This window comes from Pseudomonas sp. FW300-N2F2, from assembly GCF_017351655.1.
Taxonomy (GTDB): domain Bacteria; phylum Pseudomonadota; class Gammaproteobacteria; order Pseudomonadales; family Pseudomonadaceae; genus Aquipseudomonas; species Aquipseudomonas fluorescens_AA.
The window spans coordinates 1,253,340-1,311,010 of record NZ_JACNDQ010000001.1; the positions used below are offsets into that span (position 1 = coordinate 1,253,340).

The window sequence follows — 57,671 nt, forward strand, 5'->3', positions numbered from 1 at the left end:
CCAGGCCAAGGCCAATGCCGCGCTGGACCAAGCCATCGGCTGGAACAAGCTCAAGCCGGACATGGTCAAGCTCTACACCAGCAACTTCAACGAATCGGAGCTCAAGGACCTGGTCGCTTTCTACCAGTCGCCATTGGGCAAGAAAGTCCTGGAAAAAATGCCACAGTTGACCCAGCAATCGGCCCAGCTGACCCAGGCCAAGCTTGAAAGCGCGGTGCCAGTGGTCAACAAGCTGCTGGCCGACATGACGGCCGAGCTCGAGCCAAAAGCCGCTGCTCCAGCCAAGAAAAAGCCGTAAGCGGAGCCCGGTATGAGCATGCAACAACGCATCGAATCAACGCTTGGGCTGTTGCAGCCCGAGCATTTGCAAGTGCTGGATGAAAGCCACATGCACAGCCGTGGCCTGCAGACCCACTTCAAGGCCGTGGTGGTCAGCCAGCAGTTCGAAGGGCTCAATCGCGTCAAGCGTCACCAGAAAGTCTATGGCACGCTGGGCGAGCTGATGGGCGAATTCCATGCGTTGGCGCTGCACACCTACACACCCGAGGAGTGGGCCCAGATCGACGCCGCCCCGGCTTCGCCGACCTGTGCCGGTGGCAGCAAGCACTGAAAGTGGTTGTTTGTCGCGCGGATGCTTGTTGTGGCGAGGGAGCTTGCTCCCGCTGGACCGCGAAGCGGTCCCCTGGAAACTGATCCAGACGACGGCTTCGCCGCCGAGCGGGAGCAAGCTCCCTCGCCACAATTGGTCCAGCTCCCAGGCGCGTGCAGCTCCTAAAGCCACCGTGTCTTTGCTAGAATCCGCAACGCGCCGCTCACCCGGCGCGTTTTTTTTCGCATCCGGTTCACCCTTTACGAGGGTAGCCACCTGGAGAAACACCCATGACACAACCCATTGTCGTGGCGGCACTGTATAAGTTCGTCACCCTGGAAGATTACGTCGAGCTGCGTGAGCCCTTGCTCAAGGCCATGCTCGACAACGGCATCAAAGGCACGTTGCTGATCGCCGAGGAAGGCATCAACGGCACGGTCTCCGGCACCCGCGAAGGAATCGACGGCCTGCTGGCCTGGCTCAAGAACGATCCGCGCATGATCGACATCGACCATAAAGAGTCGTATTGCGATGAGCAGCCGTTCTACCGCACCAAGGTCAAGCTCAAGAAAGAAATCGTCACCCTTGGCGTCGAAGGCGTGGACCCGAACAAGCAAGTCGGCACTTACGTCGAACCGCAGGACTGGAACGCGCTGATCAGCGATCCGGAAGTGCTGCTGATCGACACTCGCAACGATTATGAAGTGTCCATCGGCACCTTCGAAGGCGCCATCGACCCCAAGACTACCAGCTTTCGCGAGTTCCCCGAGTACATCAAGGCCCACTTCGACCCGGCCAGGCACAAGAAGGTCGCGATGTTCTGCACCGGTGGCATTCGCTGTGAAAAAGCCTCCAGCTACATGCTCGGCCAGGGGTTCGACGAGGTCTATCACCTCAAGGGCGGCATCCTGAAATACCTCGAAGAGGTCCCTCAGGAAGAAACCAAGTGGCGCGGCGACTGCTTCGTGTTCGATAACCGCGTGACCGTTCGCCACGACCTCAGCGAAGGGGACTACGATCAATGTCACGCTTGTCGTACTCCGGTGAGCGTAGAAGACCGCGCTTCGGAGCACTATGTGCCTGGCATCAGTTGCCCGCATTGCTGGGATAAGCTGAGCGAGAAAACCCGTCGCAGCGCCATCGACCGGCAGAAACAGATCGAGTTGGCCAAGGCGCGCAACATGCCGCACCCGATCGGCTACAACTACAAGCAAACATCTTCCGAGGCTTGAGCCATGACGTCACGCCTGCTCTATGTGATGGACCCGATGTGTTCCTGGTGCTGGGGCTTTGCGCCGGTGGCCGAGGCGTTGGTCGAGCAGGCGCACGCCGCGGGTGTGGAGTTGCACCTGGTGGTGGGCGGTTTGCGCACCGGCAGCGGTTCGGCGCTGGAGCCGACCACCCGGCGCTACATTCTCGAGCACTGGCAGGCCGTGACCCAGGCCACTGGACAGCCCTTCAAGCTTGAAGGCGCGTTGCCGGATGGTTTCGTCTACGACACCGAGCCCGCCTGCCGGGCAGTGGTGACGGCCCGCAGCCTGGCTCCGGACCTGGCCTGGACGCTGGTGAAGCTGATCCAACAGGCCTTTTATGTACAAGGCCGTGACGTCACCCACGCCAGCGTCCTGGTGGAACTGGCCGAGCAGGCCGGGCTGCCACGCATCGAATTCGCCGCGGCCTTCGATCGCGCCGACCAGCATGCGGCCACCGCGGCGGATTTCACCTGGGTCCAGGATTTGGGCATTGCCGGGTTCCCCACGCTGCTGGCCGAGCGTGACGGCCAGTTGGCCTTGCTGACCAACGGTTACCAGCCCCTGAGCCAGTTGTCGCCCTTGCTTGGCCGCTGGCTGGAGCGCGCGACCTGTGCCTGAGCGACCGTCAGCCCCATCGACCTCGCAGCGCATCGACCGGTTGAGCTGGGCGGAGATCCGTCGCCTGGCCCTCAAACATAAAAAAGCCCTGTGGATCGCCAACGGCGTGGCCGTGCTGGCGACGCTGTGCAGCGTGCCGATTCCGTTGCTGTTGCCGCTGCTGGTGGACGAGGTCCTGCTGGGCCACGGCGATGCGGCCCTGAAAGTCATGAACCATGCCTTGCCCACGGCGTGGCAGAGCGCCGCCGGCTATATCGGGCTGATGTTGCTGGCGACCCTGACCCTGCGCTGTGGCGCCTTGCTGTTCAACGTGGTGCAGGCGCGCTTGTTCGCCAGGCTGGCCAAGGACATTGTCTATCGCATTCGCATCCGCTTGATCGAACGTCTCAAGCGAATCTCCCTGGGCGAGTACGAAAGCCTGGGCAGCGGCACCGTGGCGGCCCACCTGGTCACCGACCTGGACACCCTCGACAAATTCATCGGCGAGACCCTCAGCCGTTTCCTGGTGGCGATGCTGACCCTGGTGGGCACCGCCGGGATCCTGGTGTGGATGCACTGGGAACTGGCGCTGCTGATCCTGCTGTTCAACCCGCTGGTGATCTACGCCACGGTGCAACTGGGCAAGCGGGTCAAACACCTCAAGAAACTGGAGAACGACAGCACCTCGCGCTTCACCCAGGCCTTGACCGAAACCCTGGATGCCATCCAGGAAGTGCGCGCCGGCAACCGCCAGGGTTATTTCCTTGGCCGATTGGGGATGCGTGCCAAGGAGGTCCGCGATTACGCCGTGAATTCGCAGTGGAAAACCGACGCCTCGAACCGCGCCAGTGGTTTGCTGTTCCAGTTCGGCATCGATATTTTTCGCGCGGCGGCCATGCTCACCGTGGTGTTTTCCGACCTGTCCATCGGCCAGATGCTGGCGGTGTTCAGCTACCTCTGGTTCATGATCGGCCCGGTCGAGCAGCTGTTGAACCTGCAGTACGCCTATTACGCGGCCGGCGGCGCCTTGAACCGGATCAACGAATTGCTGGCCCGGGCCGACGAGCCCCAGTACACGGGGGGCGTCGATCCGTTCAAGGGCCGTGACACCGTGGGCATCGAAATCCAGGGGTTGAGTTTCGGTTACGGCGAGGAGCTGGTGCTCGACCAGTTGAACCTGTCCATTTCGCCGGGCGAGAAAGTCGCCATCGTCGGGGCCAGTGGCGGCGGCAAGAGCACCTTGGTGCAGTTGCTGCTGGGGTTGTACACGCCACAGTCGGGCAGTATTCGTTTCGGCGGCGCCACGCAGCAGGAGATCGGCCTGGAAACCATTCGGGAGAATGTTGCAGTGGTGTTGCAACATCCGGCGCTGTTCAACGACACGGTACGGGCCAACCTGGCCATGGGGCGCGAGCGCAGCGACGACGATTGCTGGCGGGCATTGGAAATCGCCCAGCTCGACGCCACGGTACGGGCGCTGCCCCAGGGCCTGGAAAGCGTTGTAGGGCGTTCTGGGGTTCGGCTGTCGGGCGGACAGCGCCAACGGCTGGCCATCGCCCGCATGGTACTGGCCGACCCGCGGGTAGTGATTCTCGACGAAGCCACCTCGGCATTGGACGCGGCCACCGAGTACAACCTTCACCAGGCACTGGCGCGCTTTTTGAGCGCACGCACCACGTTGATCATTGCCCACCGGCTTTCGGCGGTGAAGCAGGCCGATCGGGTATTGGTGTTCGACGGTGGGCAAATCGCCGAAGACGGCGACCATTTGCAGTTGATTGCCGACGGGGGCCTCTACGCTCGACTCTACGGTCATTTGCAACAGATACAACAGCCTTGAGTTTCCCGCCGTTTTCTGTGCTTAGTATCGGAAAAAACAGGCAAACACGTCGATTCTTCCAAATTCCACGCAAAGATCTCTTCATCCATTCATTCTATGGGTCGAAAACTAGCCTAGGCTGTTGAGTCAGGAGCGGAATTCTGGCGGGTGTTCGTCCGGCAGTACCTGTGCAAGGGACCTCATGAAGCAAAAGCAGACTCTCGGAACACCACGGCTGCTGGGCATCGTCTGGCCCTTTATTGCCGTTGTGCTATTTCAGGCATTGCTTGGCGGCGTCAGCCTTTACGTGCTTTCCGCGGTCCGTGGCTATGTAGCGGGGGAGAGTCTCTGGTCCAAGGGCCAGAAAGACGCCATCTATTACCTCAATCTCTACGCCGACAGCCGCGACGAGGCGATTTTCCGCAAATACCAGCAAGCCATCGCCGTACCCGAGGGCGGCCATGAGCTGCGGGTAGCGCTGGACAGCCAACCGCCGAACCTGGACGCGGCCCGGGCCGGCATCCTCAAGGGCGGCAATCATCCAGACGATGTGGCCAGCGTGATCTGGCTTTATCTGAATTTCCGTCACTTCAGTTACCTGGAAGAAGCCATCGATCTCTGGACGGTGGGTGATGGCTACCTGACCGAACTGGATAACGTCGCCCGGCAGATGCACAGCAGTATTGTCGCGGGCCAGGCGTCAGAGGTGGATATTCGCGGCTGGAAGGCCCAGATCTTTGCGATCAACGATTCCGTCACCCCGGCTGCCAAGGCGTTCAGCGACGCATTGGGCGAGGGCTCGCGTTTCATTCTGCGGCTCTTGCTGGTGACCAATTTCGCCACGGCCCTGGGGTTGATCGTCCTGGCGTTGTTGCGTACCCATAAACTGCTGGCCCAGCGGCAGGTGTTCGCCAATGCGCTGCAGATGGAGAAAGAGCGGGCACAGATCACCCTGCAATCCATCGGCGATGGGGTGATCACCACCGACGTGGAGGGGGCCATCGCCTACATGAACCCCGCCGCCGAAGCGATGACTCATTGGAAGGCCGAACACGCCATGGGCTTGCCCCTGGCGGCGCTGTTCAATTTGCTCGATGACAATGCCCAGACCGAAGGACTGACCCTGATCGAGCACATCCTCAGCGGTCGGCTCAGCGGCGCCAGTGAGCATTCGAAACTGATCCAGCGCCTGGATGGCAGCACCGTGTCGGTCACCCTGGTGGGCGCGCCGATCCGCCATGCGGGCAAGGTCAGTGGCGCCGTGCTGGTACTGCATGACATGACCCAGGAGCGGCAATACATCGCCAACCTGTCATGGCAGGCCACCCATGACGCCCTGACTGGCCTGGCCAACCGCCGGGAGTTCGAGTATCGCCTCGAGCAAGCCCTGCACAACCTCACTCGCCAGATCGGGCGCCATGCCTTGATGTTTCTCGACCTGGATCAGTTCAAGCTGGTCAACGACACCTGCGGTCATGCGGCGGGTGACGAATTGTTGCGGCATATCTGCGCCTTGCTGCAGTCAGGGCTGCGGGAAAATGACACCCTGGCCCGATTGGGTGGCGATGAGTTCGGGATCCTGCTGGAGAACTGTTCGCCGGAGGCGGCGGAAAAAATCGCCGAAGGGCTGCGCCAGACCGTGCAGAACCTGCACTTTGTCTGGAAGGGCCGGCCATTCGTGACCACCGTGAGCATCGGCCTGGTGCATATCGCCCAGACCCCGACGACCCTGGAGGCTTCCCTGCGGGCCGCCGACATGGCCTGTTACATGGCCAAGGAAAAGGGGCGCAACCGGGTCCAGGTCTATCATGCCGACGACTCGGAGTTGTCCCTGCGCTTTGGCGAGATGGCCTGGGTCCAGCGCTTGCACATGGCCCTGGAGGAAAACCGCTTTTGCCTGTATGCCCAGGAAATCGCCGCGCTGGGGCCGGGCGATCATGGTGGCGGGCACATTGAAATCCTGTTGCGCCTGCATGACGAAGCCGGGCGGATGATCCTGCCGGACAGCTTCATTCCCGCGGCGGAACGCTACGGGCTGATGACGTCCCTGGACCGTTGGGTGGTGGAGAATGTCTTCAAGATCATCCGCCAGTGCCTGAATGAATCGCGTCAGGGACCCATGGCGATGTGTGCGATTAATCTGTCAGGCACAACTATCGGAGATCAGGCGTTCCTCGACTTCCTGCGTAAACAGTTCGTGGCCTACTCGATTCCGCCGGAAATGATTTGTTTTGAAATTACAGAGACCAGCGCTATTTCGAATTTGGGCAGTGCGATCCGCTTTATCAATGAACTCAAGAGCTTGGGCTGCTATTTCTCTCTGGATGACTTTTGCGCCGGAATGTCTTCATTCGCTTACCTGAAACATTTACCTGTAGACTTCTTGAAGATCGACGGGAGTTTCGTAAAGGATATGCTGGACGACCCGATTAACCGTGCAATGGTCGAAGTGATCAATCACATCGGTCACGTCATGGGTAAGCGCACGATTGCCGAGTTTGTTGAAACCGCCCAGATCGAGCAGGCATTGCTGGAGATAGGGGTGGACTTCGCTCAGGGGTATGTGATCGAACGCCCGCAATTGTTTACCTGCGACACGTTGCAATGTCGGCCGGCCCGGCCCCAGCCGCTGTTATTCAAGGCCCCCGGCACGTTCCGCTGAAACTCTTGTTGATCCGAGAAAATCACAATCAAAAGGAGCCCGACAGTGATCGACACATTCAACCGAACAGGCCCGCTCATGGACGCCACAAGCTATCCGAAATGGGCACAGCAGCTCATTACCGATTGCAGCGAGAGCAAGCGCCGGGTTGTCGAACACGAACTGTATCAGCGCATGCGCGACAACAAGCTCAGCGCCAAGACCATGCGCCACTACCTCATTGGTGGTTGGCCGGTCGTCGAACAGTTCGCTTTATACATGGCACAGAACCTCACCAAGACCCGCTTTGCCCGCCACCCCGGCGAGGACATGGCGCGTCGCTGGCTGATGCGCAACATTCGTGTCGAACTCAACCATGCCGACTACTGGGTCAACTGGAGTGCCGCCCATGGCGTGACCCTGGAAGACCTGCAAGCCCAGCAGGTACCGCCTGAGCTGCATGCCTTGAGCCACTGGTGCTGGCACACCAGTTCCTCGGACTCGTTGATCGTGGCCATCGCCGCGACCAACTACGCCATCGAGGGCGCCACGGGAGAGTGGTCGGCGCTGGTGTGTTCCAACGGCGTCTATGCGGCCGCCTTCGCCGAGGAAGACCGCAAGCGGGCCATGAAATGGCTGAAGATGCATGCCCAGTACGACGATGCCCATCCTTGGGAAGCCCTGGAAATCATCTGTACGCTGGCGGGGATGAACCCGAGCAAGGCCTTGCAAACGGAGCTGCGCCAGGCCGTGTGCAAGAGCTATGACTACATGTACCTGTTCCTGGAGCGTTGCATGCAGCTGGAACAGGCAGAGCCTGCCAGCAGGGCGTCAGCCACCCGTGAGCGTCTGGCACTGGCCGGGAGCTGATTAGCTACAGATAGCCACAACCTGTGGGAGCGAGCCTGCTCGCGAAGAGGTCTGCAGTCGACGGGGAGGTTGACTGCCAGGCCCCTATCGCGAGCAAGCTCGCTCCCACAGTTGTTTTGGATGAGTGCTGGCTTCAGGTTCACCCCAAATCCCTGTGGGAGCGAGCTTGCTCGCGATAGGGTGGGTCAGATCGCGCAGCAGATGTCGGATGTGCTGCCGCCATCGCGAGCAAGCTCGCTCCCACACAAGCTCGTTCCCACAATGGTTTTCAGCCGGCCATCGCCAGCCGATTGCGGCCTTCGCGCTTGGCTACGTACAGCGCGCTGTCGGCCCTGCGCAGCAGGCTTTCCGAGGATTCCCCCGGTAGCAGGGTGGCGCACCCCAGGCTGGCCGTCAGCTCGATCCTTGTGCCTGTGGCGAAGTAATCCTGGGTCTGGGCGGCATAACGCAGTCGTTCACCGACCATCGCCGCGGCATCCCGGCTGGTATTGGCCAGCAGGATCAGAAATTCTTCACCACCGAACCTGAATACCATGTCCACATTGCGCAGTTGGCCCTTGATCGACTCGGCCACGGCCTTGAGCACTTCGTCGCCAACGCCGTGACCATGGCTGTCGTTGATGCGCTTGAAATGATCGATATCGAGCATCAGCACCGACAAGGGTTGCGAATGACGCTTGGCCATGTCGATTTCCCGCATCAGGGTCTGGTCCATGGCGATGCGGTTGCCGGTACCGGTCAGCGGATCGCGCAGGGCGCTTTGGGTCGCGGCGCGGTAGAGCAGCGCGTTGCGCAGTGGATACAGCAGCGTCGACATGATGGATTCAAGGTCGCTCTGTTCCGCCTCGGAGAAACGTTGGTTACGACGGAATACCAGCTCACCCAGGTGTTCGCCTTCATGGCTGAGGTTATAGCTGAGGGTGTGATGCCCGCGTTGCCCGAACTCCAGGCGCAGGTCACTGGCTTTGTGCTGATAGGCCAACGCATCCAGGGGCACCAGTCGCTGGATTTCCCGGAAAAACAGACCCAGGATGCGCTGCGGCTCCAGGCTGGTCTGTAGCTGCTGGCTCAATTGCTGGCGCAATTGCGACAGACTGACGGAGCGTGCTGGGAGCGGCGATGGCTGAGTCAGGCCCAAACGCTGCAATTTGGCGCTGTCGAAGTCGAACGCGTTGATCTGGTTGGGCGTTTTCATATGGCGTTAGCCCCTAAGCTAAATCTGTCCCGCAGGTTGGGTGCGGCGGCTTTGGGCTGCACGTCGTACTGGTCCTTCAGTCCCGTAGGACAACTGATTTGAGTCTAGTCCGCTTTCCATGGCAGGCATAAGTCTCGTCTCACCGTCCATTACCTGCCGAACATGGCATGTTTGAAGAGGTTAGAGCGAAAGTCGTGCCATTCGGTTCACTTGCGTAAAAACCGATTAGAAATCAATGAATTGATAGCGAGTCGCGAATGCAGGGGCGACGTGGACTTGGCGGTTCGCCTGGTTTGGCGTCGACTGGGGCCGGCATCGCGACGGTAAATCGTCGCGATGCAGGCTTCATTATTGTGCGTTGAACGCCTGACCGTTGACGCCAGTGCTGTCCGGGCCCATGAGGTACAGGTAGACCGGCATGATCGCTTCGGGCGTCGGATTGTTGAGCGGGTTTTCTCCCGGGTAGGCCTGGGCGCGCATGCTGGTGCGGGTGGCGCCGGGGTTGATGCTGTTGGCGCGCACCGCGGCGACGGTATCGACTTCGTCGGCCAGGGTCTGCATCAGCCCCTCGGTGGCGAACTTGGACACGCCATAGGCGCCCCAGTAGGCCCGGCCCTTGCGGCCGACGCTGCTGGAGGTGAACACCACGGACGCATCCTTGGACAGCTTGAGCAGTGGCAGCAAGGTGCTGGTGAGCATGAACATCGCGTTGACGTTGACGTGCATCACCCGCATGAAGTTCTCACCGGACAACTGTTCCAGCGGGGTGCGCGGGCCGATGATCGAGGCGTTGTGCAACAAGCCGTCCAGATGACCGAACTCGGTTTCGATCATCGCCGCCAGTTCATCGTACTGATGAGGCAGTGCGGTTTCGAGGTTGAACGGAATCACCGCTGGCTGCGGATGACCGGCCGCTTCGATTTCATCGTAGACCTGGGTCAGGTTGGCTTCGGTCTTGCCCAGCAGCAGTACGGTGGCGCCATGGGCGGCGTAGGTTTTCGCCGCTGCGGCACCGATCCCGCGACCGGCGCCGGTGACCAGGATCACCCGGCCATTGAGCAGGTCGGGACGGGCGGAATAATCAAACATAAAAAACCTCAACAATTAGAGCGGCACAGTACCGGTGACGAGGAAGCTTTTGTGGCAAAGAGGCTTTTGTGGCGAGGGAGCTTGCTCCCGCTCGGCGGCGCAGCCGTCGTCTAGGGGACCGCTTCGCGCTCCAGCGGGAGCAAGCTCCCTCGCCACAACGGCTCAGTTCAGCAACTGCACAACGCGTTATCCAGCACTTCACGTAGCGCCGAGGGGTGGTCGATCACGACATCCGCGCCCCAATGATTCGGGTTGTCGTCCGGGTGGATGTAGCCGTAGGTCACCGCGCAGGTCTTGGTGCCGGCGCTGCGCCCGGACTCGATGTCCCGCAGGTCATCGCCCACGAACAGCACGCTGGCGGGGTCCAGGTCGAGCATCTTGCAGGCCAGGGTCAGTGGTTCCGGGTCCGGCTTGCTGTTTTTCACGTGGTCAGGGCAGATCAGCACTTTCGAACGCTCGGCCAGGCCCAGTTGCTGCATGATCGGTTCGGCGAAACGCACGGGCTTGTTGGTGACCACGCCCCAGATCAGGTTGGCCGCTTCGATATCGGCCAGCACTTCGGCCATGCCGTCGAACAGGTGGCTGTGGACCGCACAGCCCTTGAGGTAACGGTCGAGGAATTCCTGGCGCAATTCCTCGAACCCTGGTGATTCCGGGTCCATGGAAAAGGTCACGGCGACCATCGCCCGGGCGCCGCCGGAAATCTCGTCGCGAATGTGCTGGGTGTTCATCGGTGGCAAGCCACGGTCGGCGCGCATGGCCTGGCAAATGGCGATGAAATCCGGCGCGGTGTCGAGCAGCGTGCCGTCCATGTCGAAGAGAACCGCTTTGAGACGCATCGCCTTACTCCTCGCGCAGGGTCTGGATCATGTAGTTGACGTCAACGTCGGCGGCCAGCTTGTAGTGCTTGGTCAATGGGTTGTAGGTCAGGCCGATGATGTCCTTGACGGTCAGCCCGGCCGCGCGGCTCCAGGCGCCCAGTTCGGAGGGGCGGATGAATTTCTTGAAGTCGTGAGTGCCCCGTGGCAACAGCTTCATGATGTATTCGGCGCCAATGATGGCGAACAGGTAGGCCTTCGGGTTGCGGTTGATGGTGGAGAAGAACACCTGGCCGCCCGGCTTGACCATGCTAAAGCAAGCGCGGATGACCGAGGACGGGTCCGGCACGTGTTCGAGCATTTCCAGGCAGGTGACCACGTCGAATTGGCCGGGCATTTCTTCGGCCAGGGCTTCGGCGGTGATCTGCCGGTATTCCACGCTGACGCCCGACTCCAATTGATGCAGTTGCGCCACCGCCAGTGGCGCTTCGCCCATGTCGATGCCCATCACCGTCGCCCCGCGCTGGGCCATGGCTTCACTGAGAATGCCGCCACCGCAACCGACGTCGAGGACCTTCTTGCCGGCCAGGTTGACCCGTTCGTCAATCCAGTTGACCCGCAGCGGGTTGATGTCGTGCAGCGGTTTGAACTCGCTTTCACGGTCCCACCAGCGATGGGCCAGGGCTTCGAACTTGGCGATTTCGGCGTGGTCGACGTTGCTCATGTGCAGATCCTCGAAAAGCTTGAAAAATCAGATGCCCCGAGCCGTGGCTCCAGGGGCGTGGTCATTCGTTGTGGCCGCTGATGCGCCGACCCCAGGCCTGGGCCGTGGCGATCAGTGTCGGTTCGTCCATGCGGGTCAGCCGGCCATCCTCCAGTAACGGCTTGCCGCCTACCCACAGGTGTTTGACGCAATCGCGGCCGGTGGCATAAATCAGTTGCGACACCGGGTCGTAGATCGGCTGCTGGGCCAGGCCTGACAGGTCGAAGGCCACCAGGTCGGCGGCCTTGCCGACTTCCAGGGAGCCGACGGTCGCTTCGATGCCCAGCGCCCGGGCACCGTTGAGCGTGGCCATGCGCAGCGCCCGATGGGCATCCAGGGCCGTGGCCGAACCGGCGACGGCCTTGGCCAGCAGGGCGGCGGTGCGGGTTTCGCCGAGCAGGTCCAGGTCGTTGTTGCTCGCCGCACCATCGGTGCCGAGGGCGACATTGACGCCGGCTTGCCACAGGCGTTCCACCGGGCAGAAACCGCTGGCCAGCTTCAGGTTCGACTCCGGGCAATGGATCACGCTGCAATTGCTTTCTACCAGCAGGGCCTGGTCCTCGTCGCTGATCTGAGTCATGTGCACGGCCTGGAAGCGTGGCCCCAGCAGGCCAAGGCGTCCCAGGCGAGCCATTGGCCGCTCAGCGGTGTTATCCACAGCCTGCTGCACTTCGAAGGCGGTTTCGTGAACATGCATATGAATGGCCGCGTCCAGTTCCTCGGCGATCACGCGGATTTTCTCCAGGTTCTCGTCGCCTACCGTATAGGGCGCGTGCGGGCCGAATGCGACTTTGATCCGCGGATGGTGCTTGAGGTCGCCAAACAACTCGATGCCCTGACGAATGGCGTCGTCGGCGCTGGCCGCACCGGGGATCGGAAAGTCGAGGATCGGAATGGCGATTTGCGCGCGAATACCGCTGTCGTGGACGCACTCGCTGGCGATCTTGGGGTAGAAATACATGTCGGAGAAGCAGGTGATGCCACCCTTGATCTGCTCGGCGATTGCCAGGTCGGTGCCATCCCGGACGAAATCTTCATCGACCCATTTGGCTTCAGCCGGCCAGATGTGCTGTTCCAGCCAGGTCATCAAGGGCAGGTCGTCGGCCAGGCCGCGAAAAAGGGTCATGGCCGCGTGGCCGTGGGCGTTGATCAGGCCGGGGCTGAGCAGCATGCCGGGCAGTTCACGGACCTCGGTGGCGTCACACTTCAGGGCTTCTGCCCGTGGACCGATGAACACGATGCAACCGTCGCGAATGCCCAGGCCATGGTCCTTGAGCACTACACCGGCGGGTTCGACAGGCACCAACCAGGTCGGCAGCAATAATAAGTCGAGCGCAACGGCAGGCTTGGGCATCGTGGAACGGTTCCATGGGGTATAAAGGATGGCGAAGTATACCCGAGCGTCTTCGCGGAGGGATCGCTATAATCGGCGGCTTTTGTTCATGAGTACGGGGTGAAGGATGCGCGATCGACTATTGGCTGCGGAGAAGGTGAAGGCCATCGATTGGCGTGATGGCGTCCTGTACCTGCTGGACCAGCGTATCTTGCCGTTCGAGGAAAGCTGGATCGCCTGCACCCGTGTCGCCGATGTGGCCGAGGCCATTGGCTCGATGGCCGTGCGCGGCGCGCCGGTCATCGGCATCAGTGCGGCGTATGGCGTGGTGCTGGCGGCGCGGGCCAGGATGGCCGAAGGCGGCGATTGGCAAGCGGCCCTGGAGGCCGATTTTGCCTTGCTGGCCGAGGCCCGGCCGACGGCGGCGAACCTGTTCTGGGCGCTGGATCGAATGCGCGACCGGCTGGGGCGCTTGAAAGAGCATGCCGAGCCGCTGGCGGTGCTCGAGGCTGAAGCCATCGCGATCCACGTGAGCGATCGCGAAGCCAACCTGACCATGGCCCAGTTGGGGGTCGACCTGATCCGCAAGCACCAGGGCAATGCCCAGGCGATTCTCACCCATTGCAACACCGGCGCCCTGGCCACCGGCGGTTTTGGTACGGCCTTGGGGGTTATCCGGGGTGCGTATATCGAAGGCATGGTGGAGCGCGTCTATGCCGACGAAACCCGGCCGTGGCTGCAAGGCTCGCGCCTGACGGCGTGGGAACTGGCCCGCGAAGGCATTCCGGTGACCCTCAACGCCGATTCCGCCGCTGCCCATATCATGAAGACCAAGGGTGTGACCTGGGTGATCGTCGGTGCCGATTGCATCGCCGCCAATGGTGACGTGGCGAACAAGATCGGCACTTATCAGATGGCGGTCTGTGCCATGCACCATGGCGTGCGTTTCATGGTGGTGGCGCCGAGCTCGATCATCGACATGAGCCTGGCCAGCGGTGAAGACATCCCGGCGGAGGAGTGCGACGGGCGCGAACTGCTGGAAATCGGCGGCAGGGAGCTCGACGCGGAGGTGGGTGCCTTCAACCCGGTCTTCGATATCACCCCGGCGGACCTGATCGATGTCATCGTCACGGAAAAGGGCATCGTCGAGCGCCCGGACACCGCGAAGCTGGCGCAGTTGATGTGCCGCAAGCGGTTGCACTGATGGTTTGTGCTGTCTGACCTGTCGCCATCGCGAGCAAGCTCGCTCCCACATTGGAGCGGGTCGTGGCGGAAATCTCGAGCGTGCACAGATCCCTGTGGGGGCGAGCTTGCTCGCGATGAGGCCCTTGAAGGCAACAAATCCCTTGCATTTGGCCCCTGAATCTCTATCGGCAGTGCTTCTAAGCCCCTCTGGTCCCATATCAGCCTGTCACCGGTCAACTAACTACGCACCATGCGCATCTGGGGGATAGGTGCGTGGCGGCTCTTGTGATAACATCCGGCGGTTTCCAGGGCTGCCTCGCGAGGTGGCCTTTACTGCGCAGATCCATGGCATAACTCGTTGATTTGTCGTAAGTCGCTGCACGGCATTTGTTCTGCAGCGGCGAGCTTCGTTCGTCCCATCTGGATGTGACGAGGTTTCACCAGAAAAAGGAATCAGGCTTCTCATGGGCGAACTGGCCAAAGAAATCCTCCCGGTCAATATCGAAGACGAGCTGAAACAGTCCTACCTCGACTACGCAATGAGCGTAATCGTCGGGCGGGCGCTGCCGGATGCGCGCGATGGCTTGAAGCCCGTGCACCGGCGCGTGCTGTTCGCGATGAGCGAGCTGGGCAACGACTTCAACAAGCCGTACAAGAAATCCGCCCGTGTCGTCGGCGATGTGATCGGTAAGTATCACCCCCACGGCGACACTGCCGTGTACGACACCATCGTTCGTATGGCGCAACCCTTCTCCTTGCGCTACCTGCTGGTAGACGGCCAGGGCAACTTCGGTTCGGTGGACGGCGACAACGCCGCGGCCATGCGATACACCGAAGTGCGCATGACCAAGCTGGCCCACGAGCTGCTGGCCGACCTGCACAAGGAAACCGTGGACTGGGTGCCGAACTACGACGGCACCGAAATGATCCCGGCGGTCATGCCGACCCGTATCCCGAACCTGCTCGTCAACGGTTCCAGCGGTATCGCCGTGGGCATGGCGACCAACATCCCGCCGCACAACCTCGGTGAAGTCATCGACGGTTGCCTGGCCCTCATCGACAATCCCGAGCTGACCGTCGATGAGCTGATGCAATACATCCCCGGTCCGGACTTCCCGACCGCTGCGATCATCAACGGTCGCGCCGGCATCATCGAAGCCTACCGCACCGGCCGTGGTCGCATTTACATGCGCGCCCGCTCGACGGTCGAAGACATCGACAAGGTCGGCGGCCGCCAGCAGATCGTCATCACCGAACTGCCGTACCAGCTGAACAAGGCTCGCCTGATCGAGAAGATCGCCGAGCTGGTGAAAGAGAAGAAACTCGAAGGCATCACCGAACTGCGTGACGAGTCCGACAAGGACGGCATGCGTGTCGTGATCGAGTTGCGCCGTGGCGAAGTGCCTGAGGTGATCCTCAACAACCTCTACGCCCAGACCCAGCTGCAAAGCGTGTTCGGCATCAACATCGTTGCGCTGATCGACGGCCGTCCGCGGATCCTGAACCTCAAGGACCTGTTGGAAGCCTTCGTGCGCCACCGTCGCGAAGTGGTCACCCGCCGCACGGTGTTCGAACTGCGCAAGGCTCGCGAGCGTGGTCACATTCTCGAAGGCCAGGCCGTTGCCCTGTCGAACATCGACCCGGTGATCGCCCTGATCAAGGCCTCGCCAACCCCGTCGGAAGCCAAGGAAGCGCTGATCAGCACCCCTTGGGAGTCCACCGCGGTGGTGGCGATGGTCGAGCGCGCTGGCGCCGATTCGTGCCGCCCCGAGAACCTCGACCCGCAATACGGCCTGCGCGAAGGCAAGTACTTCCTGTCCCCGGAACAGGCGCAAGCCATCCTGGAACTGCGCCTGCACCGCCTGACCGGCCTCGAGCACGAGAAGCTGCTGGCCGAGTACCAGGAAATCCTCAACCAGATCGGCGAGCTGATCCGCATCCTCAACAGCGCTACGCGCCTGATGGAAGTGATCCGCGAAGAACTGGAAGTGATCCGCGCCGAATACGGCGACGTGCGCCGCACCGAGATCCTCGATGCGCGCCTGGACCTGACCCTGGGTGACATGATCCCGGAAGAAGAGCGCGTGGTGACCATTTCCCACGGCGGCTACGCCAAGACCCAGCCGCTGGCCGCCTACCAGGCCCAGCGTCGCGGCGGCAAAGGCAAGTCCGCGACGGGCGTCAAGGACGAGGACTACATCGCTCACCTGCTGGTCGCCAACAGCCACACAACGCTGCTGCTGTTCTCCAGCAAGGGCAAGGTGTACTGGCTCAAGACCTACGAAATCCCGGAAGCGTCCCGTGCCGCTCGTGGCCGTCCGCTGGTCAACCTGTTGCCGCTGGACGATGGTGAATACATCACCACCATGTTGCCGGTGGAAGAGTACACCGAGGGTCACTACATCTTCATGGCCACCGCCAACGGAACCGTGAAGAAGACCCCGCTGGAATCCTTCAGCCGTCAGCGCAGCGTCGGTCTGATCGCCCTGGAGCTGGACGAAGGTGATGTGCTGATCTCCGCTGCCATCACCGACGGCGAGCGTGAGGTCATGCTGTTCTCCGACGGCGGCAAGGTCACTCGCTTCAAGGAGTCCGACGTTCGCGCCATGGGCCGTACCGCCCGCGGTGTGCGCGGCATGCGCCTGCCGGAAGGCCAGAAGCTGATTTCCATGCTGATCCCCGAAGAAGGCAGCCAGATCCTCACCGCTTCGGCCCGTGGTTATGGCAAGCGCACGGCCATCAGCGAGTTCCCTGAGTACAAGCGTGGTGGCCAGGGCGTGATCGCCATGGTCAGCAACGACCGTAACGGTCGTCTGGTCGGTGCGGTCCAGGTGCTCGATGGCGAGGAGATCATGTTGATCTCCGACCAGGGCACCCTGGTGCGCACGCGAGTCGCCGAAGTGTCGAGCCTGGGTCGTAACACCCAGGGCGTGACGCTGATCAAGCTGGCCAGCGACGAAACGCTGGTCGGGCTTGAGCGGGTCCAGGAGCCGTCGGAGGTTGAAGGCGAGGAGTTGGACGGCGAGGAAGGCGTGGCGTTCGACGGCACCCTCGGTGCCGATGTCGACGACGCTGTCGGCGACCAACCGCTCGACGCTGCCGCAGACGAAGAAGAACCGCAGGACTAAGCGGACACGCAAGGGGGCGGATGAAGATTCGCCCCCTTGTTGTTTGTTCCGTTTGAAAATTTGCGACACTGCGCATCCCCCAGTGGGGGTAATGCTGCTCACTTAAGGTTCGTTTGATTCACTGTGGCGAGGGAGCACGCTCCCTCGCCACGGATTCATCCCTACCTGAAGTGAACGATACCCTCTGTGGGAGCGAGCTTGCTCGCGATGACGGCCTGACATTCAGCATCACTGTTGACTGTTACATCGCTATCGCGAGCAAGCTCGCTCCCGCAGTGCAGACTCAAGATTTATGTGACCACCAGATCAGAGCGAGATTGGATGTGAGCAAGAGAGCCTATAACTTCTGTGCCGGCCCGGCGGCGCTTCCTGAAGCGGTCCTGAAGCGTGCCCAGGGTGAACTTCTCGACTGGCACGGCAAGGGCCTGTCGGTCATGGAAATGAGCCATCGCAGCGATGAGTTCGTGTCCATTGCCACCAAGGCCGAGCAGGACCTGCGTGATCTGCTGAACATCCCGTCCAACTACAAGGTGCTGTTCCTGCAAGGCGGCGCGAGCCAGCAGTTCGCCCAGATTCCGTTGAACCTGCTGCCGGAAAACGGCAAGGCCGACTACATCGACACCGGCATCTGGTCGCAGAAAGCCATCGAAGAAGCTTCGCGCTACGGGCACGTCAACGTGGCTGCCACCGCCAAGCCCTACGACTATTTCGCGATTCCCGGCCAGAACGAGTGGAACCTGTCCAAGGACGCGGCCTACGTTCATTACGCACCGAACGAAACCATCGGTGGCCTGGAATTCAACTGGATCCCGGAAACGGGCGACGTGCCATTGGTGGCCGACATGTCCTCGGACATTCTCTCGCGCCCTGTGGATATCTCCCGTTTCGGCATGATCTACGCAGGTGCCCAGAAGAACATCGGCCCAAGCGGTATCCTGGTCAGCATCATCCGTGAAGACCTGCTGGGGCGTGCCCGCTCCCTGTGCCCGACCATGCTCAACTACAAGGTCGCGGCCGACAACGGCTCGATGTACAACACCCCGCCGACCCTGGCCTGGTACCTGTCGGGCCTGGTGTTCGAATGGCTGAAAGAGCAGGGCGGTGTCGAAGCCATCGGCAAGCTCAACGAAGTGAAGCAGCGCACGCTGTATGACTTCATCGACGCCAGCGGCCTCTACAGCAACCCGATCAACAAGACCGATCGCTCGTGGATGAACGTGCCGTTCCGCCTGGCCGACGACCGTCTCGACAAGCCGTTCCTGGCCGGTGCCGACGAGCGTGGTTTGCTGAACCTCAAGGGCCACCGTTCGGTCGGTGGCATGCGCGCCTCCATCTACAACGCCGTCGACATCAACGCCGTCAATGCGTTGATCGCCTACATGGCAGAGTTCGAGAAGGAACATGGCTGATGTCTGAGCAAGAACTCAAGGCGCTGCGCCTGCGTATCGATGCCCTGGATGAAAAAGTCCTGGAGCTGATCAGCGAGCGTGCGCGCTGCGCCCAGGAAGTCGCCCGGGTGAAGATGGCCTCCCTGGCCGAAGGCGAAGTGCCGGTGTTCTATCGCCCCGAGCGTGAAGCGCAGGTGCTCAAGCGTGTGATGGAGCGCAACAAGGGGCCGCTGGGCAACGAAGAGATGGCGCGTCTGTTCCGCGAAATCATGTCTTCGTGCCTGGCCCTCGAGCAGCCGCTGAAAGTCGCCTACCTGGGGCCGGAAGGCACCTTCACCCAGGCGGCGGCCATGAAGCACTTCGGTCACGCCGTGATCAGCAAGCCGATGGCGGCCATTGACGAAGTGTTCCGTGAAGTGGCCGCCGGCGCGGTGAATTTTGGCGTGGTGCCGGTGGAGAACTCCACCGAAGGCGCAGTCAATCACACGCTGGACAGCTTCCTCGAGCACGACATGGTGATCTGCGGCGAAGTCGAGTTGCGCATCCACCACCACCTGCTGGTGGGCGAGAACACCAAGACCGACAGCATCAGCCGGATCTATTCCCACGCCCAGTCGTTGGCCCAGTGCCGCAAGTGGCTGGACGCCCATTACCCGAACGTCGAGCGCGTGGCGGTATCGAGCAACGCCGAGGCGGCCAAGCGGGTCAAGGGCGAGTGGAACTCGGCGGCGATTGCTGGCGATATGGCGGCGGGCCTCTATGGGCTGACGCGCCTGGCGGAAAAAATCGAGGATCGCCCGGACAACTCCACGCGATTCCTGATGATCGGCAGCCAGGAAGTCCCGCCGACCGGCGACGACAAGACCTCGATCATCGTTTCCATGAGCAACAAGCCCGGCGCACTCCATGAACTGCTGGTGCCGTTCCATGACAACGGTATCGACCTGACGCGGATCGAGACCCGTCCGTCGCGCAGCGGTAAATGGACCTACGTGTTCTTCATCGATTTCGTCGGCCACCACCGCGATCCGCTGGTAAAAGGTGTGCTGGAGAAAATCAGTCAGGAAGCAGTGGCACTCAAGGTGCTGGGTTCCTACCCCAAGGCAGTTCTTTAAGGGCGGATAGCAAATGAGTGGCAACTTCCTCGCTCTGGCTCAGCCAGGCGTGCAACAACTCTCGCCTTACGTTCCGGGCAAGCCCGTGGACGAACTGGCCCGTGAGCTGGACCTGGATCCGGCCAGCATCGTCAAGTTGGCGAGCAACGAAAACCCGTTGGGCGCGAGCCCCAAGGCACTGGCGGCGATCCGCGACGAACTGGCCGAGCTGACCCGTTACCCCGATGGCAATGGCTTTGCACTCAAGAGCCTGCTGGCCGAGCGCTGTGGTGTCGAGCTGAACCAAGTGACCCTGGGCAATGGTTCCAACGACATCCTTGAGCTGGTCGCTCGTGCGTACCTGGCGCCAGGTCTCAACGCGGTGTTCAGCGAGCACGCGTTCGCGGTCTACCCGATCGCGACCCAGGCCGTCGGCGCGGATGCCCATGTGGTTCCCGCCAAGGACTGGGGGCACGACCTGCCAGCCATGCTGGCCGCCATCGACGCCAACACCCGCGTGGTTTTCATTGCCAACCCGAACAACCCGACCGGCACCTGGTTCGACGCCCAGGCCCTGGATGACTTCCTGCAGGACGTGCCCGCGCACGTGCTGGTGGTGTTGGACGAGGCTTACATCGAATACGCCGAAGGCAGCGATTTGCCCGATGGCCTGGATTTCCTCGCTGCCTACCCGAACCTGCTGGTTTCGCGCACCTTCTCCAAGGCCTATGGCCTGGCCTCGCTGCGGGTCGGCTATGGCCTGTCCACTGCCGTGGTGGCCGATGTGCTGAATCGCGTGCGTCAGCCGTTCAACGTCAACAGCTTCGCCCTGGCCGCCGCCTGTGCGGCCTTGCAGGATGAAGCCTACCTGGCTGAAAGCCGTCGCCTCAACGCGGCCGGCATGCAGCAGTTGGAGGCGGGGCTGCGTGAGCTGGGCCTGGGCTGGATTCCATCCAAAGGCAATTTCATCTGCGTCGACCTGGGGCGTGTCGCCGCCCCGGTGTACCAGGGGCTGTTGCGCGAAGGTGTGATCGTGCGTCCGGTGGCCAATTACGGCATGCCGAACCATCTGCGCATCACCATCGGCCTGCCGGCGGAAAACAGCCGTTTCCTCGAGGCGTTGAGCAAGGTCCTGGTTCGTGGTTGATGTCACCTCGCTGCAATCTGCTGCCCCTATGATCGGTCGCCTGGTGGTGGTCGGCCTGGGGTTGATCGGCGGTTCGTTCGCCAAGGGCTTGCGTGAAAGCGGCCTGTGCGGCGAGGTGGTCGGTGTCGACCTGGATCCGCAGTCGCGCAAGCTGGCCGTGGAGCTGGGTGTGGTCGATCGCTGCGAGGATGACCTGGCGATCGCTTGCCAGGGCGCGGACGTGATCCAACTGGCGGTGCCGATCCTGGCCATGGAAAAACTGCTGACGCGCTTGGCGAGCATGAATTTGGGGCAGGCGATCCTGACCGATGTCGGCAGCGCCAAGGGCAACGTCGTGCGCGCCGCCACCGAAGCCTTTGGCGGGATGCCGGCGCGCTTCGTGCCCGGTCATCCGATTGCCGGTTCCGAGCAGAGCGGGGTGGAAGCTTCCAACGCCGAACTGTTTCGTCGTCACAAAGTGATCCTCACGCCGCTGGACCAGACGGATCCAGCCGCGCTGGCGGTGGTGGATCGTTTGTGGCGCGAACTGGGCGCCGATGTCGAGCACATGCAGGTCGAGCGTCACGATGAAGTGTTGGCGGCCACCAGCCATTTGCCGCACCTGTTGGCGTTCGGCCTGGTGGATTCATTGGCCAAACGCAATGAAAATCTTGAGATCTTCCGTTACGCTGCCGGCGGTTTCCGCGATTTCACGAGAATCGCTGGAAGCGACCCGGTCATGTGGCACGACATCTTCCTCGCCAACCGCGAAGCTGTCTTGCGCACACTCGATACATTTCGCAGCGACCTCGACGCCTTGCGCGACGCGGTCGATGCAGGGGACGGGCACCAATTGCTGGGCGTTTTCACGCGCGCCAGGGTGGCCCGCGAGCATTTCAGTAAAATCCTGGCCCGTCGGGCCTATGTGGACGCTATGAACTCCAACGATCTGATTTTCCTGGCACAACCTGGTGGCTCCCTGAGTGGGCGTATTCGTGTACCGGGCGATAAATCGATTTCCCACCGTTCGATCATGCTCGGCTCCCTGGCCGAAGGCGTGACCGAGGTGGAAGGTTTCCTCGAGGGCGAAGACGCCCTGGCGACGCTGCAAGCGTTTCGCGACATGGGGGTGGTCATCGAAGGTCCGCACCACGGTCGCGTGACCATCCATGGTGTCGGCCTGCACGGCCTCAAGCCTGCCCCGGGGCCGATCTACCTGGGTAACTCCGGGACTTCGATGCGTCTGTTGTCCGGCTTGTTGGCTGCGCAGGACTTCGACAGCACCCTGACCGGCGACGCCTCGCTGTCCAAGCGCCCGATGAATCGTGTCGCCAACCCGTTGCGGGAAATGGGCGCGGTCATCGAGACTGCCGCCGACGGTCGTCCGCCGATGACCATCCGCGGTGGCAACAAGCTCAAGGGCCTGACCTACACCATGCCGATGGCCAGCGCCCAGGTGAAATCCTGCCTGCTGCTGGCCGGTCTCTACGCCGAGGGCAAGACCACCGTCACCGAGCCGGCCCCGACCCGCGACCATACCGAGCGCATGCTGCGCGGCTTCGGCTACCCGGTCACGGTGGACGGCGCCACGGCGTCCGTCGAGTCTGGTAATAAGCTGACCGCGACCCACATCGAAGTGCCGGGCGATATATCGTCCTCGGCATTCTTCCTGGTGGCCGCCTCGATCGCCGAAGGCTCCGACCTGGTGCTCGAGCACGTGGGCATCAACCCGACCCGCACCGGCGTGATCGACATCCTGCGCCTGATGGGCGCTGACATTACTCTGGAAAACCAGCGTGAAGTCGGCGGCGAACCCGTAGCGGACCTGCGCGTACGAGCAGCTAAACTCAAGGGTATCGAGATTCCGGAGGCGCTGGTTCCGCTGGCCATCGACGAGTTCCCGGTGCTGTTCGTGGCGGCCGCCTGTGCAGAAGGGCGTACCGTGCTGACTGGTGCCGAAGAGCTGCGGGTCAAGGAGTCGGACCGCATCCAGGTGATGGCTGACGGCTTGCTCGCCCTGGGCGTCAAGTGCCAGCCGACGCCGGACGGCATCATCATCGACGGCGGCCAGATCGGCGGCGGCGAAGTCCATGGTCACGGTGATCACCGCATCGCCATGGCCTTCAGTGTTGCGTCTTTGCGCGCCAACGCGCCGATTCGCATCCATGATTGCGCCAACGTCGCCACGTCGTTCCCGAACTTCCTGGCGCTGTGCGCACAGGTTGGTATTCGAGTAGCACAAGAGGCGCAGTCGTGAACATCAAGGCACCGGTCATCACCATCGATGGCCCGAGCGGTTCGGGCAAGGGCACCGTCGCCGGGATCCTGGCCAGGCAGTTGGGCTGGAACCTGCTCGATTCGGGAGCCTTGTACCGGCTGCTGGCATTCGCTGCCGCCAACCATGGCGTCGACCTGACCAATGAAGAATTGCTCAAGGCGCTGGCGGCTCACCTGGACGTGCAATTCATTGCGGCGACCGACGGCCAGCTCCAGCGCATTATCCTGGAAGGTGACGAAGTCAGTGATGTCATCCGTACCGAAAGCGTGGGCGCCGGGGCCTCCCAGGTCGCCGCGCTGCCAGCGGTGCGCGAAGCGTTGCTGCAACGTCAGCGCGCTTTCCAGGAACCGCCGGGGCTGGTGGCGGATGGTCGCGACATGGGCACGGTGGTCTTTCCTGACGCGCCTTTGAAGATTTTCCTCACCGCCAGCGCCGAGGAGAGGGCGCGCCGCCGATATTTGCAGTTGAAGGGCAAAGGCGAGGATGTTAGTCTGTCGAGTCTGCTAGATGAGATCCGTGCACGCGACGAGCGTGACACCCAGCGCGCAGTAGCCCCGCTCAAGCCGGCGGCCGACGCGATACAGCTGGATTCAACGGAGTTGTCCATCGATCAGGTGCTGCAACGCATCATGAGCGAGATCGCCATTCGCGATATCGCCGGGTGACCAGGAAGCTTCGCAGGGGACCAGTCATAGTCCTGCGATGCTTCTTTTATATGAAACTAACCCACACCGTCTGGGGTGTGGAGGCGGGCGTATTCTTCGCCCTAATCAACAGGAATTAAAATGAGCGAAAGCTTTGCGGAACTCTTTGAAGAAAGCCTGAAAACCCTGAACCTTCAGGCAGGCTCCATCATCACCGGTGTTATCGTTGATATCGATTACCAGGCTCGCTGGGTAACCGTTCACGCTGGTCTGAAGTCTGAAGCACTCATCCCGCTTGAGCAGTTCTACAACGACGCTGGCGAACTGAACATCAACGTCGGTGACGAAGTTCACGTTGCGCTGGACTCGGTTGAAGATGGCTTTGGTGAAACCAAGCTGTCCCGTGAAAAAGCCAAGCGCGCTGAATGCTGGATCGTTCTGGAAGCGGCTTTCGCAGCTGAGGAAGTGGTCAAGGGCGTTATCAACGGTAAGGTTAAAGGCGGCTTCACTGTCGACGTTAACGGCATCCGTGCGTTCCTGCCAGGTTCCCTGGTTGACGTCCGTCCAGTGCGCGACACCACGCACCTGGAAGGCAAAGAGCTGGAATTCAAGGTCATCAAGCTGGACCAGAAGCGCAACAACGTTGTCGTTTCCCGTCGCAGTGTCCTGGAAGCCGAGAACTCCGCCGAGCGTGAAGCTCTGCTGGAATCGCTGCAGGAAGGCCAACAGGTCAAGGGTATCGTCAAGAACCTCACCGATTACGGCGCATTCGTCGATCTGGGTGGCGTCGATGGCCTGCTGCACATCACCGACATGGCCTGGAAGCGTATCAAGCATCCTTCGGAAATCGTCAACGTTGGCGACGAGATCGATGTCAAGGTTCTGAAGTACGATCGCGAGCGCAATCGTGTTTCCCTGGGCCTCAAGCAACTGGGTGAAGACCCATGGGTTGCTATCAAAGCCCGTTACCCAGAAGGCACCCGCGTCACCGCTCGTGTTACCAACCTCACCGACTACGGCTGCTTCGCTGAGCTGGAAGAAGGCGTTGAAGGCCTGGTACACGTTTCCGAAATGGACTGGACCAACAAGAACATCCACCCTTCGAAAGTCGTACAAGTCGGCGACGAAGTGGAAGTCATGGTTCTGGACATCGACGAAGAGCGTCGTCGTATCTCCCTCGGCATCAAGCAGTGCAAGTCCAACCCATGGGAAGACTTCTCTGGCCAGTTCAACAAGGGCGATAAAATCTCCGGCACCATCAAGTCGATCACCGATTTCGGTATCTTCATTGGTCTGGACGGCGGCATCGACGGCCTGGTTCACCTGTCCGACATCTCCTGGAACGAAGTGGGCGAAGAAGCCGTACGCCGTTTCAAGAAGGGCGACGAACTGGACACCGTTATCCTGTCGGTTGACCCAGAGCGCGAGCGTATCTCCCTGGGTATCAAGCAACTGGAAAGCGATCCGTTCTCCGAGTACGTTCAAGAGAACGACAAAGGCGCAATCGTTAAGGGCATCGTGAAAGAAGTTGACGCCAAAGGCGCCATCATCACCTTGGCCGACGATATCGAAGCGACTCTGAAAGCCTCCGAAATCAGCCGTGACCGCGTTGAAGACGCGCGCAACGTTCTGAAAGAAGGCGAAGAAGTAGAAGCCAAGATCATCAGCGTTGACCGCAAGAGCCGCGTAATCCAGCTCTCCATCAAGTCGAAAGACGATGCTGAAGAGAAAGAAGCAATCCAGAGCCTGCGCGACAAGCCAGCTACCTCTGACATTGCTGCTGGTCCTACCACTCTGGGCGACCTGTTGCGTGCACAAATGGAAAAACAGAACTGAGTTCTGTCAGACCATGAAAAAGGGCGACTTCGGTCGCCCTTTTTTGTGGCTGCGATTTGCCTTGGTTCTTGAGGTGCTGGCTTTCGCGTTGCGCCATGAAACCTAACCCTTAATAAAACTGTCTCTTTTGTTATGCAGATCAATCATCTATATAACGACTAAGGGTTGCCCTGAAATGTTAGGGTGATAAAGGATTTGAATGAACAGGCTCTTTCTCGTGTTGTTGGTTGCGATCCTGACAGGTTGCTCTACCAGTGCAAAGACTCATGCCGTGCGTGGTGTCAGTGGTATCGAGGTCGACTGCTCGGGGTTGGGCTCGGGCTGGGAGAAGTGCCAGAAGCGGGCAGCGAAGGAATGCAAGGGAGCAGGCTACAAGGTGATTACCCGGTCCGATGACGCCAAGGACGACGACCAATACCCCTTTGGCTTCAATCCGGCAGGCTACCTGACCCGCACGATGCTGGTCATGTGTCGTTAGCGCCTTAAATGACGTCATCTGCCCAAAAAAGGGGCAGGCTGAGCTTGTAGGCGATATGTCAATACTTGGGCTGTTCAAAATCCTCCGGGCATGCTAAAACCTTTGAAGCGCTGATCTAGCTGCTTGAAAAAGAAGGGAAAAATATGACGAAGTCGGAGTTGATCGAACGAATTGTCACCCATCAAGGGCTGCTCTCATCCAAGGATGTAGAGCTGGCCATCAAGACAATGCTTGAACAAATGTCCCAATGCCTGGCGACTGGAGATCGTATCGAGATCCGCGGCTTCGGCAGCTTTTCCCTGCATTACCGCGCTCCGCGGGTGGGTCGCAATCCTAAGACCGGCCAGTCCGTCAGCCTCGACGGTAAATTTGTCCCCCATTTCAAGCCGGGCAAGGAACTCAGGGATCGGGTGAATGAAGAGGAGGACGCTGATTGAAGGCTATTAACCAAGGGGCAGGCCATGCGTAATTTAAAGCGTGTTGTCCTTGCTGTATTCCTGCTGCTGGTGATCCTGATTGTTCTGGCGTTTGTACTGGAGAATCGGCAACCGGTTTCCTTGCTGTTCCTGGGCTGGAGCGGGCCTCAGTTACCTCTATCTGTGATCATCGTCTTTACATTGCTGGTGGGTATGTTAATCGGTCCATTACTGGCATGGATAGTCGCTCGTCTAAGGAGAGTTTCACGGAAACAGCTCATTTAACAAGAAAAATAGGACGGTTCCTACAGATGACTCGGGAGTTGTCCGCCTATATCCATTAGTAAATTATTTATTTACCTGTAAAATACACCGCTTGATCACAACAAGGCATAGCCCGGGTGGCGAGCCTAGGCTTCGTATTTATGGATTAGGCAGCGCTCGGTTGGCAGCCCTGTCGTCAACTCAAGGTACGGTTTCGCGTGAAAATTCTAGTTACCGGTGGGGCAGGGTTCATCGGTTCAGCCGTCATTCGGCATATTATCTCCGGCACGGCTGACTCTGTCGTAAATGTCGACAAGCTAACGTATGCCGGCAATCTTGAGTCCCTGATAGGCGTGAGCCATAGCTCACGATATGTATTCGAGCATGTCGATATCTGTGATTGTGCAGCCATTGAACAAGTCTTAAATAAACATCAGCCGGATGCAATCATGCACCTGGCCGCTGAGTCCCATGTGGATCGTTCCATTTCCGGACCGTCCGAATTTATCCAAACAAACATTATTGGCACCTATGTCCTGTTGGAAGCAGCGCGCCATTATTGGGCTACTTTGGATGAGGTGCGCAAATCCGCTTTTCGTTTCCATCATATTTCCACAGACGAAGTGTACGGCGATCTTGACGGCCCCGAAGAGCTGTTCACCGAAACTACGCCTTATCAACCCAGCTCTCCATATTCCGCCAGCAAGGCCAGCTCCGATCATCTGGTACGCGCATGGGCCCGTACCTATGGTCTACCAACGCTAATCACCAACTGTTCGAATAATTACGGCCCGTACCATTTCCCCGAGAAATTGATTCCCCTGATCATCCTCAATGCACTTGAGGGGAAGCCTCTGCCCGTTTATGGCAAAGGTAACCAGGTGCGGGACTGGCTTTATGTCGAAGACCACGCTCGTGCCCTCTACAAGGTCGTGACCGAGGGGGTAGTTGGCCAGACCTACAATATCGGCGGTCATAACGAGAAACAGAACATTGAGGTCGTGCGTACCCTTTGTGCTTTGCTGGATGAGCTGCGTCCAGACTCGGCTTACCGTCCTCATGCAGAATTGATCAGCTACGTTCAGGATCGCCCGGGCCATGATCAGCGTTATGCCATCGATGCGAGCAAAATTCAGCGGGAGTTGGGCTGGGTGCCTGAGGAAACGTTTGAAAGCGGCATCCGCAAGACGGTGGAGTGGTACCTGAGCAACACCGAGTGGGTTGCGCATGTAAGGAGCGGAAGCTACCAGCAATGGATTGACCAGCACTACAACGATCATTCGAGTGAATCATGAAGATCCTTCTGCTTGGGAAGAACGGTCAGGTCGGTTGGGAGCTTCAACGTTCACTTGCGCCGTTGGGGCATGTGATTGCGCTGGATCGCCATGCAGTGGATGGGCTTTGCGGTGACTTGGCTGATGTCGAGGCTTTACGCGGAACTATTCGGAGGATCAGCCCAGACATCATCGTTAACGCAGCCGCTTATACGGCTGTGGACAAGGCTGAGCATGATGAACCTGAACTGGCTGACCGTATAAACGGCGACGCATGCCTGGTAATGGCGCAGGAAGCTGCATTGCTGGATGCCTGGCTCATTCATTATTCCACGGATTATGTCTTCAATGGCCAAGGGAGCAAACCTTGGCAGGAAACCGATATCGTGGCACCGGTCAATCACTATGGTGCAAGTAAGCTGGCCGGAGAGCAGGCTATTATCGCTTCTGGTTGCAAATACCTGATATTCCGTACGAGTTGGGTATATGGCGCGCGCGGTAATAACTTTGCCAAGACAATGTTGCGTCTGGCGAAAGAGCGCGAAACGTTGAATGTCGTTGCCGACCAGATTGGCGCTCCGACCGGGGCGGATCTAATTGCTGATGTCACCGCACTGGTCATTCGGCGGCTGGGTGAAGGTACCAACTTTAGCGGCATCTATCATTTGGCCGCAAGCGGCGAGGTGTCTTGGCATGGCTATGCTAATCATGTCATTGAGTTCGCTCGTAACCATGGCGAGCCGTTGGCGACAAGAGCGGTAAATCCAATCGAAACCAGTACCTATCCGACCCCGGCAAAACGCCCTCTGAACTCACGCTTGAACACCCAAAAACTGCGCGAGCAATTTTCACTGTATTTGCCGGTTTGGCAGAGTGGCGTCACCCGAATGCTTAGGGAAATAATGAATAAATGACAACAGCAAATCGTAAAGGGATCATTCTCGCTGGCGGATCGGGCACTCGATTGCACCCATTGACGCTTGGTGTATCGAAACAGATGTTGCCGATCTACGATAAGCCGATGATCTTTTATCCGCTATCGGTGTTGATGCTCGCTGGGATGCGAGAGATCTTGATTATCTCCACTCCCGAAGATTTGCCTTGTTTTCGGAAGCTGCTTGGTGACGGTAGTCGATACGGTATCAAACTGACCTATGCCGAACAACCAAGCCCCGACGGCCTGGCCCAAGCGTTCATTATCGGTGAGACATTCATCGGCAAGGACCCTTGTTGTCTGATTTTGGGCGACAATATTTTTTACGGTCAACACTTTTCGGATAATTTGCGCTCGGCCACCAGTCAAAAGGAAGGCGCAACAGTATTTGGTTATCATGTGTCTGATCCTGAGCGTTTTGGCGTGGTGGAGTTTGATGAATCGGGCCGTGCCCTCAGCATCGAAGAGAAACCTGCTATTCCAAAGTCAAATTACGCTGTAACCGGTCTGTATTTTTACGATAATGATGTGGTTGGCATAGCGAAGAATATAAAGCCTTCCGCGCGCGGTGAGTTGGAAATCACTGACGTCAATCGGGTCTATCTCGATCGGAAAAAGCTTAGTGTAGAAATACTCGGTCGCGGGTTTGCATGGCTTGATACAGGGACTCATGAGTCTCTTCTGGAGGCCAGCCATTTTGTTCATACAATTGAGCAGCGGCAAGGTCTTAAAGTGGCTTGCCTGGAGGAGATAGCTTTTACCAATGGTTGGATAAACAGGGCGCAATTGTCTGAGCAGGCTGAACGCCTTAAAAAAACCGGATATGGTCACTATCTCTCTAAGCTTTTGAATTAATCGATATACATTCGCACCAGGGTAGATCTTAAGTAGTGTAATCGATGTGGGGACTGTTCAATAGCAGTCTGCCGGAAAATTGAGCAAAAACTTCAAGCTTCGGTCCCAATAGCGTGCTGACTGAAGTAGATTAAAAGAAGGCTTAAAGACTATGCAAAGCGATGCTGCGAATAATCAAGATGCCAATGAATTCGATGCCTTCCAAATCGCGCGAGCGCTATGGAGTCAGCTGTGGGTCATTATCGGCGTAACCGCCATTGCGGTGGTCCTGGGGATGATGTATGCGTTTTTTAGCGAGCGTGTCTATGAAGCCCGTGCTTATCTGGTGCCTCCCACTCAGAGTGATATTGCCGACTTGAATGTCGGGCGTACTAAGGAGTTCGACCTCGAGCCTTATACGATTGAACATGTTTATCGCTTGTTTCTGCGAAACCTGCTTTCCGAATCACTGCGCCAGGAGTTTTTTGAGAGCACCTACCTACCGTCTCTGAGTGAAGAGGAAAAGAAACGGTCTCAGGACGCGTTATACGCTGAGTTCCTGAAGAAAATGAAGGTGAGCCCGGTCACGGCTGACGAAATCGGTCGTTATTCCGTGATCGCCCAGACAGCTAACGCTGAAAAGTCAGTGGACTGGGTCAAAAAATATATAAAACATGCCGAGTTACAAGCGGTAAACGAACTAACGAAAAACGTTTCATACGAAGCCAAAATTCGCGGCCAGAATATGGATTGGGAGATAAATGCCAAGCGTGATACGGGGGACGCCATGCGTGAGGACACCTTGGTCAAACTAAGGGCAGCCCTAAGCATCGCTGAGGCGGCTGGCGTGCAGAGGCCTGTAATGATATTTGATGGTTCTCCGAATGCGGCCGCTACGAATATGACGGGGGAGATGAGCTTCTTGAGGGGGGTTGAAGCACTTAAGGCTGAAATAAAAAATATTGAAGGCAGGTCTTCCAATGATGCATTCCTTACCGGCCTGAGGGAGCTTCAAGCCAAAAAGAGCTTTTTTGAAAAGCTGGCAGTTACATCCTCCAAAATCGATATGTACCGCTATGATGGCGAAGTTGAAGTACCGCAAGATGCTATCAAGCCGAAAAGAACACTTGTTGTGCTGCTGGCATTGGTTCTCGGTTTGATGCTTGGTGTCTTGGCAGCCCTATCGCTTCATCATTTAGGCGGAAAGCTGGCAAAAAAATCTCCAAGTCACCAAGTTTGAACCTTATTTCGATGTGCCTAGTTGGTTAAGGAAGCGCCCCATGAAATTGCTAAAAACCGATTTGCATGAAGTGGTAATTATAGAGCCGACGGTTTTTAGGGATGATCGCGGCTGGTTTTTTGAAAGTTTTAATGAGCCCAATTTTCACGATGAACTGTCAAAGTTAGGTTTGCCCATACCCAGGAGCTTTATTCAAGACAACCATTCGTGCTCGCAAAAAGGTGTGCTTCGCGGTTTGCATTATCAGCTTTCACCTCATGCTCAGGGTAAGTTGGTTAGAGTCGTCTCCGGATCGGCTTATGACGTTGTTGTCGATATCCGCAAGGGCTCGCCAACCTTCGGACATTGGGCCGGAGTCGAGCTTAGTGCAAAGAACCATCGCATGCTGTGGATTCCGGAAGGGTTTGCGCACGGTTTTGTAGCATTGGAAGATAATACCCATTTCTTATACAAGACCACGGATGTATACAATAAAGAGCTCGAGCGCAGTATCAAGTGGGATGATCCAGATATAGACATCGACTGGCCCACCGGAGCTGACTTCATCATCAGCGAAAAAGACAGGCAGGCGAAGCCGCTGAAAGACGCTGACCTCCCAACCTTGTATACCCCTGGCAGTACTCAAATACTGACACTGGATATAATTGGGGATAGCCGAGGAAGTCTGATCGCCTTGGAAAAATCGAGTCAAATACCATTTGAGTTTAGGCGGGTTTATTATATTTTTGGCACCCAACCCGAGGTCAGTCGAGGATTCCATGCACATAAAGAACTTCGACAATTAGCCGTGTGCGTTTCAGGAAAATGTCGCATGCTGATGGACAATGGTGTAACGAAAGAAGAGATTTGGTTAGACTCGCCCACGAAGGGAGTGCTCATCAATAATCTCGTCTGGCGGGAGATGCACGACTTTACCTCAGACTGCGTATTGGTTGTTTTTGCAAGTCATGAGTATGACGAAAAGGACTATATCCGTAATTACCAAGAGTTCACTAATTTAGTTGCCGCCACTACCGCCTCCAACGAAGCTGGTTGATCAGGACTTATCATCGAAGCCAAGTGGTTTGGTACGGAAATAATAGGTGTTTAATGATTGAGTTTCTAAGTTTAAAAAATGTGAACGCGGCCTACGCATCTGAACTCAAGGCGGCCTGTGCGCGAGTCATCGACTCTGGCTGGTATATTCAAGGAAAAGAGTTGGAGGCTTTCGAGAGTGATTTTGCCAAGGCATGTGGTGCACGGTTCTGCCTTGGCGTAGCGAATGGGTTGGACGCGCTTACCTTGACCTTGAGAGCGTGGAAGCTTCTCGGGAAGTTGAGCGAAGGTGATGAAGTGATCGTCCCTGCCAACACCTATATAGCGAGTATTTTAGCTATCACCGAAAATGGTTTGACCCCTGTGCTCGTTGAGCCTGATGAAACCCTAAACATTGCCCCGGCATTGATAGAGTCTTCTATCGGCCCCAAAACCAAGGCAATTATTCCTGTTCATCTTTATGGTCGCTTGGCTGATATGCCAAGGATTATGAGTATCGCAAAAAAGTATAATCTGTTGGTGCTGGAGGATTCAGCACAGGCACATGGTGCATGTATTGACGGGACGGTGGCTGGGAGTTGGGGCGACGCAGCCGGGTTCAGTTTTTATCCAGGAAAGAACCTTGGCGCACTGGGTGACGCTGGAGCGATTACCACAAGTGATGCGGAATTGGCTCAAGTACTAAAAGCACTACGAAATTATGGGTCTCACGAGAAATATAAAAACATCTACCAAGGTGTCAATAGCCGGCTTGACGAAATACAAGCCGCAATGTTGAGCGTCAAATTAAAGTACCTGTCGGCTGATATTCAAAGTCGCAGAAAAATTGCGAGTATGTACAGTGACGGTATCCGCAACGCTGCAATCCGTCTGCCCGTTCAGGAAGGCATGTCCCCGTTAAATTTTGAAGGCCATGTTTGGCACCTTTATGTAATTCGCTGCCACCAGCGTGACGCTTTGCAGAAGCACTTGGCCGCATCCGGCATCCAGACTCTGATTCATTACCCAATTCCCCCTCATAAACAGCTTGCTTACGAAGGCTGGAACAACCAGTCATTCCCGATGACTGAACAAATACACGATGAGGTGCTAAGTCTCCCGATTGGTCCTACCATGACTTTAGATGATGCGAGCGTCGTAATTGACGCCTGCAACAGTTTCAATGGTCATGGTTGAAGGCCAATGACGCTGATAAAAACAAGCCTGCTTAACGGGATTGCCGTTCTCGTTAAAATGCTGACGTTGCTTGGAATAAATAAAATCTTGGCAGTCTATGTTGGCCCTGCGGGTTATGCAGCGCTGGGACAGTTTCAAAACGCTATTCAAATGATTACTATATTTGCCAGCGGCGCTATTAATACAGGGGTTACGAAGTACACGGCCGAATATCATTACAGCGAGAGCAAGCAAAACGCCGTCTGGCGGAGTGCTGGCACTATAGCCTTGGTTGGCTCGCTGTTGTGCAGCGTTATTATAATTATATTCAGTGATGATCTCGCCGAGGGGTTTCTGAAAAATGCCGAATTTGGCGGCGTATTCAGATGGTTTGCGTCTACATTGGTGTTTTTCACATTTAATGCACTTTTGCTAGCTATTCTTAACGGTAAAAAAGATCTGCTCCGTTATGTTGTCGCAAATATTGCTGGAAGCTTGTTTGCTTTTTTAGTGACTACGGTTTTATCAATATATTTCGGTCTCTACGGTGCGTTGATTGCGCTGGCTATTTATCAGTCAATTAGTTTCTTTGTTACGCTTATCATTTGTTTGAAAGCACCCTGGTTTCGCCTTGGTTACATGGTGGGGCGTGTCGATTATGAAGTGGCCAAGAATCTCCTTAAATATACGGCTATGGCCCTCACATCTGCCATTTGTGTACCTGTCAGTCATATTTTCGTACGAAATTATTTGGGCTTGTCATTTGGCTGGGATGCGGCAGGTTACTGGGAGGCCATGTGGCGTCTTAGCGCGGCGTATCTCATGCTCGTGACAACAACCCTTAGCGTTTATTATTTGCCAAGGCTTTCTGAGCTGACAAGTCAGGAGGCGATAAGGGCCGAGATTCTATTGGGGTATCGGGTTATATTGCCCTGTGCCGCGTTATGTGGACTGATTATTTTCGTTTTGCGTGACTTCATAATCCATGTGTTGTTTACGGCGGATTTTCTACCTATGAGAAGTCTGTTCGCCTGGCAAATTGTTGGCGATACTCTCAAGATAGGCAGTTGGATACTTGCTTATGTCATGCTCGGCAAAGCTATGTTCAGGCTTTTCATAGTTTCCGAAGTGCTTTCTGCAATTTCGTTCTATGTCATGACGGTCATTTTTACCAGGTTCTTGGGCTTGGAGGGAGTTTCGCTGGCCCATGCAGTCAACTATGCAGTTTACTGGGTATTGTTAATGCTGCTTGTTACGATGGAACTCAAGAAAGTGAAAGCTGATGGAGTAGTCGGCTGAGTGAGTTTGCTGAATAATGATTTTCCTGTTGAGGCCCTTGCGTTGAATATTTATAATCCAAAAGTTTCTGTAATGATCATCACGTACAATCAACGCCATTTGATTGCGGAAACGATCGGAAGTGTATTGACGCAAGATTACGACAACTTTGAAATTGTGGTGGCGGACGATGCTTCTACAGACGGTACGCGCGAAGTTATTCTAGAATTATATAATAAATATCCTAACTTGATCGTGCCAGTCTTGAATGAGAAGAATCTCGGCATAACTGGAAATTCCAATGCGGCTTTTTTTGCTTGTAGCGGGGAGTTGGTAGCGGTTCTTGGTGGCGATGATCTATTTTTACCTGGGAAGTTGAAGGCACAAGTGGCGCTGTTTGAGGATTCGAACGTCGTACTGTCTTATCACCCGGTGGATATTTTTAATCACGCTGATGGAACGCTGATTTTTCGTACCAATACGACTGAAAAAGAGCGAATCAATAACGTCTACGATTTAATATCGAAGGGCGGTATTCCGGGGGCTTCTTCGGTAATGGTAAGGCGTTCTGCTTGTCCTGCACACGGATTCGACCCGCTCTTTCCCGTTGTTTCGGACTGGATCTTTTACATTGAAGTCGCTTTGCAAGGTGAAATTCGTGAGCTCCCGGGCGTGTATGGCAAGTATCGCAAACATGGCTTGGGGGCCAGCGACAGGACATTCGAACTGCTACAGGAGTCTCTTCTGACCGTTGATCTAATCGCCAAGCGCTACGACCATGATCCTGCCATTCGGGACGCTTGCCAGCAAGGTGGCTACCGCTATCTTCTAGGTGAGCTTTTCAGGCAGGTTGTGAAGAAGAACAAGGCAAATGTAGAGGCGCTGCACCCATTATTCTTAAAGTATTCCTCCGGAAGCAAGCGGACGATGACCAATTTGCTGTTTGGAATTCTTCGACGCCCAATAATTTTCAATTTTGTTTCTGGGGTTCTACCTCGGCTGAAAAATGCCCTCAAGCGACAGGTATAAACTATTATGCTGAACCCTGCATTTGTTTATATCGCCATGTGGTCGCTGGTCCTGCTGTTGTATTTTTTGGACTTGACCACCAATCTGGTCTCCCCCTCGGCGGTGGGGCTGATGGTGATAATTATGAATATGGTCAGCATATTATTGTTGTATGTGCTTTTAAAGGGTAGGAAAAAAATCGAAGTTCCCAGTGGCGCGGAAACCGATTTTTATATAAGTGTCGTATCGCGTTTTTTAACGTTGTTATGTGTTGCCTGGTTCATTGGCACCTCTTTTGAAATCTATTATTCGGGAGGCGTGCCTCTTTATTGGCGTTTAGTGGGTATCAATAAGCTATACACCGAATTTGGTGTGCCTTCGCTCCATGGAGTAATGAATGCATGCTATTTGCAGGTGTTGTCAATGGCGACTTATTTGGCAATAAAAAAACGCTCCCGAAAAATGTTCGTATTGATTCTAGTGCTTTTACTATGGCCGGTGTTGATGCTGGGGCGCGGTATTCTGCTAAGTGGATTAATTCAAGTGGTTTGCGTTGCGTTGTTACTGACGAAGGTCTCCTTTAAAAAGATACTCTCGCTGGCTGTCGTCGCTTTGGCGGTGGTGGTGATTTTTGGCTATTTGGGGGATATGCGCCAAACGTCAAATCCCTTTGCTTATTTGGTATCTGGCCCATCCGGAGATGTGTTTGATGCCTTGCCAAGCGGCTTCCTCTGGTTTTATGTTTACTTGACGGCAGGACTAAGTAATTTTTTTCATAACATTGATACTGTGATTCCAAACTGGTCAGTATCCTACTCGATGTCCAATATGTTGCCTTCGATAGTCAAGGTGTACTTCGAATTGGATGCGAGAAACGATCTGTTTACGTTTGTGGATAGTAACTTGAATACCTCCACCATTTATGCGGGGTTCGTTTCGGATGCGGGGCCTTTGGGGGGCTTTATATTTGTTGCGTTGATTCAGTTGGTTTGCTGCTGTGTATATAAGGTTTCGCTCAGGGGGCGGCCTTGGGGAATTTTTGCCTATTCGGTAGCCTTTCAGATTCTCGTATTTTCAATTTTTTATGATATGTTTTTCCTGCTGCCGACACTGTTCCAGTTTTTTATCTGCTGTTCCCTGTATGTTTTTGCCGGTTTCCGTTCCGGTGGGCATGAAAAGTACGCGCGGCAAGACGCACCATAAGTGTCGACGTCAGACGCAAAGCTGTTTTACTGTTGATGGATAGAGGTACCGTTATGAAAAAGATCCTAATTACCGGTGGGGCAGGGTTCATAGGTTCGCACCTCGTTCCCAAATTGTTGAAAGCGAACCATGCCGTTAGAATTCTGGATCCTCTAACCGTTCAGGTGCATGGCAGTCTACCTGTTGATCTCGATTGGTTGAACGATGAAGGCATTGAGTTCTTTCGCGGAAGTGTCACTTCGCGAGAGGATTGGATAAAGGCGCTTGAAGGTATAGACGGTATCGTCCATTTGGCGGCAGAAACCGGCACGGGACAATCGATGTACGAGATTGCCCGTTATAACGAGGTTAATTCCCAAGGCACCGCCTTGATGTTTGATGTCTTGGGTAAGTTGCCGTCGCATCGTGTTAAAAGAATCATTCTCTCCTCGAGCCGTTCGGTTTATGGAGAAGGCGCATACATCAACCCCTTGACTCAACAGCGCGTATGCCCAGCCGCTCGTTCCGCCGAGGCGCTGAGCAAGCAGATGTGGGAACCTCTGTGTCCCTTTACGGGCGATGCGCTGCAACTTGTACCAACAAAGGAAACGGATCTGATCGCGCCGTCCTCGTTCTATGCGGCGACCAAATATGCGCAAGAGGATCTCGTCCGGATTGGCTGTCAGTCAATGGGGATAGATTATACGATTTTCCGTTTGCAGAATGTTTATGGTGAGCGGCAGTCCCTCAATAACCCCTACACTGGCATATTGTCTATATTTTCGACTAAGATTCGTCGTGACACCGTCCTTCCACTTTTCGAAGATGGCCTCGAGAGTCGCGATTTTGTGCATGTTGACGATGTCACGGACGCATTAGTTGCGGGTCTGCTTGTTGAAAAATCACCCAATACAGTCGTTAACGTTGGTAGTGGAGTTGCCACTTCTGTCAAAGAAGTCGCTGAAGAGCTAACATTGGCGTTTGGTAAGCAACCAAATGTACAAGTTACAGGGCAGTTTAGGGTTGGCGATATCCGCCATAACTATGCCGATATTAAACGGTTGAATGAATTGCTCGGGATCCATCCCAAGATTACGTTGGAAAAGGGTCTCAGGCGTTTCGCTGAGTGGGTGCTCCAGCAACCGTTGCCAGAAGATCAGTTGGAAAAGGCAAATCAAGAGTTGCGCGCGCGAAAATTGATGAATTAAGGAGTTCGCCATGGAGCATGACAACCCGGGTTTGTGGCGTCTGTTGCGCGCAGACATCGAGAGGCAGAGGACATTATTTAATGCTCCTGTTAGCCGGTCTAGGATAAAATTGGCCATGGCTATGGTTTCTCCAAGATTTGCCCCCGTGCTCCTCTACAGGCTGGCATACTCAATGAATTCTATTGGCTTGAAGATACCGGCCCGATTCTTTTCTTTATTGAACTATATCGTCTTTGGTCTAGAGATAGCGGCTGTCTGCAAGATTGGTCCAGGCCTGTTTTTTCCCCACACTCAGGGAACTGTTATCGGTGCCGTAAGCATCGGTGCAAATGCCGTTATTTATCAAGGCGTGACGCTTGGAGCCAAGGATCTGGACTTTACCTACGACGCAGATCATCGTCCCGTCATCGGTAACAATGTGGTAATCGGTGCCGGTGCCAAAGTGCTAGGAGGTATAACATTGGATGATAATGTTATCGTGGCGGCCAACTCGGTGTTGCTGACGAGCATGCCGGCAAATGTCATTGCTGCGGGTATGCCTGCAAAAATCGTTAAACAGCGAGCACGCAGTTGTGAATGAATTGCTAAAAAATAAAAACGTCTTATACGTGGCTCCGGTATTTTTCGGTTATGAGTCCGAGATAAAAGGGGAGTTGGAGCAACAGGGCGCCAGTGTCACTTTTCTGTTGGACCGACCGTTCAATTCGCCTTTTCTCAAGGCGCTTACCAAGGTTCGCCACGCGTGGGTAATTGGCGCTGCCGATCGATATTACGAACGTCAGATGAGTACCGTTCATACTGAGTTCGACTACGTTTTTGTTGTCAATGGCCAGACACTCTCTGCAAAAACGCTTTCCACTTGGCGTGAGCGGTATTCAAAGGCAAAGTTCATCCTGTATATGTGGGACTCCTTTTCCAATCGCCAACAGACGCTCCGCAACTTAAAGTATTTCGATAGCGTGTTCACGTTCGATAAAAATGACGCTGAAAAATACAATGTCAATTTTCGGCCTCTGTTTTTTTCTGCAGGATTTGATGCTGCGGTCGAGGTGAAGGCACAGTATGATATTAGTTTTATCGGTACGGCTCACACCGATCGGTTTTTTATCGTTGACAAGATAGATCGTCAATTGGGCTCGACGAAAAGAAAATATTGGTATCTTTACTTGCAGGCCGACTGGGTTTATTGGATCTACCGCTGCTTCAATAGCGCTTATCGGAACGCCAAGAAAGCCAATTTTAAATTCGAGTCGATACCCAAAGCTGAGGTTCAGCGCGTTTTTAACGTTTCAAATACTATACTCGATATAGAACATCCTCAGCAGACTGGTTTGACCATGCGTACTTTGGAAACATTAGGTGCGCGGAAAAAACTGGTCACCACCAACGAGAGCGTTAAACAGTACGATTTTTACTCTGAAGATAATATTTTTGTCATTGATCGGCAAAATCCCGTTATCAGCAGAGCGTTTCTTGAGCAACCTTACAAGGCTGTTGATTCCCATATTTATCGTCGCTATAGTCTGGCCGGCTGGCTTGATGAAATTATTATGCTGGTGAACAAAAAATGAAAATCCTGGTGACGGGGGCAAGTGGCTTTATTGGACGCTCTTTGTGCCTTCACCTTCAGGCAAAGGGGGTTTCTGTGCGCGCGCTTATGCGCAGCCCCTCGGCGGCGATTGAAGATTACGAATGCCTGTTTGGCGAGTTGGACAATGAAGAATTCCTTTCTGAAGCGTTATCCGGTGTAGATGTCGTTGTCCATCTCGCGGGCAGGGCACATCAGTTTGGCAAAGCTGCCGAGGATGTCTCGGCGATGTTCAAGGTGAACAGAGACCTCACCCTGAAGCTCGCAGCCATTGCGGAAAAGCAGGGGGTTAAACGCTTTATTTTCGTCAGCTCTATTGGTGTCAACGGGGTCCAAACAGGGTTGGCGCCTATTGACGAGACAACCCCTGCCAGCCCCGTCAAGGACTATGCCTTATCCAAGTATGAGGCTGAAGTCGGCCTCAGGCGCTCATACGTAGAGGGTGCCAGTACGATGGAGTTGGTTATTATCCGTCCTCCTCTCGTTTATGCGGCCAATGCGCCGGGTAATTTCCAACGCCTCTTGAAACTTGTCAGGACGGGGTTGCCCTTGCCTTTTTCCGGGGTGGCCAATCGAAGAAGCATGATTTCTCTTGATAATCTGACGGATTTCATAGGCGTGTGTACCATTCATCCCTGTGCCGCCGGAGAGTTGTTTTTAGTGTCTGACGATGATGACCTCGCCTTGCCGGAAATCATCGAAGTGCTTTCAGCTGGCATGGGGAAGCGCTCCCGGGTTTTTTACTTTCCTGTAGCGATCATGTATGCGATCGGCAAACTCGCCGGTAAGCATGCCTTGGTCACCCAGCTGTGTGGATCTTTCGTGGTCACCCCTGCAAAGGCCATGAAGGTATTAGGCTGGACGCCACCTTTTTCTTCTCGCGATGAACTTTTCAGGTCGGCGAGAGAATTCTTGTTGTCCGCAGAAAAATGTCGTTCAAGACCGGAATAGTCTGAATAAAGGAGTTTTTGATGCTGTGGTTCGTTTTGCCGGTTATCGCGATTGCTTCTTTCCTGCTGACCTGGGTTCTACGTCGGTACGCATTGGCTCGCAGTCTTATAGATGTGCCAAATGCCCGAAGCTCTCATACCGCACCTACGCCCAGAGGAGGGGGCGTGGCGATTGTTCTATGCTTTTTCGCAGCGGTGGCGGCATCGTTTTCCCTGGAGATCCTGCCATTGAATCAGGTCGCTGCGCTTCTGGGGTCGGGAGCGTTGGTGGCTATCCTGGGTTTTCTGGATGATCATGGCCATATCGCTGCCAGGTGGCGCCTGTTGGGTCACTTTATCGCTGCGCTATGGGCGTTGTACTGGATCGGTGGCCTCGCGCCTCTCTCCATGTTCGGCGTGAACCTGGAGTTGGGTATTTTTGGCTATGTGGTTGCAGCTTTTTTCTTGGTATGGATGTTGAATCTTTATAATTTTATGGACGGTATCGACGGTATTGCCAGTGTCGAGGCTATAACAGCCTGCGTGAGTGCCGCGCTGCTAGGTTGGTTGCACAGTGACAGCAACATTGTCGGGCCTTTGTTGCTTGCCAGTGCTGTGCTGGGCTTTTTGTGCTGGAATTATCCGCCGGCGAAGATCTTCATGGGTGATGCCGGGAGTGGTTTCCTGGGTATTACGCTGGGCATTTTTGCCCTTCAGTCTGCGTGGATATCGTCTGATTTATTTTTTGCCTGGCTGATCCTGCTCGGGGTGTTTATCGTGGATGCAACAGTGACGCTAATTCGCCGTCTACTGAGAGGAGAGAAGCTCTACGAAGCTCATCGCAGCCATGCCTACCAATTTGCCTCGCGGCATTACAAGCAACATTCGCCTGTGACACTGACAGTGGGGGTAGTTAACCTGCTGTGGTTATTACCGATGGCTTTTCTGGTGGTTCACGGGATTCTGGAAGGCGTTGTTGGTGTGCTCATAGCGTATGTACCTTTGCTGATGCTGGCACTAAGGTTTCGAGCTGGCCTGACGGAGAGTACTCACTAGAAATTTATTTTAGGTGTCTGGCCTCTGGACCTTCATCGAGAAGGGGACTGACCGTTCAGCCGTTTTATTAGGTACCAAAGGATTTATGGATAAAATACGAACCTTTTTGCTGGAGCTATCGCGCCGACAGAAGCGCTTGATTCAAGTGTCAGCAGATGTCGTTCTGGTCTGGCTAGCGTTGTGGCTTTCCTTTGTGGTGCGTTTGGGCGTGGATGCGCTGATCAACCCTTTCACTGCTCATCAAGTACTGTTCCTGAGTGCGCCGGCCATCGCGATTCCCTTGTTTATCCGTTTTGGAATGTATCGCGCGGTGATGAGGTACTTTGGCAATGACGCACTTATCGCCATCATCAAGGCTGTCAGCCTCTCCTCGTTGATTCTGGGTATCGTTGTCTTCTGGTACAGCAATCATCAGAACATCGTACCCAGGTCGATCATTTTCAACTATTGGTGGCTGAGTTTGATCATGATCGGCGGCCTGCGTTTGGCAATGCGCCAGTATTTCCTGGGGGACTGGTTCACGGCGGCGCAGCACGTTCCTTTTACGAGCCGTGATGATGGATTGCCGAAGGTCGCCATCTATGGTGCGGGTGCTGCCGGTAACCAGTTGGTAGCTGCACTACGCATGGGACGTGTTATGCGTCCGATAGCGTTTATTGATGACGATAGCAGTATTGCCGACCGGGTTATTGCGGGGTTACAAGTCTACAAGCCAAAAAACATTCAACGCATGATCGATGTCACGGGTGCGCAGGAAATTCTACTGGCCATTCCTTCAGCAAACCGCGTAAGGCGTCGTGAGATACTTGGCTTCCTCGAAGGTTTTCCACTCCATGTGCGCAGCGTTCCCGGCTTTATGGATTTGGCAAGCGGACGGGTGAAGGTTGACGATATCCAGGAAGTCGATATCGCTGACCTGTTGGGCCGTGATGCCGTACCTGCTCAGGAGAGCTTGCTCGAGCATTGCATTAAAGAGCAGGTGGTTATGGTTACCGGCGCCGGTGGCTCGATCGGCTCGGAACTGTGTCGCCAAATACTTGAATTGCGTCCCTCAACGTTAATAATGTTCGAGCATAGCGAGTTCAATCTTTATAGCATCTTGTCCGAATTGGAACAGCAGGTCTCTAGAAAGTCTCTATCTGTCCGTCTCTTGCCCATATTGGGTTCGATAACTAATCCACGTAAACTGCTCGACGTGATGAGCGTATGGCAAGTGGATACCGTGTATCATGCTGCAGCTTATAAACATGTTCCTATTGTCGAGCACAATATCGCTGCGGGTGTTCTGAATAATGTCATCGGAACACTGAATACGGCCCAAGCGGCTCTGCAGGCCGGCGTTGCCAATTTTGTTCTGATTTCTACAGACAAGGCCGTACGTCCTACCAATGTGATGGGTAGTACGAAGCGTCTGGCAGAGCTGACACTGCAAGCACTTAGCCGGGAAATCGCCCCGGTATTATTTGGCGACAACCCGAACGTATCACGTGTTAATAAAACCCGTTTTACCATGGTTCGTTTTGGCAATGTACTCGGGTCATCAGGTTCGGTCATCCCTTTGTTTCATAAGCAAATAAAGTCTGGGGGGCCGCTTACCGTTACTCATCCGAAAATAACTCGATATTTCATGACCATTCCGGAAGCGGCCCAACTGGTTATTCAAGCCGGGGCCATGGGGATGGGCGGTGATGTTTTCGTATTGGACATGGGTGAACCGGTCAGGATCGTTGAGCTGGCCGAGAAAATGATTCATCTATCTGGTTTCAGCGTGCGTTCGGAAAAAAATCCTCACGGGGATATTTCCATTGAATTTACGGGGCTGCGGCCTGGAGAGAAGTTGTATGAGGAGTTATTGATAGGCGATAACGTGGCGCAAACTTCTCATCCGATGATTATGAGTGCCAACGAAGATTTCATACCTTGGGATGTGTTAAAGGGAAAGTTGACGGAGTTAATTGCCGCCGTCGAATCAGACGATTACGCGCGCGTACGTCAGCTATTGCGCGATACAGTCAGTGGTTATGCGCCCGATGGGGAGATAGTGGACTGGATTCATCAGCAAAGACGGCTGGAGCCTTGAACAAGAGTAGGGACACTATTGCAGTCCTGCCCATCTGCCTTTGAGCTTCAGTGATACCCATGGGCACGTCTTCCAGCAATTGAGGACGTGCCCGTTCAGCTTCGCACCGAAGCAGTTCAAGAGCTTGTCTAAACTTGGCTCTGGTCTTTATCCTTGCGTTGCAATATTTTTGCTGGGTTACCCACCACCGTGACATTGGCGGGAACTGAGCGGGTGACCACTGCGCCAGCGCCAACCATTGCGTTTTCCCCGATAGTTATCCCTGGAAGAATAGTGCAGTTGGCTCCCAGCGAGGCTCCTTTGCCTATTACGGTTCTATCGAAGCTTTCAGGATAGACCTTGCTTCTTGGAAAGCGGTCATTAGTGAATGTGGCGTTGGGTCCAATGAATACGTCGTCTCCGATGGAAACGCCATCCCAAAGTTGAACACCGCATTTGATTGTCACCCGATCTCCTACGACGACGTCATTCTCGATGAAGACATGGTCGCAAATATTGCAGTCCTCACCGATTTTTGCTCCGGGTAGCAAGTGAGTAAAGGCCCAAACCCGAGTGCCTTTACCTATCTGGGATGTTTCGCATAAAGCGTGTGAATGCACGAAGTAATCTTTGTGATCGCTCATTATTATCCGTTCCATTGGATGGCTGAAGCGCCACCCTTGTGTTGGCCTGTTTCGTAGACTGTTGGCTTATAAGCCATTGATCCTGCGCCTGAAATAAAATAACCGCTCAATTTTTTCTGTGCTACAGGCAGAAGCTAAATAGTTTTCTGGCTGTCGATAAACACAGGAGTAGGGCCATTTCAGCGTATTTCTCAGCTCGAGGTGGGGGGACGAACCTGAACCTTGATGTGTTTTTGTCATCACCGCTTCACTTGCGTGGGATGCGGCTGGCATATCGGAATTTCGAGTGAGGCCTGAGGCTTAACAAATACTCATCGTTATTACATTTTTTGCAACGCTCGCTTTTTTGACAGGCTCCCATCATCGCCTAAGTTTGGAATGCAGCCTCGCAAAGCTGCTTTCTTTTGGCGATATCAAGGAGCTTCATTTTATGCGTAAAGGATATTTCTACCCTCTGATTTTTGCTCTCCTGGCCAATGCCTCAATCGCAGCAAACGCGACCGCGGCGGGTAAGCCTGAGGTGGCAACGCCTCCCGTGGCGCAAAGCTCCCAGCCTTCGCAGGACAGCAAGGTACGTCTAAACGAGGCAGATGCCGCGACGCTTCAGCGCGAGCTGACCGGGATAGGCAAGGCGAAGGCTGAGGCGATTGTTGCATATCGTGAGAGTAATGGAGCTTTTTCGTCGGTAGACGAGTTACTGGAGGTCAAGGGAATTGGCAAGGCAATCCTGGACAAGAATAGAGATAAACTGGAAGTGAATTGAGCTGAGGCAAAAGGAAAAGGCCAGTCGAATTGGACTGGCCTTTTCCGTTTATTTTATAGAGGTCTGCTCGAGTCGGCTCATGGAGCGGATTGCCCACTGCTGGCGATGGTTGGCAATTCAAAACTGAAGCATGACGTTGAACTTGACCTGACTGTTCATATCCCGTTGGCGTAGCAGGCTGATAGCATCATCGGCTGCTTGCTCACAGGCAATCAAGGAGCCTTGCCATGTACAAAGACTACCCCGCCGCTTATCAGGTAAGTAAAGGTTCCGCGCTGCAGGTGGACAAGCCCTTTTACGACCGAATCCGATCCCGACAGGACCAGCGTACGCTGATCGAGCAGTTCGAGGTCCCCATCCGCACCGGCCGAGCTTGGCACGTACCCGCCGGTCATGTGTTCCGCGTCACGACCCCGGTGGGCCCGCAGGTGGGGGACTTCAACGTCTGGAACGTCCACGACCCACGGGAGCGCCTGTGGGCGGCGCGCACGCGCCAGCTTCAGGGCGCCCACGTCAGCACCCATGATCGGTTGTGGTCGAACCTGCCATTCCTGCGACCGCTGGTGACCATCACCGATGACAGCCTGGCCGGCTATGGCATCGATGAGCATGGCGGACGATTGCACGATCTGCTGGGTACGCGCTGTGATCCATATGTGAACAAGATGCTGACCGGCGAGGATTTCCATCATCACTGTCACTCGAACCTGACCCGTGCGGTGTTGCCCCACGGCCTGACAGAGTTCGATGTGCACGATGTACTGAATATTTTCCAGTGCACCGGGCTCAACCATGACGACATGTACTTCATGAAGGCCTGTCCGGCGCAGAAGGGTGATTACCTGGAATTCTTTGCCGAGATCGATCTGTTGTGTGCATTGTCCACCTGTCCGGGGGGTGACCTGTCGCTGGCCATGTGGGGGCCGGATGCGCAGGATCCTCTCAGCGTCTGTCGTCCGCTGGGTGTGGAGATCTATCGGTTGGAGGATTCATTGCTGGAAGGCTGGAGCCAGCCTGAACGGGCGGCATACAAAGGGATGCATGGCTTGCACATCGCCAAGGCGGATTGGGAGAAGTAGCGCCATCGGCGCGGCGCGGCCCGGAGCTTGCGTGGCGAGGGAGCTTGCTCCCGCTGGGCTGTGCAGCAGCCCCAACAGTCACGACTCAATCGCCCGGCACACCGAGCCAGTAGCTTTGAGGGCCGCTTCGCGCCCCAGCGGGAGCAAGCTCCCTCGCCACGAGATCGGTGTGTGAGGCCGCGGTTAACGGTCCTTGGCTTCTTTCGCATCCATTTCCGCATTGCGCTCGGCAACACGCTTGCGCTGTTCGTCCGTCAATTCGACCTTGTTGGCGGTGTCGCGCAGCATCATCAGACCACCAACGATCGAGCCGATTGCAACAATCAGAATCAACCAGGCATACCAGGGCATAGGACTCTCCTTGAGGGTGCGAGGGACGGACGAGCATTTCGCCGATCCATCGCACCTACCACTTATGAGCGAAGGTTGTTCGCAGTGGTTCAATACTACGCCCGTTCGGCTGGCTTCACCTCAAAGCCCGGTCAGCATCGCATCGGCGGGCGCGTCCGCGCGCAGTTGTGCGGTGAGGATGAAGTAGACGAAGCCTACCGCCATGAAGCCGAGGAAGATCAGCCCGATCAGCGCGTTGAACCAGGCCATGGCCACCAGGCACACCACCGCCAGCAACAGGGCGATCCCCGGCACGATCGGATAACCCGGTGCGTGGAAAGTACGTTCCAGGTTGGGTTCGGTTTTACGTAGCTTGAACAGGCTGAGCATGCTCATGATGTACATGACGATGGCACCGAATACGGCCATGGTGATCATTGCCGCGGTCAGGGTCATGCCGCCGAGGTTGATCAGACCGTCGCTGTAGATCGCGGCAATGCCGATCAGTCCACCGGCGATGATCGCCCGGTGCGGGGTCTGGAAGCGTGACAGTTTGGCCAGGGAGGCGGGCAGGTAGCCGGCGCGGGCCAGGGCGAAGAACTGCCGCGAGTAGCCCAGGATGATCCCGTGGAAGCTCGCCACCAGGCCGAACAGGCCGATCCAGACCAGCATGTGCAGCCAGCCGGAGCTTTCGCCGACCACGGTTTTCATGGCTTGGGGCAGGGGATCGTTGATGTTCGACAGGGTGCGCCAATCGCCGACGCCGCCGGCAAAGAACATTACACCCATCGCCAGGAACACCAGGGTCAGGATGCCGCTGATGTAGGCCTTGGGGATCGTGCGTTTCGGGTCCTTGGCTTCTTCGGCGGCCATGGCCGCACCTTCGATGGCCAGGAAGAACCAGATGGCGAAGGGGATCGCAGCGAACATCCCGGCAATGGCCGGTGCGCCGAGTACATCGGAACCGGCCCAGCCGTTCAGGGCGAAGCTGCTGAAACTGAACGCCGGGGCCACGACGCCCATGAACACCAGCAATTCGGCCACCGCCAGGACGCAGACAATCAGCTCGAATGTCGCCGCCAATTTGACCCCGAGGATGTTCAGGCCCATGAACACGATATAGGCGCCGACCGCTGCGTGTTTCGGGTCCAGCGCCGGGAACTGCACGTTCAGGTAGGCGCCGATGGCCAGGGCAATGGCCGGCGGCGCGAAGACGAATTCGATCAGCGTCGCCAGCCCGGCAATCAATCCGCCTTTCTCGCCGAAGGCGCGACGGCTGTAGGCAAACGGCCCGCCGGCATGAGGGATGGCGGTGGTCAGTTCGGTGAAACTGAAAATGAAGCAGGTGTACATGGCCGCCACCATGAAGGACGTCACCAGGAAACCCAGCGTCCCGGCCACGCCCCAGCCATAGCTCCAGCCGAAATACTCGCCGGAAATCACCAGGCCGACGGCAATGCCCCATAAATGCAGGGTGCCCAGGGTGGGTTTTAGTTGTGTGTTCATCGGTGGCTCCCCTCGATCCATAGCAAAAGCGCTGGGGAGGGGCAGTGCAGTGGGCGTGCCAGTGTGGTGGGAGCGGTCGTAATAGGTGAAATCGTGTCGTATCGGGGATGTTCGCTGCCGGATGGCCTGGTTTTGTGCCCCAGTTCGGAGCGTCGGCGCCTGTCCGGGCCTCATCGCGAGCAAGCTCACTCCCACAGGGTGGACACAGATTCTGTATTCACAACAGATCAAAATGTGGGAGCGAGCTTGCTCGCGATAGGGCCAGCCCAGCCAACCAACCCCTCACTTTTTACACTTTCTTTATCCCCCAAGCCCTCTCTCGATCTCGTTCCTTTACAGCCTCCCTGCCGACAATCACTCCACACACGGCACGACGCCGTACCACGGAGAAATCCCATGAGTGTTCTGGACGGGGTGTCGCTGCTGCTGGCAGTGGCGCTGTTCATCTATCTGCTGGTTGCGCTGTTGCGCGCCGATCGGAACTAGGAGCGGCTATGCACGGTTATGACTACGGGCTGATCCTCGCCTTTTTCGCCCTGGTGCTGATTCCGGCACCGTTTCTGGGGCGTTTTTACTATCGGGTGATGGAAGGCCAGCGCACCTGGCTTTCCCCGATCCTCGGCCCGGTGGAGCGCGGTTGCTATCGCCTGGCCGGTGTCGATTCCAAGGCTGAGCAAAGCTGGCAGAAATACACCCTGGCCATGCTCGCGTTCAACCTGGCGGGTTTTGTGTTGCTGTTTGCGGTTCTGCTGCTGCAGGGCCATCTGCCCCTCAATACCGAGCAACTGCCCGGCATGGAGTGGACCCAGGCCTTCAACACAGCCGTGAGTTTCATGACCAACACCAACTGGCAGTCCTACAGCGGTGAAGCGTCCCTGAGCTATCTGAGCCAGATGGTCGGCCTGACCGTGCAGAACTTTGTCAGCGCCGCCACCGGCCTGGCCGTGCTGGTGGCGCTGTGTCGCGGGATCGGGCGCAAGTCCGCCACGACGCTGGGTAATTTCTGGGTCGACATGACCCGCGCCACCCTCTACGGGTTGTTGCCGCTGTGCCTGCTGCTGGCGTTGTTCCTAGTCTGGCAGGGTGTGCCGCAGACCTTCGCGCACTATGTGCACGGGGTCACGATGCAGGGCGTCGACCAAGTCATCCCGCTGGGGCCGGCCGCCAGCCAGATCGCGATCAAGCAACTGGGTACCAACGGCGGCGGTTTCTTCGGCGTCAACTCGGCCCACCCGTTCGAAAACCCGACGGCCTGGAGCAATCTGTTTGAGCTCGCGTCGATCATCCTGATTCCCGCCGCGCTGGTGTTCACCTTCGGTCATTACGTCAAGGACCTGCGTCAGAGCCGCGCGATCATCGCCTGCATGCTGGCGCTGTTCCTGATCGGTGGCGCGACGTCGCTGTGGGCCGAATACCAGCCCAACCCGGCCCTGAACAATCCTGCCGTCGAACAGACCGCGCCGCTGGAAGGCAAGGAGACGCGCTTCGGCACCACCGCCACGGTGCTGTGGTCGGTGACGACCACGGCAGCGTCCAACGGCTCGGTCAACGCCATGCATGACAGTCTCAACCCGCTCAGTGGCATGGTGGCGCTGGTGAACATGATGGTCGGCGAGGTGATCTTCGGCGGCGTCGGGGCCGGGCTCTACGGGATGCTGTTGAACGTGTTGATCGCCGTGTTCCTGGCCGGCTTGATGATCGGTCGCACCCCGGAATACCTGGGCAAGAAGCTGGGCGCCCGAGAGGTACAACTGTTGGTGGCGACCCTGCTGGTGATGCCCGTCAGCGTGCTGGTGCTGGGTGCCGTCGCCGCGAGCGTGCCCGGGCCTGCCGCAGCGGTGAGCAACCCGGGTGCCCACGGGTTCAGCCAGTTGTTGTACGCCTACACCTCGGCGGGAGCGAACAACGGTTCGGCATTCGGCGGGTTCGGTGCCAACACACCTTTCCACAACCTGATGCTGGGCCTGGGCATGTTGATCGGCCGGTTCGGCTACATCTTGCCGGTGCTGGCATTGGCTGGCAGCCTGGCCTTGAAGAAAACCGCGCCGATTGGCCAGAACAGCTTTCCCACCCATGGCCCGCTGTTCGTGACCTTGTTGACCGTGACCATCCTGCTGGTGGGCGGCTTGACCTTCCTGCCGACCCTGGCGCTGGGGCCGATTGCCGAACACCTGAGCATGGGCTTCTGAGGATCTGATGATGAATATGCCGATGAGCAAAACCGTCGCCGCCAAGGCGCCGGAACAACCGAAGACCCACCTGTCGGCCCTCTGGCGGCCAGCGTTGGTGCAAGCCTTCGTCAAGCTCGACCCTCGCCAGTTGCACCGTGCCCCGGTGATGCTGGTGGTGGAACTGACCGCGATCCTCACCACTGTGTTGTGCTTCATTCCCGACACTACGGTGCCGACGTTCGTCGCCGCGCAGATTGCGCTGTGGCTGTGGTTCACCGTGCTGTTCGCCAACTTTGCCGAAGCCTTGGCCGAAGGGCGCGGCAAGGCCCGGGCCGACAGCCTCAAGGCCGGCAGCGAAGGCCTCAACGCCCGTCGCCAGACTGCCAGCGGGTTTGAAACAGTCCCCGCCACTCGTCTGCGCAAAGGCGATGTGGTGCGCGTCGAGGCCGGCGACATGATCCCCGGCGACGGAGAGGTGATTGACGGCATCGCCGCGGTCAACGAGGCGGCGATCACCGGCGAATCGGCGCCGGTCATCCGCGAGTCCGGCGGCGATCGCTCGGCTGTCACCGGCAATACGCGGCTGGTCTCTGACTGGCTGCTGATACGCATCACCAGCAATCCCGGCGAGTCCACCCTGGACCGCATGATCGCTTTGGTGGAAGGCGCCAAGCGCCAGAAAACGCCGAACGAGGTGGCGCTGGATATCCTGCTGATCGGCCTGACGCTGATCTTCCTGTTGGTGGTGGTGACGCTGCAACCGTTCGCCCATTTCGCCAACGCCAGCCTGCCGCTGGTGTTTCTGGTGGCGCTGCTGGTCACCTTGATTCCCACCACCATCGGCGGGCTGCTGTCGGCCATCGGCATCGCCGGGATGGATCGGTTGGTGCGCCTGAACGTGATCGCCAAATCCGGCCGTGCGGTCGAGGCGGCGGGAGACGTGCATGTTTTGATGCTGGACAAGACCGGCACCATTACCTTTGGCAATCGGCGTTGTACGGCGGTCTATGCCGCCCCAGGTGTGAGTGCCAAGGAGCTGGCCGAAGGCGCGCTGTTCGCCTCGTTGGCTGACGACACGGCCGAGGGCAAGTCCATCGTCGAGTACCTGCGAGGTTTGCACCCACAGCCCGAGCCGGGCGTCGACGCACTGACGGCCGTGCCGTTCAGTGCCGAAACCCGTCTGTCCGGGGTCGACTATCAGGGGCGCATCTATCGTAAGGGCGCCGTGGATTCCTTGCTGGATTTCATCGGCCTTGCACGCAATGAATTGCCGCCGGCCCTGGCGCGGGAGGTCGACAAGATCGCCCAGAGCGGCGGTACGCCGTTGCTGGTGTGCGCGGACGGCAAGCTGCTCGGCGCTATCCATCTCAAGGACGTGGTCAAGCCCGGCATCCGTGAGCGTTTTGCCGAGCTGCGCAAGCTGGGGATTCGCACGGTGATGGTCACCGGCGACAACCCGCTGACTGCCGCCGCGATTGCCGCCGAGGCCGGTGTCGACGACGTGTTGGCGGAGGCCACGCCGGAGAAAAAGCTGGCACGTATCCGTCACGAGCAAAATGACGGTCGGCTGGTGGCCATGTGCGGCGACGGCGCGAACGACGCCCCGGCCCTGGCCCAGGCTGATGTCGGCATGGCGATGAACGACGGCACCCAGGCCGCGCGGGAAGCGGCCAACATGGTCGACCTCGACAGCGACCCGACCAAATTGCTGGACGTCGTGCAGATCGGCAAGGAGCTGTTGGTGACCCGTGGGGCGCTGACCACCTTTTCCATCGCCAACGACATCGCCAAGTACTTCGCCATCCTGCCGGCACTGTTCGCGTCGATTTATCCACAGCTCGGCGTGCTGAACGTGATGCACCTGAGCAGCCCGCAGAGCGCGATTTTGTCGGCCATTGTCTTCAACGCCCTGATCATCGTCGTGCTCATTCCTCTGGCCCTGCGCGGCGTGCGCGTGCAAGCGGCAAGCGCGGCGGCGCTGTTGCGGCGCAATCTGTTGATCTATGGCCTGGGCGGGATCGTGGTGCCGTTCGTGGGGATCAAGGCGATCGATATGTTGCTGACGGCGTTGCACCTGGTTTGAGCCTGATGTTCGGTGCACAGATTTTTTGTGCCAGGAGAGGTTTTGTGGCGAGGGAGCTTGCTCCCGCTGGGTTGCGAAGCAACCCCCAGGAAATTGACTCCAACCAGCCTGACACACAGCTGGGGCTGGTTTTGGGTCTGCTTCGCAGCCCAGCGGGAGCAAGCTCCCTCGCCACGATGAATTTTTTGATTCGAGGATTTTGAAATGTCCACTCTGATTCGCCCGGCCTTGAGCCTGTTATTGCTGATGAGCCTGATCACCGGTGTCGCCTACCCACTGGTGGTCACCGGCGTGGCGCAAGTCGCCTTTCCCGCCCAAGCCAACGGCAGCCTGATCGTCGATGCCGCCGGCAAGGTCCGAGGCTCAATGCTGATCGCCCAGGACTTCACCGGCGATGCCTGGTTTCATCCACGGCCATCGGCCGGTGCCTTCGCCACGGTCGCCAGCGGTGCCAGTAATTTCTCCCCGAGCAATCCGGCCCTGGCCACACGGGTGATCGATGACGCCCGCAAACTTCAGGTTCCGGGTCAGGGCCCGGTGCCGCTGGCATTGCTGACCACCTCCGGCAGCGGACTGGATCCGCACTTGCCTCCGGCGGCAATTGCCTATCAACTGGCGCGTGTCGCCGCCGCGCGCAACCTGCCGGCCTCGACCTTGCAGCAATTGCTCGACGACAACATCGAGCAACCCCTGGTGGGCCCACCGGTGGTGAATGTGCTGGCGCTGAACCTGGCCCTGGAAAAACTGTAGAACCTGTGGGAGCGAGCTTGCTCGCGATGAGGGTGTATCAGTCTCCCTCAATGTTGGCTGACCTACCGCTATCGCGAGCAAGCTCGCTCCCACGGGATGGCTGAACCCATTCGAAACAAGAGAATTCCCAGCATGAGCGACTCCGGCCGCGCCGACGCACTGTTAGCCAATCTGCCCCGTAACGGCCGTGGTCGGCTCAAGGTCTTCCTGGGCGCGGCCCCGGGTGTCGGCAAGACCTACGCCATGCTGCAAGCGGCTCACACCCAACTGCGCCAAGGCGTGACGGTCATCGCCGGGGTGGTGGAAACTCACGGTCGTGCCGAAACCGAAGCGCTGCTCGGCGGCCTGGCGCAGCAGCCGTTGGTGCGCTCGGAATATCGTGGCGTGATGCTCGAGGAAATGGATCTCGACGGCTTGCTCGCCGCTCGGCCGCACCTGGTCCTGGTGGACGAACTGGCCCACAGCAACGCCCCCGGCAGCCGCCATGCCAAGCGTTGGCAGGACATTCAGGAACTGCTCGCGGCGGGCATCGACGTCTACACCACGGTCAATGTCCAGCATCTGGAAAGCCTCAACGACCAAGTGCGCGGCATCACTGGCGTGCAGGTGCGTGAGACGCTACCGGACTGGGTCCTGCAGGAGGCCGATGAACTGCTGCTGATCGACCTGCCACCCCGTGAGCTGCTGGAGCGTCTGCGCGATGGCAAGGTCTACGTGCCGGAACAGGCCCGGGCGGCGATCGATGCGTTTTTCTCCCAGACCAACCTGACCGCGTTGCGTGAGCTGGCGATGCAGACCGCCGCCGCCCAGGTCGACAATGACCTGGCCCTGGGCTATCGACAACTGGGCCAGGCCGCGCCGGCGGTGCGCGGACGCTTGCTGGTGGGGGTGGACGGGGATGTGCAGGCTGAACGCCTGGTGCGCCATGCCAGCCGCGTCGCCCAGCGTCGGCATTTGCCGTGGAGCCTGGTGCACGTGGACAACGGCAGCGCCCGTGACGAGGCCTCGCGCCAGCGCCTGCAGAATGCCCAGCAACTGGCTGAACGCCTCGGCGGCGAAGTGGTGCTGCTGCGGGCCGGTGAAGTGGCCAGGACGCTGATCCAGCACGCCAGCGAACGTCGCGCCACGCTGGTGCTGGTGGGCCAGTCCCGGCCGCGCCTGCGCCGACGGCTGTTTGGCGGCGGCCTCGCTTCGCGCCTGCTGCGCGGTGCCCGGGGCCTGGAAATCAACGTGTTGGACAGCGATGAGCAACCGCGTCCCGCCCGCGTGCACTCAGGCGCCGTCCAGACCAGGTTCGATTATGTGCTGGCGTTGCTGGCGACCGTAGTGGCCAGCGCATTGGCCTGGGGAATCTCGGGATTGCTGGCGTTGCCCAATATCTCCCTGGTGTTCCTGATGGCGGTGTTGCTGGTGGCCGTACGCAGCAGCCTTGGCCCGGCGTTGGCCTGCGCGGCGCTGTCGTTCCTGGCCTATGATTTCCTGTTCATCCCGCCGAATTTTTCCCTGACCATCCAGCGCGAAGAAGACGTGCTGACGCTGGTGTTTTTCCTGCTCATGGCGGCCCTGACCGGCAACCTGGCCGCTCGCCAGCGCCGCCAGTTGCAGGCCTTGCGCGACACCCAACAGGAAACCGGCGAACTGCTGGACCTGTCCCGCAAACTCACTGCCGCCACCGACCGCCAGGCCGTGATCAGCGCCGCTGCGCAGCACCTCAACGGTTGGCACGACTTGCAGCTATGCCTGCTCAACCGCGACAGCCAGGGCGGTTGGAAGGTCGAAAGCGGTGAGCCGTTGACCCTCACCGAGGCCGAGCGCGCGGCGGCCGATTGGTCCTGGCAGCACGATCAGTCGGCCGGCGCCGGCACCGGGACACTGCCCTCCGGGCGCTGGTGGTGGTGGCCGTTGTCGGCGGAGGGCGGGCCGCTGGCCTTGCTGGGGGCCTGCCCGAAAGAAGACCAGCCCCTGAGTGGTCAGCGTCGCCGTTTGCTGGCGGCCCTCAGTCAGCCATTGGCCCAGGCGCTGGCTCGGGCGCAACTGGCCCAGGACCTGGAGGCGGCGCGTTTGCACGGCGAAACCGAGCAACTGCGCAGCGCTTTGCTGGCGTCCGTGTCCCACGATCTGCGCACACCGCTGACCGCCATGCGCGGCAGCATCGACAGCCTGTTGGCGCTGGGGGAGGCGATCCCGCTGGCCGATCGTCGCGAGCTGCTCGAAGGCACCCGCGATGAAGCCGAGCGGTTGGATCGCTACATCCAGAACTTGCTGGACATGACTCGTCTCGGCCACGGCGCCCTGAAACTGGCGCGGGACTGGGTGGCGCCGGCCGACATCGTTGGCAGTGCGCTGAATCGCCTGCGAGCGGTGTTGGCGCCCCTGGCGCTCACGGTCGAGGTACCCGCTGAATTGCCCTTGCTCTATGTTCACGCCGCGTTGATCGAGCAGGCCCTGGTGAACGTGCTGGAGAACGCGACGCGGTTCTCGCCAGCCCAAGGACGCCTGCTGCTGTGTGCCGGGGCGACCGCCAATGAGGTGTTTTTTGCCGTGGCCGATGAAGGCCCCGGGATTCCTGAAGAGGAGCGGGAGAAAATCTTCGATATGTTCTACACCGCCGCGCGCGGTGATCGGGGCGGGCAGGGCACAGGGTTGGGATTGGCGATCTGCCAGGGCATGGTCGGTGCCCACGGCGGGCGAATCAGCGTGGCCGATGGCCTCGACGGACGCGGCACCTGCATCACGTTGCACTTGCCGTTGCAGGCGCAACCGGGCATGGACGATGAAGCTTGAGCCTGGCTGAGATACTCTCTTGTCACTTGCGTGCCTTTCCACTGGATTGCAACGAACGAACCCCATGAGCCAGACCGCGACCCTTTTGGTCATCGATGACGAACCGCAGATCCGCAAATTCTTGCGCATCAGCTTGAGCTCCCAAGGCTACAAGGTGCTGGAAGCCGGCACCGGCGCCGAAGGGCTTGCCCAAGCGGCGCTGAACAAGCCCGATCTGCTGGTGCTCGACCTGGGCCTGCCGGACATGGACGGCCAACAGGTGCTGCGCGAGTTTCGCCAATGGTCGACGGTGCCGGTGCTCGTGCTCTCGGTGCGGGCCAGCGAGGCGCAGAAAGTCGAGGCGTTGGACAACGGTGCCAACGATTACGTGACCAAGCCGTTCGGCATCCAGGAATTCCTCGCCCGCATCCGCGCCTTGTTGCGCCAGGCCCCGGCCGGCGAGCCACAGGAAGCCGCGCTGAAGTTCGGCCCGCTGACGGTGGACCTGGCCTATCGACGGGTGCTGCTGGACGGCACCGAAGTGGCCCTGACCCGCAAGGAATACGCCGTCCTGGCGCAACTGGCGCGGCACCCGGGGCGGGTCATCACCCAGCAACAATTGCTCAAGGACATCTGGGGCCCGACCCACACCGAAGACAGTCACTACCTGCGGATCGTGGTCGGTCACCTGCGCCAGAAGCTGGCCGACGACCCGACCCGGCCGCGGTTCATCGTGACCGAGGCGGGGGTGGGGTATCGGTTGTTGGGGGAAGGTGGGCTTTAGTTCTGCGTTGTCCGGGCTGCCGCCATCGCGAGCAAGCTCGCTCCCACAGGGTGTCCACCACAGATTCAGTGTGGGAGCGAGCTTGCTCGCGATGAGGCCCCCACAGCCAGCGCAAATGCCTAGTTCTGTTCACGCTCATAGCGATCCAGGGTATCGCTGGCAATCTCCCGCCCCAGAGCGATCAACTCTGGCGCCTTGTAGAACTCGAAGAACCGGCACACCCGTTTCGGCACGTTGATCAGCACATCCGGCGGGTAACCGGCGATCTTGTACTGGGCCAGCGAGGTCTGCATCACTTCGAAGCTCTGGTTGATCAGGTCCAGCAATGAAGCCGGGCCGACGTTATCGATGATGAATGAGCCGGTGGCGGATTTCGGTGCGCCTTCGTTCTCTGGCGCGGCAGCCGGTTGTTGGCCCTCGGGCTCGGCCGAGTCGATCCACGGGTTGATCTCGGCGGCCTCGGCCTTCAAGGCTTCCTGCTCCAGCAGCAACAACTGCTCGGCCTGCTTGCGGCGAAACGGCAGGCGCGAACCCAGGGAGCTGACCAGGGTGTCGAAGCGGCGCCTGAACGCGGCGGGACGCGGGATCACCGGTAATCGGTACTGTTTCTGGTTGGTGGCGTTGAGGTTGACCGCGATGATCAAGTCGCAGTGGCTCGACACCACCGGCACGATCGGCAACGGATTGAGCAGGCCGCCATCCACCAGCATGCGATTGCCTTGCATCACGGGTGTGAACAGGCTGGGAATCGCCGCTGAGGCGCGCATGGCCTGGTGCAGGCAGCCTTCCTGGAACCAGATTTCCTGCTGGTTGGTCAGGTCGGTCGCGACGGCGGTGTAGGGGATGCGCAACTCTTCAATGTTGAGTTCGCCGACGATCTTGCGGATCTGCCCAAAGACCTTCTCGCCGCGGATCGCCCCCAGGCGAAAACTGACGTCCACCAGGCGCAGGACATCCAGGTAATCCAGGCTTTCGATCCAGTTGCGGTACTCCTCGAGCTTGCCCGCCGCATAGATCCCACCCACGACAGCCCCCATGGAACAACCGGCGATGCAGGCAATGTCGTAGCCACGTCGTTCGATTTCTTCGATCACCCCGATATGGGCATAGCCCCGGGCGCCACCCGAGCCCAATACCAATGCGACACGTTTTGTCATGACCCGGCCTCTTGTCGAACAGACTTCAACAATGCACTCATCGACGGCTCGGCTCAA

The 57,671-nt window shown here is 57.6% G+C and carries 50 protein-coding genes and 1 pseudogene (1 of these 51 only partly in view); 42 read left to right on the top strand and 9 right to left on the bottom strand.

The features are described from left to right. The 7 genes from J4E63_RS05730 to J4E63_RS05760 all read left to right on the top strand — a co-directional run. Positions 1–298: the 3' portion of a DUF2059 domain-containing protein gene (locus J4E63_RS05730; RefSeq protein WP_092167494.1), read on the top strand. It extends 224 nt beyond the left edge of the window; 298 of the gene's 522 nt are visible here — the last part of the coding sequence; its start codon lies off the left edge, out of view; the stop codon is at positions 296–298. Positions 299–310: 12 nt separating this feature from the next. Continuing rightward, positions 311–610 carry a BolA family transcriptional regulator gene (locus J4E63_RS05735; RefSeq protein WP_014337210.1) on the top strand — a complete coding sequence of 100 codons (300 nt, stop codon included), beginning with the start codon at positions 311–313 and terminating at the stop codon, positions 608–610. A gap of 269 nt (positions 611–879) precedes the next feature. Beyond that, positions 880–1,821, top strand: coding sequence for a rhodanese-related sulfurtransferase (locus J4E63_RS05740; RefSeq protein WP_192259503.1), 942 nt, complete (start codon positions 880–882; stop codon positions 1,819–1,821). Between the two features lie 36 nt (positions 1,822–1,857). Beyond that, complete coding sequence (locus J4E63_RS05745) at positions 1,858–2,460, top strand: DsbA family protein (RefSeq protein WP_207282451.1); 603 nt, start codon at positions 1,858–1,860, stop codon at positions 2,458–2,460. After that, positions 2,453–4,279 (top strand): ABC transporter ATP-binding protein, encoded by a 1,827-nt coding sequence (locus tag J4E63_RS05750; protein ID WP_207281336.1) that lies wholly within the window; start codon positions 2,453–2,455, stop codon positions 4,277–4,279. Before J4E63_RS05745 ends, J4E63_RS05750 begins: the two co-directional genes overlap by 8 nt. Positions 4,280–4,460: 181 nt before the next feature. Continuing rightward, positions 4,461–6,920, top strand: a complete 2,460-nt coding sequence (locus tag J4E63_RS05755; RefSeq protein ID WP_207281337.1) for an EAL domain-containing protein — start codon at positions 4,461–4,463, stop codon at positions 6,918–6,920. A 78-nt stretch (positions 6,921–6,998) separates the two neighbouring features. Then, on the top strand, positions 6,999–7,769 hold the full coding sequence (locus tag J4E63_RS05760) for an iron-containing redox enzyme family protein (RefSeq protein WP_219734601.1): 771 nt from the start codon (positions 6,999–7,001) through the stop codon (positions 7,767–7,769). Positions 7,770–8,037: 268 nt separating this feature from the next. Here J4E63_RS05760 and J4E63_RS05765 read toward each other — a convergent pair whose 3' ends face one another. The 5 genes from J4E63_RS05765 to J4E63_RS05785 all read right to left on the bottom strand — a co-directional run bounded on the left by J4E63_RS05765 (position 8,038) and on the right by J4E63_RS05785 (position 12,988). Continuing rightward, the gene (locus J4E63_RS05765) at positions 8,038–8,964 is read right to left on the bottom strand and encodes a GGDEF domain-containing protein (protein WP_207281338.1); all 927 of its coding nucleotides are present in this window, start codon (positions 8,962–8,964) and stop codon (positions 8,038–8,040) included. A 348-nt stretch (positions 8,965–9,312) separates the two neighbouring features. Further along, on the bottom strand, positions 9,313–10,053 hold the full coding sequence (locus tag J4E63_RS05770) for a YciK family oxidoreductase (RefSeq protein WP_060738597.1): 741 nt from the start codon (positions 10,051–10,053) through the stop codon (positions 9,313–9,315). A 167-nt stretch (positions 10,054–10,220) separates the two neighbouring features. Next, positions 10,221–10,892, bottom strand: a complete 672-nt coding sequence (gene mupP, locus J4E63_RS05775) for an N-acetylmuramic acid 6-phosphate phosphatase MupP (protein WP_072408441.1) — start codon at positions 10,890–10,892, stop codon at positions 10,221–10,223. A gap of 4 nt (positions 10,893–10,896) precedes the next feature. Next, positions 10,897–11,595, bottom strand: coding sequence for a bifunctional 2-polyprenyl-6-hydroxyphenol methylase/3-demethylubiquinol 3-O-methyltransferase UbiG (gene ubiG, locus J4E63_RS05780; RefSeq protein WP_060738595.1), 699 nt, complete (start codon positions 11,593–11,595; stop codon positions 10,897–10,899). Positions 11,596–11,656: 61 nt separating this feature from the next. Next, positions 11,657–12,988: a TRZ/ATZ family hydrolase gene (locus J4E63_RS05785; protein ID WP_207281339.1), complete on the bottom strand. Its 1,332-nt coding sequence runs from the start codon at positions 12,986–12,988 to the stop codon at positions 11,657–11,659. Between the two features lie 106 nt (positions 12,989–13,094). On the opposite strand from J4E63_RS05785, the gene mtnA reads away from it, so the two are divergent. From mtnA to J4E63_RS05915, 27 genes and pseudogenes are all read left to right on the top strand, one after another. Next, positions 13,095–14,171, top strand: a complete 1,077-nt coding sequence (mtnA, locus tag J4E63_RS05790; RefSeq protein WP_207281340.1) for an S-methyl-5-thioribose-1-phosphate isomerase — start codon at positions 13,095–13,097, stop codon at positions 14,169–14,171. 445 nt (positions 14,172–14,616) lie between these two features. Further along, a complete protein-coding gene (gyrA, locus tag J4E63_RS05795) occupies positions 14,617–17,280 on the top strand; it encodes a DNA gyrase subunit A (protein ID WP_207281341.1) in 2,664 nt (887 codons plus the stop codon). Between the two features lie 323 nt (positions 17,281–17,603). Next, entirely contained in the window at positions 17,604–18,689 is a 1,086-nt protein-coding gene (serC, locus tag J4E63_RS05800) for a 3-phosphoserine/phosphohydroxythreonine transaminase (RefSeq protein ID WP_041024563.1), read from the top strand. Then, positions 18,689–19,783, top strand: coding sequence for a prephenate dehydratase (pheA, locus tag J4E63_RS05805; RefSeq protein WP_003199233.1), 1,095 nt, complete (start codon positions 18,689–18,691; stop codon positions 19,781–19,783). The genes serC and pheA overlap by 1 nt, the downstream gene beginning before the upstream one ends. Positions 19,784–19,796: 13 nt before the next feature. Further along, positions 19,797–20,909, top strand: coding sequence for a histidinol-phosphate transaminase (gene hisC, locus J4E63_RS05810; protein WP_192259521.1), 1,113 nt, complete (start codon positions 19,797–19,799; stop codon positions 20,907–20,909). Between the two features lie 28 nt (positions 20,910–20,937). Then, on the top strand, positions 20,938–23,145 hold the full coding sequence (locus tag J4E63_RS05815; protein WP_259333812.1) for a bifunctional prephenate dehydrogenase/3-phosphoshikimate 1-carboxyvinyltransferase: 2,208 nt from the start codon (positions 20,938–20,940) through the stop codon (positions 23,143–23,145). Next, complete coding sequence (gene cmk / locus J4E63_RS05820; RefSeq protein WP_014337227.1) at positions 23,142–23,831, top strand: (d)CMP kinase; 690 nt, start codon at positions 23,142–23,144, stop codon at positions 23,829–23,831. Before J4E63_RS05815 ends, cmk begins: the two co-directional genes overlap by 4 nt. A 120-nt stretch (positions 23,832–23,951) precedes the next feature. After that, the gene (rpsA, locus tag J4E63_RS05825; protein WP_060738589.1) at positions 23,952–25,646 is read left to right on the top strand and encodes a 30S ribosomal protein S1; all 1,695 of its coding nucleotides are present in this window, start codon (positions 23,952–23,954) and stop codon (positions 25,644–25,646) included. A gap of 199 nt (positions 25,647–25,845) precedes the next feature. Next, positions 25,846–26,124 carry a hypothetical protein gene (locus J4E63_RS05830; protein ID WP_207281343.1) on the top strand — a complete coding sequence of 93 codons (279 nt, stop codon included), beginning with the start codon at positions 25,846–25,848 and terminating at the stop codon, positions 26,122–26,124. A 143-nt stretch (positions 26,125–26,267) separates the two neighbouring features. Beyond that, a complete protein-coding gene (ihfB, locus tag J4E63_RS05835) occupies positions 26,268–26,561 on the top strand; it encodes an integration host factor subunit beta (RefSeq protein ID WP_207281344.1) in 294 nt (97 codons plus the stop codon). Between the two features lie 24 nt (positions 26,562–26,585). Beyond that, positions 26,586–26,825 carry a lipopolysaccharide assembly protein LapA domain-containing protein gene (locus tag J4E63_RS05840; protein ID WP_207281345.1) on the top strand — a complete coding sequence of 80 codons (240 nt, stop codon included), beginning with the start codon at positions 26,586–26,588 and terminating at the stop codon, positions 26,823–26,825. Positions 26,826–27,022: 197 nt separating this feature from the next. Beyond that, positions 27,023–28,099 (top strand): dTDP-glucose 4,6-dehydratase, encoded by a 1,077-nt coding sequence (rfbB, locus tag J4E63_RS05845; protein ID WP_207281346.1) that lies wholly within the window; start codon positions 27,023–27,025, stop codon positions 28,097–28,099. Beyond that, positions 28,096–28,992 carry a dTDP-4-dehydrorhamnose reductase gene (rfbD, locus tag J4E63_RS05850; RefSeq protein ID WP_207281347.1) on the top strand — a complete coding sequence of 299 codons (897 nt, stop codon included), beginning with the start codon at positions 28,096–28,098 and terminating at the stop codon, positions 28,990–28,992. The genes rfbB and rfbD overlap by 4 nt, the downstream gene beginning before the upstream one ends. Next, entirely contained in the window at positions 28,989–29,867 is an 879-nt protein-coding gene (gene rfbA / locus J4E63_RS05855; RefSeq protein ID WP_207281348.1) for a glucose-1-phosphate thymidylyltransferase RfbA, read from the top strand. Before rfbD ends, rfbA begins: the two co-directional genes overlap by 4 nt. Before the next feature lie 151 nt (positions 29,868–30,018). Beyond that, positions 30,019–31,086 (top strand): Wzz/FepE/Etk N-terminal domain-containing protein, encoded by a 1,068-nt coding sequence (locus J4E63_RS05860; protein ID WP_207281349.1) that lies wholly within the window; start codon positions 30,019–30,021, stop codon positions 31,084–31,086. 40 nt (positions 31,087–31,126) lie between these two features. Beyond that, positions 31,127–31,681: pseudogene (gene rfbC, locus J4E63_RS30760) on the top strand (dTDP-4-dehydrorhamnose 3,5-epimerase); the annotation flags it as partial. A gap of 6 nt (positions 31,682–31,687) precedes the next feature. Continuing rightward, the gene (locus tag J4E63_RS30765) at positions 31,688–32,122 is read left to right on the top strand and encodes an FdtA/QdtA family cupin domain-containing protein (protein WP_259333814.1); all 435 of its coding nucleotides are present in this window, start codon (positions 31,688–31,690) and stop codon (positions 32,120–32,122) included. A 53-nt stretch (positions 32,123–32,175) separates the two neighbouring features. Next, on the top strand, positions 32,176–33,297 hold the full coding sequence (locus tag J4E63_RS05870; protein WP_207281351.1) for a DegT/DnrJ/EryC1/StrS aminotransferase family protein: 1,122 nt from the start codon (positions 32,176–32,178) through the stop codon (positions 33,295–33,297). Positions 33,298–33,303: 6 nt separating this feature from the next. Beyond that, positions 33,304–34,575: an O-antigen translocase gene (locus J4E63_RS05875; protein WP_207281352.1), complete on the top strand. Its 1,272-nt coding sequence runs from the start codon at positions 33,304–33,306 to the stop codon at positions 34,573–34,575. After that, positions 34,576–35,583, top strand: a complete 1,008-nt coding sequence (locus tag J4E63_RS05880) for a glycosyltransferase family 2 protein (protein WP_207281353.1) — start codon at positions 34,576–34,578, stop codon at positions 35,581–35,583. 6 nt (positions 35,584–35,589) lie between these two features. Continuing rightward, positions 35,590–36,765, top strand: coding sequence for an O-antigen polymerase (locus J4E63_RS05885; RefSeq protein WP_207281354.1), 1,176 nt, complete (start codon positions 35,590–35,592; stop codon positions 36,763–36,765). 53 nt (positions 36,766–36,818) lie between these two features. Further along, a complete protein-coding gene (locus tag J4E63_RS05890; RefSeq protein ID WP_207281355.1) occupies positions 36,819–37,952 on the top strand; it encodes an NAD(P)-dependent oxidoreductase in 1,134 nt (377 codons plus the stop codon). Between the two features lie 10 nt (positions 37,953–37,962). After that, on the top strand, positions 37,963–38,532 hold the full coding sequence (locus J4E63_RS05895) for a serine O-acetyltransferase (protein ID WP_207281356.1): 570 nt from the start codon (positions 37,963–37,965) through the stop codon (positions 38,530–38,532). Continuing rightward, positions 38,525–39,523, top strand: a complete 999-nt coding sequence (locus tag J4E63_RS05900) for a hypothetical protein (protein ID WP_207281357.1) — start codon at positions 38,525–38,527, stop codon at positions 39,521–39,523. Before J4E63_RS05895 ends, J4E63_RS05900 begins: the two co-directional genes overlap by 8 nt. Continuing rightward, positions 39,520–40,491: an NAD-dependent epimerase/dehydratase family protein gene (locus J4E63_RS05905; protein WP_207281358.1), complete on the top strand. Its 972-nt coding sequence runs from the start codon at positions 39,520–39,522 to the stop codon at positions 40,489–40,491. The genes J4E63_RS05900 and J4E63_RS05905 overlap by 4 nt, the downstream gene beginning before the upstream one ends. Before the next feature lie 17 nt (positions 40,492–40,508). Further along, entirely contained in the window at positions 40,509–41,525 is a 1,017-nt protein-coding gene (locus tag J4E63_RS05910; RefSeq protein ID WP_207281359.1) for a glycosyltransferase family 4 protein, read from the top strand. Positions 41,526–41,610: 85 nt separating this feature from the next. Next, positions 41,611–43,605, top strand: coding sequence for a nucleoside-diphosphate sugar epimerase/dehydratase (locus tag J4E63_RS05915; protein ID WP_207282452.1), 1,995 nt, complete (start codon positions 41,611–41,613; stop codon positions 43,603–43,605). A gap of 128 nt (positions 43,606–43,733) precedes the next feature. Here J4E63_RS05915 and J4E63_RS05920 read toward each other — a convergent pair whose 3' ends face one another. Beyond that, positions 43,734–44,228, bottom strand: a complete 495-nt coding sequence (locus tag J4E63_RS05920; protein ID WP_207281360.1) for an acyltransferase — start codon at positions 44,226–44,228, stop codon at positions 43,734–43,736. A gap of 430 nt (positions 44,229–44,658) precedes the next feature. Here J4E63_RS05920 and J4E63_RS05925 point away from each other — a divergent pair, with 430 nt between their 5' ends. Both J4E63_RS05925 and J4E63_RS05930 read left to right on the top strand, forming a co-directional pair. After that, the gene (locus J4E63_RS05925; RefSeq protein WP_207281361.1) at positions 44,659–44,991 is read left to right on the top strand and encodes a ComEA family DNA-binding protein; all 333 of its coding nucleotides are present in this window, start codon (positions 44,659–44,661) and stop codon (positions 44,989–44,991) included. A gap of 227 nt (positions 44,992–45,218) precedes the next feature. Further along, positions 45,219–46,070: a DUF1989 domain-containing protein gene (locus J4E63_RS05930; RefSeq protein ID WP_207281362.1), complete on the top strand. Its 852-nt coding sequence runs from the start codon at positions 45,219–45,221 to the stop codon at positions 46,068–46,070. Between the two features lie 183 nt (positions 46,071–46,253). On the opposite strand, the gene J4E63_RS05935 is transcribed toward J4E63_RS05930, so the two are convergent. Together J4E63_RS05935 and eat are read right to left on the bottom strand one after the other, a co-directional pair. Then, positions 46,254–46,421 carry a DUF2897 family protein gene (locus tag J4E63_RS05935; protein WP_003183831.1) on the bottom strand — a complete coding sequence of 56 codons (168 nt, stop codon included), beginning with the start codon at positions 46,419–46,421 and terminating at the stop codon, positions 46,254–46,256. Positions 46,422–46,541: 120 nt separating this feature from the next. Then, complete coding sequence (gene eat, locus J4E63_RS05940) at positions 46,542–47,906, bottom strand: ethanolamine permease (RefSeq protein ID WP_207281363.1); 1,365 nt, start codon at positions 47,904–47,906, stop codon at positions 46,542–46,544. 396 nt (positions 47,907–48,302) lie between these two features. Between eat and kdpF the strand changes: the two genes are divergently transcribed. The 6 genes from kdpF to J4E63_RS05970 all read left to right on the top strand — a co-directional run bounded on the left by kdpF (position 48,303) and on the right by J4E63_RS05970 (position 56,457). Further along, positions 48,303–48,392 (top strand): K(+)-transporting ATPase subunit F, encoded by a 90-nt coding sequence (gene kdpF, locus J4E63_RS05945; RefSeq protein ID WP_003218754.1) that lies wholly within the window; start codon positions 48,303–48,305, stop codon positions 48,390–48,392. 8 nt (positions 48,393–48,400) lie between these two features. After that, positions 48,401–50,095: a potassium-transporting ATPase subunit KdpA gene (gene kdpA, locus J4E63_RS05950; RefSeq protein ID WP_207281364.1), complete on the top strand. Its 1,695-nt coding sequence runs from the start codon at positions 48,401–48,403 to the stop codon at positions 50,093–50,095. 10 nt (positions 50,096–50,105) lie between these two features. Next, positions 50,106–52,160 (top strand): potassium-transporting ATPase subunit KdpB, encoded by a 2,055-nt coding sequence (kdpB, locus tag J4E63_RS05955; protein ID WP_207281365.1) that lies wholly within the window; start codon positions 50,106–50,108, stop codon positions 52,158–52,160. 204 nt (positions 52,161–52,364) lie between these two features. Beyond that, entirely contained in the window at positions 52,365–52,910 is a 546-nt protein-coding gene (gene kdpC, locus J4E63_RS05960; RefSeq protein WP_060738566.1) for a potassium-transporting ATPase subunit KdpC, read from the top strand. A 132-nt stretch (positions 52,911–53,042) separates the two neighbouring features. Next, positions 53,043–55,694 (top strand): sensor histidine kinase KdpD, encoded by a 2,652-nt coding sequence (locus J4E63_RS05965; protein ID WP_207281366.1) that lies wholly within the window; start codon positions 53,043–53,045, stop codon positions 55,692–55,694. A 64-nt stretch (positions 55,695–55,758) separates the two neighbouring features. After that, positions 55,759–56,457 (top strand): response regulator, encoded by a 699-nt coding sequence (locus J4E63_RS05970; RefSeq protein WP_060738564.1) that lies wholly within the window; start codon positions 55,759–55,761, stop codon positions 56,455–56,457. A gap of 119 nt (positions 56,458–56,576) precedes the next feature. On the opposite strand, the gene J4E63_RS05975 is transcribed toward J4E63_RS05970, so the two are convergent. Continuing rightward, positions 56,577–57,614 (bottom strand): patatin-like phospholipase family protein, encoded by a 1,038-nt coding sequence (locus J4E63_RS05975; RefSeq protein ID WP_207281367.1) that lies wholly within the window; start codon positions 57,612–57,614, stop codon positions 56,577–56,579. Between the last annotated feature and the right edge of the window lie 57 nt (positions 57,615–57,671).

Excerpts from the sequence above, each read along its gene's own strand:
- J4E63_RS05735 (WP_014337210.1), top strand. The coding sequence starts at position 311 with ATGAGCATGCAACAACGCATCGAATCAACGCTTGGGCTGTTGCAGCCC.
- J4E63_RS05740 (WP_192259503.1), top strand. The coding sequence starts at position 880 with ATGACACAACCCATTGTCGTGGCGGCACTGTATAAGTTCGTCACCCTG.
- J4E63_RS05745 (WP_207282451.1), top strand. The coding sequence starts at position 1,858 with ATGTGTTCCTGGTGCTGGGGCTTTGCGCCGGTGGCCGAGGCGTTGGTC.
- J4E63_RS05755 (WP_207281337.1), top strand. The coding sequence starts at position 4,461 with ATGAAGCAAAAGCAGACTCTCGGAACACCACGGCTGCTGGGCATCGTC.
- J4E63_RS05760 (WP_219734601.1), top strand. The coding sequence starts at position 6,999 with ATGGACGCCACAAGCTATCCGAAATGGGCACAGCAGCTCATTACCGAT.
- J4E63_RS05765 (WP_207281338.1), bottom strand. The coding sequence starts at position 8,964 with ATGAAAACGCCCAACCAGATCAACGCGTTCGACTTCGACAGCGCCAAA.
- J4E63_RS05770 (WP_060738597.1), bottom strand. The coding sequence starts at position 10,053 with ATGTTTGATTATTCCGCCCGTCCCGACCTGCTCAATGGCCGGGTGATC.
- mupP (WP_072408441.1), bottom strand. The coding sequence starts at position 10,892 with ATGCGTCTCAAAGCGGTTCTCTTCGACATGGACGGCACGCTGCTCGAC.
- ubiG (WP_060738595.1), bottom strand. The coding sequence starts at position 11,595 with ATGAGCAACGTCGACCACGCCGAAATCGCCAAGTTCGAAGCCCTGGCC.
- J4E63_RS05785 (WP_207281339.1), bottom strand. The coding sequence starts at position 12,988 with ATGCCCAAGCCTGCCGTTGCGCTCGACTTATTATTGCTGCCGACCTGG.
- mtnA (WP_207281340.1), top strand. The coding sequence starts at position 13,095 with ATGCGCGATCGACTATTGGCTGCGGAGAAGGTGAAGGCCATCGATTGG.
- gyrA (WP_207281341.1), top strand. The coding sequence starts at position 14,617 with ATGGGCGAACTGGCCAAAGAAATCCTCCCGGTCAATATCGAAGACGAG.
- pheA (WP_003199233.1), top strand. The coding sequence starts at position 18,689 with ATGTCTGAGCAAGAACTCAAGGCGCTGCGCCTGCGTATCGATGCCCTG.
- hisC (WP_192259521.1), top strand. The coding sequence starts at position 19,797 with ATGAGTGGCAACTTCCTCGCTCTGGCTCAGCCAGGCGTGCAACAACTC.
- J4E63_RS05815 (WP_259333812.1), top strand. The coding sequence starts at position 20,938 with ATGATCGGTCGCCTGGTGGTGGTCGGCCTGGGGTTGATCGGCGGTTCG.
- rpsA (WP_060738589.1), top strand. The coding sequence starts at position 23,952 with ATGAGCGAAAGCTTTGCGGAACTCTTTGAAGAAAGCCTGAAAACCCTG.
- J4E63_RS05830 (WP_207281343.1), top strand. The coding sequence starts at position 25,846 with ATGAACAGGCTCTTTCTCGTGTTGTTGGTTGCGATCCTGACAGGTTGC.
- ihfB (WP_207281344.1), top strand. The coding sequence starts at position 26,268 with ATGACGAAGTCGGAGTTGATCGAACGAATTGTCACCCATCAAGGGCTG.
- J4E63_RS05840 (WP_207281345.1), top strand. The coding sequence starts at position 26,586 with ATGCGTAATTTAAAGCGTGTTGTCCTTGCTGTATTCCTGCTGCTGGTG.
- rfbD (WP_207281347.1), top strand. The coding sequence starts at position 28,096 with ATGAAGATCCTTCTGCTTGGGAAGAACGGTCAGGTCGGTTGGGAGCTT.
- rfbA (WP_207281348.1), top strand. The coding sequence starts at position 28,989 with ATGACAACAGCAAATCGTAAAGGGATCATTCTCGCTGGCGGATCGGGC.
- J4E63_RS05860 (WP_207281349.1), top strand. The coding sequence starts at position 30,019 with ATGCAAAGCGATGCTGCGAATAATCAAGATGCCAATGAATTCGATGCC.
- J4E63_RS05870 (WP_207281351.1), top strand. The coding sequence starts at position 32,176 with ATGATTGAGTTTCTAAGTTTAAAAAATGTGAACGCGGCCTACGCATCT.
- J4E63_RS05875 (WP_207281352.1), top strand. The coding sequence starts at position 33,304 with ATGACGCTGATAAAAACAAGCCTGCTTAACGGGATTGCCGTTCTCGTT.
- J4E63_RS05885 (WP_207281354.1), top strand. The coding sequence starts at position 35,590 with ATGCTGAACCCTGCATTTGTTTATATCGCCATGTGGTCGCTGGTCCTG.
- J4E63_RS05890 (WP_207281355.1), top strand. The coding sequence starts at position 36,819 with ATGAAAAAGATCCTAATTACCGGTGGGGCAGGGTTCATAGGTTCGCAC.
- J4E63_RS05895 (WP_207281356.1), top strand. The coding sequence starts at position 37,963 with ATGGAGCATGACAACCCGGGTTTGTGGCGTCTGTTGCGCGCAGACATC.
- J4E63_RS05905 (WP_207281358.1), top strand. The coding sequence starts at position 39,520 with ATGAAAATCCTGGTGACGGGGGCAAGTGGCTTTATTGGACGCTCTTTG.
- J4E63_RS05915 (WP_207282452.1), top strand. The coding sequence starts at position 41,611 with ATGGATAAAATACGAACCTTTTTGCTGGAGCTATCGCGCCGACAGAAG.
- J4E63_RS05920 (WP_207281360.1), bottom strand. The coding sequence starts at position 44,228 with ATGAGCGATCACAAAGATTACTTCGTGCATTCACACGCTTTATGCGAA.
- J4E63_RS05925 (WP_207281361.1), top strand. The coding sequence starts at position 44,659 with ATGCGTAAAGGATATTTCTACCCTCTGATTTTTGCTCTCCTGGCCAAT.
- J4E63_RS05930 (WP_207281362.1), top strand. The coding sequence starts at position 45,219 with ATGTACAAAGACTACCCCGCCGCTTATCAGGTAAGTAAAGGTTCCGCG.
- J4E63_RS05935 (WP_003183831.1), bottom strand. The coding sequence starts at position 46,421 with ATGCCCTGGTATGCCTGGTTGATTCTGATTGTTGCAATCGGCTCGATC.
- eat (WP_207281363.1), bottom strand. The coding sequence starts at position 47,906 with ATGAACACACAACTAAAACCCACCCTGGGCACCCTGCATTTATGGGGC.
- kdpF (WP_003218754.1), top strand. The coding sequence starts at position 48,303 with ATGAGTGTTCTGGACGGGGTGTCGCTGCTGCTGGCAGTGGCGCTGTTC.
- kdpA (WP_207281364.1), top strand. The coding sequence starts at position 48,401 with ATGCACGGTTATGACTACGGGCTGATCCTCGCCTTTTTCGCCCTGGTG.
- kdpB (WP_207281365.1), top strand. The coding sequence starts at position 50,106 with ATGAATATGCCGATGAGCAAAACCGTCGCCGCCAAGGCGCCGGAACAA.
- kdpC (WP_060738566.1), top strand. The coding sequence starts at position 52,365 with ATGTCCACTCTGATTCGCCCGGCCTTGAGCCTGTTATTGCTGATGAGC.
- J4E63_RS05965 (WP_207281366.1), top strand. The coding sequence starts at position 53,043 with ATGAGCGACTCCGGCCGCGCCGACGCACTGTTAGCCAATCTGCCCCGT.
- J4E63_RS05970 (WP_060738564.1), top strand. The coding sequence starts at position 55,759 with ATGAGCCAGACCGCGACCCTTTTGGTCATCGATGACGAACCGCAGATC.
- J4E63_RS05975 (WP_207281367.1), bottom strand. The coding sequence starts at position 57,614 with ATGACAAAACGTGTCGCATTGGTATTGGGCTCGGGTGGCGCCCGGGGC.